This window comes from Nonomuraea sp. NPDC047529, assembly GCF_040642995.1.
GTDB lineage: Bacteria > Actinomycetota > Actinomycetes > Streptosporangiales > Streptosporangiaceae > Nonomuraea.
Genome location: NZ_JBEYTJ010000006.1, coordinates 227,776 through 282,233 on the forward strand (window position 1 = coordinate 227,776; position 54,458 = coordinate 282,233).

Consider the following 54,458-nt stretch of genomic DNA (forward strand, 5'->3'; position numbering starts at 1 on the left):
GCGCGGGCACCCAGTCGAGTATCACCCCGATCCCGGCCAGGTGCAGCGCCTCGACCAGGGCGCGGAAGTCGTCCGGGGTGCCGTAGCGGGAGCTCGGCGCGTAGTAGGAGGAGATCTGGTAGCCCCACGAGCCGCCGAACGGGTGCTCGGCCACCGGCATGAGCTCCACGTGCGTGAAACCCAGGCCGCGCACGTACCCGGGGAGCTGCTCGGCCAGGTCGCGGTAGGTCAGGCCGCGCCGCCAGGAGCCGAGGTGCAGCTCGTACACGCTCATGGGCGCCTCGCGGGCCGGGCCGTCGCCGCGGGCCGCCAGCCACGCGCCGTCGCGCCAGCGGTGCCGGGAGGTGAACACCACCGACGCGGTGCGCGGCGGGTGCTCGGCCGCCAGGGCCAGCGGGTCGGCCTTGCGCCGGGTACGGCCGTCCGCGCCGGTGATCTCGTACATGTACCGGCAGCCGTCGCCGGCCCCCGGCACGAACAGCTCCCACAGGCCGCCGCCGGGCGCCCGGCGCAGCGCGTGCCCGGCGCCGTCCCAGCCGTTCAGGTCGCCCACGAGGCGCACCTCGCGCGCGCCCGGCGCCCACACGGCGAACGACACGCCCGCCACGCCGCCCACGGTGCGGGCGCGCCCGCCCAGCGCCCGCCACAGCTCCTCGTGCCTGCCCTCGCCGATGAGGTGCAGGTCCAGCTCGCCCAGCACGGACGGGCCCCCGCCGGTCAGCACGTCCATCACCTCTCCACCGTCAGGATGTGGGCGGGCTGCCGGGACGGGTCCAGCCGCACGTAGTTGCGCGCCCCCCACTGGTAGACCTCGCCGGTCAGCTCGTCGCGCACCCGGAAGGAGGGTCCGAGGCCGGGCAGGTCCAGCGTCACCGTGGCCTGCCGCACGTGGTGCGGGTCGAGGTTGACCACCACGATCACGGTGTCCTCCCCGGCCTGCTTGGCGAAGCACAGCACGGCGTCGTCGTCGGCGTGCTGGAAACGCAGGTTGCGCAGCAGGCGCAGGGCCGGATGGCGGCGCCGGACCCGGTTCAGCGCGGTCAGGAAGGGCGCCAGCGTGCCGTCCGCCGACCAGTCGCGCGGCCGGTACTGGTACTTCTCCGAGTCCTTGTACTCCTCGCTGCCCGGCGCGGCCGGCTCGCGCTCGCACAGCTCGAACCCGGCGTACACGCCCCAGGTGGGGGAGGCCGTCGCGGCCAGCGCGGCCCGCACCCGGAACGCGGCCGGCCCGCCCTCCTGGAGGTAGGCGTGCAGGATGTCGGGCGTGTTGACGAACAGGTTCGGCCGCATGTACGCCGCCGCCTCCCCGGCCAGCTCGCCCAGGTAGCTCTCCAGCTCCGGCTTGGCGTTGCGCCAGGTGAAGTAGGTGTAGGACTGCTGGAAGCCGACGGCGGCCAGCGTGTGCATGATCGCCGGGCGGGTGAACGCCTCGGCCAGGAAGAGCACGTCCGGGTCGGTGCGGTTGACCTCGGCGATCAGGCGTTCCCAGAAGAACACCGGCTTGGTGTGCGGGTTGTCCACCCGGAAGATCCGCACTCCGTGGCCCATCCAGTGCCGCAGCACCCGCAGCGACTCGGCCAGGATGCCGCCGGGGTCGGCGTCGAAGGAGACGGGGTAGATGTCCTGGTACTTCTTGGGCGGGTTCTCGGCGTAGGCGATGCTGCCGTCGGGCCGGTGCTCGAACCACCGCGGGTGCTCCCGTACCCACGGGTGGTCGGGCGAACACTGCAACGCGAAGTCCAGCGCCACCTCAAGGCCCAGCTCGCCGGCCCTGGCCACGAAGAAGTCGAAGTCGTCGATCGTCCCCAGGTCGGGGTGGACGGCGTCGTGCCCGCCCGCGGCCGAGCCGATCGCCCACGGCGAGCCGGGGTCGTGCGGCCCGGCGATCGGCGAGTTGCCCGGCCCCTTGCGGTTGGTCAGGCCGATCGGGTGGATCGGCGGCAGGTAGACGACGTCGAAGCCCATCGCGGCCACGGCGGGCAGCCGCGCGGCCGCGGTCCTGAAGGTGCCCGAGCGCGGCGGGTGACACCCCGTGGGGTCGACCACGGCGCCCTCGGAGCGGGGGAAGAACTCGTACCAGGCCCCGAACAGCGCCCGCTCGCGCTCCACCAGCAGCGGCAGCTCCTCCCCGACGGTCACGTGGTCGCGCAGCGGCCGGCGGGCCAGCGTCCGCAGCACCGGCTCGGCCAGCGCGATCGCCAGCCGCGCCTCGGGGTCCAGCTCGCCGTCGCGCAGCGTCGCGGCGGCCACCCGCAGCAGCCGGGCGTCGGCGGGCGGCACCTCGGGCTGGGCGGCGGCCCTGGTCAGCAGCCGGGCGCCGGCCTCCATCGTCACGGCCACGTCGATCGCGGCGGGGATCTTCACCTCGGCCACGTGCAGCCAGGTCGCGACCGGGTCGCTCCACGCCTCCACCCGGAACGTCCACTCGCCCTCCCGGTGCGCCGCCACCTCGGCCGCGTACCTGTCGGAGCCCTGGGACAGGGCCGCCATCGGGATCCAGGCGGCCTGCTTGCCGTCGGGATCGGTGAGCACGACGTTCGCGCCCACCACGCCGTGCCCCTCCCTGAACAGCGTCGCCGACACCTCGAACGGCTCGCCCGGCACCGCGCGCGCGGGCCGGCACCCGCCCGCCACGACGGGACGGACCCCCACGACGGGCACGCGGCCCGCGACGATCTCGGAGATCTCGGTCAGCACCAGCGTCTCAGTCATGTGTCACGCGTCCTGGAGGTCGGCGAGCGTCTCGATCGAGGTGCCGGCGGCGGCCTCGCAGTGCGCCGGCACGGTCAGCCCCGGGTACACCGTCACCCCGGACAGCCGCACGCCGGCCTGGACCGTCACCCCGTTGCCCAGCGCGCTGTAGCCGCTCAGCACGGTCACGCAGTCCACGAACGACTCCACCGTGGCCATCGTCCCCACGTGGGTGTCGGTGAGCCGGGCCCACGGCCCGATGATCGCGCCGTCCAGGCAGGCCACCCGTTGCAGCCGGCACCCGGTGTGCAGGTCCACGCCGTCGCCGATCGCGGAGTCGGAGACGACCACGCCGGGGCCGATCTCGACGTCCCGGCCGATGTGCACGTTCGGGCCGATCCTGACCAGCCCCGCGCTCATCTTCTCGGCCAGCGTCATGCCCGACGTCGCGTCCCGCTGGCGCAGGGAGGACTCGTGGATGCGCACGTTGCCCGGGTAGGCCCGCAGCATGCCCTTGAGCACGTGCGGGTAGCCGCCGCTCAGCGCGTCGGTCAGCGTGTCGAGGTAGTCGCGCAGGTTGCCCAGGTCGCCCAGCTTGGCGATGGGCGCGATGCCGACCCGGTGCCCGGCGCCCACCAGCCACGGGAGCAGGTCGTGCCCCCAGTCGAGCCGGTCGCGGGCCAGCTCGGTCAGCGCCGGCTCCCCGGCCAGCTTCCGCAGCCGCCCGCAGTCGACCAGGTAGAGCCCGGCGTTGACGGGCACCCGGGCCGGGTCGGCGGCCAGGGCGTGCACCTCGGCCAGCGGCGGTTTCTCCACAAAACGGCGGATACGCCCGGAGGCGTCGGTGACCATCGTCCCGTACTTGCCCGCCACCTCCTCGGCTGGGCGCTCGACCACGGCCACGGTGACCACCGCGTCGCTGTCGCGGTGGCGGCGTACCAGCTCGGCCAGGTCGAACTCGAACAGCGAGTCGGTCGGGAAGACCAGCGCCAGCCCGTCGAGCTCCCAGTAGTCCAGGCTGCTCAGCGTCGCCTCGCCGGAACCGGTGTTGGTCCAGTCCATCCGGGGCCGCGAGTAGCGCACCCGCACGCCCAGCCCCTCGCCGTGTCCGAGCACGTCCTTGGCCTGGTAGCGGTTCTCCCGGCCGTTGGCGATCAAGTAGAAGTCGCTGACCCCCTGGTCGCGCAGGGCCATGATCTGCCATTCGATGACCGGCCGTCCGGCGAAGCAGACCGTGGCCTTGCTCCGCAGGTGGCCGGGGGCCTCCAGGGTGAGCGGCCGGGCCCGGAGGCCCTGTCCGCCCGCCAGTGCGATTCCGGCGATCTCGTTCATTGTCCGTACTTCCCCGTGGGTGTCCTACGTAGAGCGATCATGGTGATGTCGTCGAACTGCTCGGCGGCCCCGATGTGCGCGCTGATCTCCCGTTCGAGCCTGTCCAGCAGGTCGTCCGCCCCGGTGGCGGGCTGCGAGACGAGGGTCAGCATGAGCTCCTCGCTGAAGAAGCGGCCGGACTCGTCCCTGGCCTCGGGCACGCCGTCGGTGTAGGCGAACAGCAGATCCCCCTGGTCCAGGTGGGCCCTGCCGACCTCGAAGACGGAGTCGGGCACCAGCCCCAGCGCCGGTCCGGTGGGACGCAGCAGGGTGTGGCCGCCGCCCGCGTGGCGGATGATGGGCGGGTTGTGCCCGCAGTTGATGTAGACGAGCGCGCCGGTGACCGGGTCGAGCACGCCGAAGAACAGCGTGGCGAAGTAGCCCTGGCGCAGGTGGTTGGCGGTCAGGTAGTCGTTGGTCGCGATCACCGCGCGCAGCAGCGGCGTGACGTCGTCCTGGACGGGCTCGGCCTCGCCGGTCTCCACATGGGCGGCGGTGTGCCGCAGCAGGGTCCTGATCAGGGCCATGAACAGGGCGGCGCCGACGCCCTTGTCGCACACGTCGGCCACCACCAGCCCGATCCGCGCCCCGCCCAGCAGCTCCAGGGCGTCGTAGAAGTCCCCCGCGACCTCCCTGGCCGGCTGGAACCGGACGGTGAGCTGCCAACCGGCGCGGGCCGGCAGCGCGTCGGGCAGGAAGCCCGCCTGGATCTCCCGTCCGATCTGCAGCTCGCGCTCGTACTTCAGCAGCGCCTCCCCCTCGGCGCCGGGGTGGCGGCCGAACACCTGTCCCGCCCGCAGCCTGCGATGCAGCAGCTCCGGCACGAAGGGCGGGACGACGTAGTCCAGCCCGGCCAGCACGTGCGGCGCGAGCTGGCGCAGGTCGCCGTCGGAGAACGCGACCACGACCGGAGGCCGCGCGCCGGCCTGGACGACCCGCGTCACCTCCCGCACCACCTCCACGTCGAGGCTCGCGTTCACCAGCAGCAGGTCGGCGGGCGGAGGCGCCTCGGCCAGCAGTTGCTCGGGAGTGCGCCGGGCCACCGGGGCGCCGTCCGCGGCCAGCAGCAGGCACAGCTCTTCCGCGGCTGGTGAGGGGCCGCTGACGACGAGGGTCGCCTCCGCATCCATCGGCACCTCCTAGACGCGGTTCATGATGATGGTCGTCTCGTTACGACCCGAGCTGTACTCGTAGCGGACCTCGTCGGCGACCGTACGGGCCAGGTAGACGCCCAGCCCGCCCGGCCGGCGCTCGCCCAGCGGCCGCTCCAGGTCGGGAACGGCCTCATAGGCGGTCGGGTCGAACGGCGGCGCCGCGTCGGACAGGCGCAGCCACACCCGGCGCGGTTCGACCCCGCCGGTCAGCTCCAGCTCGCCCGGCCGGTCGCGGTGGCCGTGGGTGATGATGTTGACGATGAGCTCCTCGGCGGCCAGCCGCAGCCAGTGGGCGCGCGTGCGGGTCAGCCCGCCGAGCGCGCTCAACGTCTGCACGTAGGCCATCAGCTCGTCCAGCGACTCGGGCTCGGCGGGGAGCCTGAGCCGCTCCATCGCCTGCCTACTCTGGGATCGCATCGCTGAAGTCCACGCTGTGATGGAAGCCGACCAGCCGGATGGTCTGCTCGATGGCGTCGTTGGCGCCGACCAGCACGATGCGCACGTCGTCGGCCAGCTTCTGCCGGGCGAACACCAGCCCGCGCAGCCCCGCCGAGGACATGTAGCTGAGCTGCGACATCTCCAGCACCAGCAGCTCGGCCGCGGCCTCGGCCGCGCGCTCCACCTCCCTCCTGAAGGTCTCGGCGGTCAGGGCGTCCAGCTCGCCCTCCAGCGTGATCAGTGCGGTGCTGCCGTCGTGGGTCAGGATCGCGTTGAACGACATGGGATCTCCTCCATGGATCTCAGTGATGGGCGCGGCCGACCAACGCGACCGCGGCCCGCGGGCCGACGACGATCCGCCGCTGGTCGGCCAGCGGCGGCTCCTGGCCCGGTGTGTGGACGTCCTCGGGGGCGGCCGCGCCGGTGTCGGCGAACAGGTGCCACACCGCGCCGTCCGGCAGGGCGGGCAGCTCCAGCTCCCGCGCCTCCCAGTGGGCGTTGGCGGCCAGGTAGAGGTGCTCGCCGCCGCCGCCGGCCGCCGTGCCGCTGCGCAGCATCGCCACCAGCGCGCTGCCCTCCGACCAGTCGGGCTCGCCGGCCCGCTCGCCGTGCCAGGACACCTGCGGCAGCCCGCCGGCGCCCTCGTCGCCGCACGGGTGGCGGCGGTCGCGCACCATCGGGTGCGCGGCGCGGAAGGCCACGCACTCGCGGACGAACCGCAGCAGCTCGCCGTTGCGCTCGGCCAGGCCCCAGTCGAACCACGACAGCGGCCCGTCGTGGCAGTAGGCGTTGTTGTTGCCGTGCTGGGTGCGGCCGACCTCGTCGCCGGCCAGGATCATCGGGATGCCCTGGCTGAGCAGGAGCAGCAGCATCGCGTTCTTGGCCTGCCGCCCGCGCAGCGCCAGCACCTCCGGGTCCCGCGTCGGGCCCTCGGCGCCGCAGTTCCAGCTCAGGTTGTCGTCGTTGCCGTCGCGGTTGTCCTCGCCGTTGGCCTCGTTGTGCTTGCCGTCGTACGCGAACAGGTCCGCCAACGTGAACCCGTCGTGGCAGGTGACGAAGTTGACCGAGGCGAGCGTGCCGCGGGAGGCGTACAGGTCGGGCGAGCCGACCAGCCGGGTGGCCAGCTCGCCGGCAGAGCCGGGATCGGCCTTCAGGAAGCGGCGCAGCGCGTCGCGGTAGCGGCCGTTCCACTCCGACCAGCGCTGGTAGCCGGGGAAGGAGCCCACCTGGTACAGGCCGCCGGCGTCCCACGCCTCGGCGATCAGCAGGCAGTCGCGCAGCAGCGGGTCGTGGGCCAGCGTCTCGATCAGCGGCGGGTTCGCCAGCGGCGCGCCGTCCTGGCCGCGGTCCAGGATCGCGGCCAGGTCGAAGCGGAAGCCGTCGATGTGGTACTCGCCGGCCCAGTAGCGCAGGCAGTCGAGCACGTAGTCGCGCACCACCGGGTGGTTGCAGTTGAAGGTGTTCCCGGTGCCGCTGAAGTTGTAGTAGTAGCCCTCCGGCGTGAGCATGTAGTACGTGCCGTTGTCCAGGCCGCGGAAGTGGATGGTCGGGCCGTTCTCGTTGCCCTCGGCCGTGTGGTTGAAGACCACGTCCAGCACCACCGCGATCCCGGCCCGGTGCAGCTCCTTGACCAGGTTCTTGAACTCGTCGGCCTGCATCCCGTACCTGCCGGTGGCCGCGAAGCCCGCCTTGGGCGCGAAGAAGCCCAGCGTCGAGTAGCCCCAGTAGTTGTACAGGCGCTCGCCGGTGACCGGGTCGACCCGGCTCATGTCGAACTCGTCGAACTCGAAGACCGGCATGAGCTCCACGCAGTTGACGCCGAGCGCCTTCAGGTAGGGGATCTTCTCGATCAGCCCCGCGTACGTGCCCGGCGCCGACACCCCCGAGGACGGGTCCGCCGTGAAGCCGCGCACGTGCAGCTCGTAGACGACCAGGTCCTCCGGCGCGACGCGCAGCGGCCGGTCGTCCTCCCAGTCGAAGTCGTCGGAGGCCAGCACCGACCGGTAGGGGTAGGGGTCGTCCCAGTCCACCTCGGCGCCCCACACGTCCCGGCCCGACATGGTCCTGGCGTACGGGTCGGCCAGAATTCTGGCCGGGTCGAACCGGTCGCCCGGCGACGGGGTGTCCGGGCCGGTGACGCGGTAGCCGTACTCGACGCCTTCGTGGTCGAGGCCGAACACCGTCATGGCCCACACGCCGCCGATCCGGTACTCGCCGGGGAAGGGCAGCTCGGCGAACGGCTCCCGCTCGCCGTGCCGGAACAGCACCAGCGAGACCGCGCTCGCGCCGCTGGAGTAGACCGAGAAGTTCACCCCGCCGGGCACCAGCGTGGCGCCGAACGGCATCGGATGGCCCGCCCGCACCCCGAACCCGGCCAGCTCGGCCGTCGGGAAGGAGTCGATCCTGCCGGGCACGCCCTGCGCCTCGACGCTCATGTGGCCTCCTCCCGCGGCTCGGCGGCCCGGACGATCTCCAGCGCGTCCGCCACGCAGTCGGCGACGACGAAGAAGCGCAGGAACCCGGTCGCCGCCATCACCCCGCGCAGCTCGGCCGACAGGCCCACCAGGGCGATGAAGCTGTCCACGGTCCGCGCCCGCCGGTAGACCAGCAGCATCGTGCGCAGGCCCGCGCTGGACAGGTAGCCGACGCCGGTCAGGTCCAGCAGCACCGGGCGGCCGGCCGGCAGCAGCGACAGGATGCGCTCCTGCGCGGCCGGCGCCGACCTGCTGTCGAGCTGGCCGGTGAGCCCGATCACGGTGACCGGGCCGATCGTGTCCGTCGTGATCTCCATGGTCGGCACGCTCACTCCTGCACCGGGGTCAGCGTCACCTTGACGCGCAGGGCCTCGGTGGAGTCCGGCAGCTCCACGGTCATCGCCACCGGGTCCAGCACCTCGTACGGCTTGCCGTCCACCTCGGCCTCGGTGAGCAGCACCCGCCCGGCCGGCAGCAGGTCGGGCGCGACGCGCAGGATGCGCTCGGCGTCCGGGCCCGGCTTGAAGTGCAGCGTGAGCGGCTGCCGGTTGACCAGCAGCCGCGTGTAGACGGTCGCCAGATAGCACAGCTCGGAGGAGTGGTACATGCTCATCGAGTGGCTGCCCTTGAACCGCTCGGTCCCGAGCAGGTACGGCAGGCCGTTGGCCAGCACGTTGAAGTAGACCGCGCCCTCGTCGTGGTCGAGGAAGAAGGCGTTGTAGAAGCCCGCCGCCTGGCGGGCCTGCTCCAGGTGGTCGTCGCCGCCCAGCTCGCCGGCGACGATCAGGTAGGCCAGGATCGCCTGCTCCTGCTGCCACCACGCCTTGCGGTCGTGCCAGGCGAAGCGGTGCCACCGCTGGCCCTCGGCCCGGTGCCGCTCGACGACGTCGTACCAGCCGCCGCGCTGCTGGTCGCTGCCGACCGCCGGCATCGTGCGGGCCAGGTGCTCGGCCAGGTCCCGGTAGGCGTCCTTGGGGCGGGCGCCGTTCATGCGCATGAGGTTCCAGGCGATCTTCAGGTTGTGCCCGACGACCGCGCGGTCCTGCTGCCAGCTGTGGGCCAGGTCGTGGCTCCAGTCGTCGTGGAAGCGCTCGTTGACGAACGGGCTCGACGGCTCGGGGAAGTGCTCGACGATGGTGTCGAAGGTGCGCTCCAGCATCTCCAGGTGACGCTCGTCGCCGGTGGCCAGGTAGTAGTTGATCAGGTAGGCCGGGGCGTGGTCGCCGATGGAGTTCCAGTTCTTGCGCGACTGGTTCGGCCCGAGCGACTCGTGGTGCGGGTTGAGCAGGATCGGGTCGACGTGCGAGTAGTAGCCGCCGTGCCGGTGGTCGCGGAAGAACTTCTCGAACAGCCGCAGCGTGGCGTCGACGTCGGAGGCGATGCGCTTGTCGCCGGTCACCCGGTAGGTCTGCGTCGGGCCGGCCAGGGCGTAGATCTGCTCGTACATCGGGATGGCGTCGTAGTCGTCGCCGAACTCCGAGGTGAACAGCTTCTTCTCGTGCTCGCCGTCCACCTTGATGCCGTGGTACCAGTACACGACGTCGTTCTCGGGGTCCACGAAGCGCATGTGCTCGCGCAGGTAGCGGGTGCCGCGCTCGGCCACCTCCAGGTAGGCGTCGTCGCCGGTCAGCAGGTACGCCGAGGCCATGCCGTACACCAGGCGCGAGATCGTGTCGGTCTCCTGCACGTGGCTGGCGGTCTTGTCGCCGCCCAGGCGCAGGATCGTCCGGTAGTCGCGGAAGTCGACCGGCCCCTGCCCGAACTGGGCGCGGCGGTAGAACGCGGCGATCTCGTCGAGCTGGTTGATCCACCAGTCGGGCTGCTCGAACCGGTACTCGCCCGGGCCGCGGCCCAGGAAGATCAGCCGCTTGGCCGAGAAGACCGGCTCATCGCCTTCGGGGTAGAAGATCCCGTAGACGAACAGGTGCCGGCCCGGCGTCAGCATGTCGCGCACGTGGTCGCCCGCGTCCACGTACGGCTCGCCCAGGTTGCGCAGCACCTCGGCCGAGACCTCGCCGTCCAGGCGCACCTCGACCGCGCGGCCGTCGATGGTCGCCAGCCGGAAGGAGCCGGAGCCGGCGTCGAACCGTTCGACCCGCCCGGCCACGGTGTCCATGAAGGTGAAGTTCATCGTTGCTCCTACAGCGTCTCGGCGAGCTGGCCGATGATGGTGTGGGCGAACAGATGGCAGTGGTACACGCTGCGCCCGGTGATCAGGTTCCCGTCGATGACCACGTCCTGGTCCACGTACTCGGCGCCCATGTTGCGCACGTCGCCCACGAGGTTGTTGTGCGCGACGACCTTGCGCCCGCGCATCGTCTCGGGGGCGGCCGCCATCAGCCACAGGCCGTGGCAGATCACGCCCGTGATGATCGACGGCTCCTCCAGCGCCCGCCGCACGAACGCGGTGGCCGGCGCCAGCCGGTTGACGTCGTCGGTGAAGCGCAGCCGGTCCGAGACGATGCCGGAGGGGACGATCACCGCGGCGTAGGAGCGCAGCTCCCGGTCCGTGAGGTTCTCGAACCCGCGGTCCACGGTGAACGGCACCCGCCACTCGTGGCCGGTGAAGGTGATCGACGGCTGCCCCCACAGGCGCGTCATGAAGTGCACCTCGGCGCCGGCCTCGGCGAAGCGCCGCTCGTAGTAGAAGATCTCCGGCTCGACGTAGTCGCTCTCCATCAGGACGGCGACCTTGCGGCCGTTCAGCGCCGCGCCGGCCCGTGGCTCGATGCCGCTCACAATGGCCTCCCCGGTTCGGTGACGAGGTCGATGAGGAAGGGGCCGTCGTGGCCGAGCAGCCGCTCGACGGCCTCCTCGATCTGGTCGGCCTTCTCCACCCGCAGCCCGTCCACGCCGCAGCCCCTGGCCAGGTCGGTGAACTGGAGATCGGGATAGGAGAGGTCGAAGGAGCGAGGGAAACGGTGACCGGGGATGCCCCGGCCGCGCCAGTACTCCTCGATGTTGTTGTCCAGCAGCCGGTAGCTGTGGTTGTTGCAGATCACGAACTTGGCGGCGACGTCGTACCGGACGGCGGTGGCCAGGGCCTGGAAGGTGTACATGCTGCCGCCGTCGCCGGTGAAGCCGATCACCGTGCGGTCCGGGTGGGCGAGCTTGGCCCCGATCGCGCCCGGGATGCCCACGCCCAGCGAGCCGCCGCGGGTCAGGAACCAGCTCCCCGGCCCGCGCGGCGGGAAGTAGGAGCCGATCACGCCGGAGGCGGTCAGCCCCTCGTCGAAGACGATCACGTCCTCGGGGGCCCGCGCGGCCAGCTCGCGCATGAACGCGTTGAGGATGGAGTCCTCGGCGGGCGCCGGGCGCGGCGCGGCCGTCCGCCGGGCCAGCCGCGCCGCCGCCGCCTGCCGGTCGGCCCCGCTCAGCGTGCCCTCCAGCTCCGCCGACAGCGCCGCCAGCGTGAGCCGCGGGTCGGCCACCAGGCCCAGCGTGACCGGGTGGTTCTTGGCGATCTCGTACGAGTCCAGATCGATGTGCACGATCCGCGCGTCCTTGCCGAACGGGCTGCTCAGCGAGGGGAACACCTCGGGGAACAGGTACGTGCCCACCACCAGCACGGCGTCGGCGTCCTTGACCGCGTCCGCGCTGACCTGGCCGAACATGTGGCCGAGCTGGCCCCGGAAGAGCGGGTGGCGGCCGTCCATGTTCGCCTCGGAGAACTCCACGCCCCACACGTCCGCGCCGAGCTGCTCGGCCACCCGGGTCAGCTCCGCCTGCGCGCCGGAGACCGACACGCCGTCGCCGGCCAGGATGATCGGGGACCGGGCGCCGGACAGCAGCCCGGCGGCCCGGCGTACCAGCTCGGGGGCGGGCAGCACGGCCGAGTGCGGCACCACCGACGGCTCGACCGGCTCGTGGTTGGGCTGGTCCAGCACGTCGAGCGGGAGCGCCACGAAGACCGGGCCGCGCGGCGGCGTCATCGCCATCTTCACCGCCCGCCGCAGCACCCGCAGCACCGAGCCCGGGTCGATGACGCGCATCGCGTGCTTGGTGACGGGCCGGGCCATGGCCACGAGGTCGGCGGCCATCTGGGCGTCCATCGCGTCGTAGCCGACCCCGGCCTCACCCGCGACGACCACCAGCGGGGAGTGCCCCCGCTTGGCCTGGTACAGCATGCCGATCGCGTTGCCCAGCCCCACGCCGCTGTGGAGTTGCAGGAGCGCCGGACCGCCCGTGGCGCGGGCGTAGCCGTCGGCGATGCCGGCCGCCACCGTCTCCTGGAGGGTGAGGATGTAGTGGAAGTCCTCGAAGCCCTCCAGCGCGTCGAGGAAGCCCTGCTCGACCGTCCCCGGGTTGCCGAACATGTACGTGATGCCGTCGCTGAGGAACTGCTCGATGATCGCGGTGTTGCCGTCCCTGGCCATGGCCCGCCATCACCAGCCGAAGCGGCGCAGGCCGCCCTCTAGCACTTCGACGATCTTCTGCCCGGTCAGGAACGAGTCGGGCGTGGACCGGCCGGTGACGAACGGGAAGTCCACGATGACCGAGGTCTCCCGGCCGAAGTTGCCGACGTAGCGCCCCTCGGGCCCGGTGGCGTCCCGCAGGATGTACTCCAGCGGGTACGGCGGCGGCCCCATGTTGAAGTCGGGCACGCCGAGGAACCCGGTGCCGTCCTTGTAGTCGTACTCCTTGCAGTGACCGGTGACGCGCTTGCCCCAGATGATGCTCTTGCGGTCCTCCCAGTCGCGGGCGAAGGCCAGGCAGGCCACGCCGTAGCACTCGGCGGCCACCGGCTTGCCCGCCCGGACGAACGCGAGCACGATCTCGTGCACCCGCTCGTTGTTGGCCAGGTCCACGATCGGCCCGCTGCCGCCGACGATCAGCACCGCGTCGTAGGGCACCAGCTCGGCCTCCAGCTTGGCCACCGCCCGGTGATAGGCCTCCAGCCGGCGCAGGTAGTCGGGGCTGCTGGTGTAGGGACGCTCGGGCGCCCACGCCGACAGGTTGAGCGGGTTGGCCAGGCGGCCGGACTCGTCCAGGTCGCGGGTCAGCTTGGCCACCTCGGGCGTGGTGACCGAGCGGCCGAGCGGCGGGTCGACGTAGTCGCTGTCCATGCTGGGCGGCAGGGCGTGCGGCTGCTTGCCGGTCGGCGTGGCGAACACGACGTCGTAGCCGCGCTCGTCGAAGGCCGACAGCGGGCCGACGAGCTCCTCCCCCCAGTAGCCGAACTCCGAGAGGATCACGAGAACGCGCTTGGTCATGCCGACTCCCCGGGGATGATCCAGTTTTCCTTGCAGGTCATGGAGAACACGTGGGCCGGGTCGGCGATCGCCTCCAGCTCCGGCTTGACCCGGCGGGCGTGGTGGGCCGAGGCCAGTGCGGCGCGCAGCGCGTCCACGTCGTCGAACCAGAGCTGGTCCACGGCGTCGAAGCCGGCCTCGCCGAAGGTGTACGCGCCGTCCACGGTGTGGCAGTGCAGGTGCCTGCGCAGGCCCGGCAGCCCGGCCACCGCGGCGGCGTAGGACTCCAGGGACTGCTTGCGGTAGGTGTCCAGCGGCAGGCCGGGCCGCCGCTTGATCAGCGTGGTGACCTTCACCCAGCTCTCCGGCCGGGGCTTGGGGCCGGGCACCAGCTCGTGGGCGACGGTGTCGACCACGATCGTGGACCAGAACGCCGCCCAGTTGGGCTCGTCCAGCCGGGCGCCCTGGAGGAACTCCTCGCTCTGCAGCGAGGCGAGCTGCTCCTCGGCGTTCCGCAGCCAGATCTCGGCGATGCCCTGGTGCGGCAGCGCCGGCCGGCCGACGTCGCCGTCGAAGGGGATGCGGGTGTCGACCAGGTACTGCCTGATCTGCTTGATCTTGCCGGCGAACTTCACCGCGTGCACGTTGACCCAGTAGTCCTGGAACTGCTGGGCGGTGAAGCCGGGCTTGGGAGCGCCGAAGATGAACTGGTGGATCATCGCGTAGCCTCCTGTCGGGCCGGGCGGAAGTCCGCCGCGACGAACTCGGCGGCGCGCTCGCCGATCATCACGGTGGTCGTGTGGGGGTTGGCCGAGACGATCGTCGGCATGATCGAGGCGTCGGCGACGCGTAGCCCCTCGACGCCGCGGACCCGCAGCCGGGTGTCCACCACCGCGAGGCTGTCGGAGCCCATCTTGCAGGAGCCGGCGAAGTGGTAGTACGAGCCGACGTTCTCCGTCACCCACGCGCTGAGCTGCTCGCGGGTGCGCACGTCCGGGCCGGGCGCGACCTCGGTCAGCCCCCAGTCGCGCCGGAAGGCGGAGCTGGCGTAGATCTCGCGGGCGATCTCCACCATCGCCACCGTGCGCTCCAGGTCCGAGCGCTCGCCGAAGTAGTTCGCGCTGACCCTCGGGTAGGCCGTCGGGTCGGTGCCGGCCAGCCGTACGCTGCCCCGCGACAGCGGCCGGACCAGACCCGGCAGGGTAAGCACGATCTTCGGGTCGACCAGCTCGCGCACCGGCGTGAGCGGCTGCCCGGTCTCCACCCGCTTGATGACGTTGGCGAAGAACTGGTCGCCGAACGGCGCCCGGTGCACCAGGCAGATCTCCATGTCGGGCACCGGCAGCCCCGGCTCCGACCCCCAGAACAGCCCGACCTCGGTCACCTGGCCGCGCGGGTCGGGCGCCGCCTTGTCCATGTACCCGATCGGGCCGATGACCAGCGGGTGGTCGTGGAAGTTGGCGCCCACGCCGGGCAGGTCGGCGACCACCGGGATGCCGAGCGCGGCCAGCTCCCCGGCCTCGCCGATGCCGGACAGCTGCAGCAGCTTGGGCGACTGGATCGCGCCCGCGGTGACGATCACCTCGTGCTCGGCCCTGACGGTCCGCAGCTCGCCGTCCTTGAGGTACTCCACGCCCACGCAGCGCTCGCCCTCGAACAGCAGCCGGGTTGCCAGTGCGCCCACCTCGACGCTGAGCCGCTCCAGCGCGGGCTCCAGGTAGGCGGCGCGCACGCCGCAGCGGGTGCCCTTCTCCACGTCGATGTCGACGTGGTGCCAGCTCACGCCGAAGCTGTCGGCGTTGAAGTCCTCGACCTGCGGGTAGCCCAGCTCCACGCAGGCCTCGACGAACGTCCGCGAGACCGGGTTGCCCATGTCGCGGGCGTTGACGATCCTGATCGGGCCCTCATGGCCGGCCGTGGGGTTGGTGGCGTCCCGCTGTCCCTCCAGGCGCTGGAAGTAGGGCAGGACGTCGGCGAAGGACCAGCCGGGGCAGCCGTCGTAGGCCCAGGCGTCGAAGTCCGCCGGACGGCCGCGCGTGTGGATCATGTGATAGACGTTCGAGGTCCCGCCCAGGCCGCGGCCCGCCGCCGAGTAGACCTGGCGCCCGCCGAGCCCCGGCTGAGGCTCGCTCATGTACGCCCAGTCCAGCTCGGTCAGCAGCACCTCGTTCCACCGCGCGGGGTCCTCGACCGCGTCGGTGATCTTCGTGTCGCCCGCCTCCAGGACCAGCACGCGGGCCCCGGGCAGCTCGCTCAGCCGGGCGGCGACGACCGATCCGGCCGTGCCGCCGCCGACGACGACGAAGTCGAAGGTCTGTGTCATCTCAGCTCACCTCCGTGCCGATGCGGCGACCAGGTCGGCGGCCTTCTCGGCGATCATGATCGTGGCCGCGTTGGTGTTGCCCCGGGTGATGACCGGCATGACCGAGGCGTCGGCCACGCGCAGCCCGTCCACGCCGCGCACCCGCAGGTCGGGCTCGACGACCGCCTCGCCGTCGCGGCCCATCCGGCAGGTGCCGGCCGGGTGCCACACGGTCGAGGCGCTGGCCCGCACGTATGCGGCCAGGTCCGCCGGGCTCGTCACGCCGGGCCCCGGGGCCAGCTCCCGGCCGCGCAGGGAGTCGAAGGCCGCGTCCGAGACCAGCTCCCTGGCCAGGACGACGGCCTCGGTCAGCAGCCGCAGGTCGGCGCCGGCCTCCAGGTAGTGCGGGTCGACGAGGGGACGCAGCGGGTCGCCGGGGCGCAGCCGCACCTCGCCCCTGCTCTCGGGCTGCAGCAGGATCGGCGCGAAGGTGAACCCCGGGCCGTCCGTCCTGTACCGGTCGTCGATGAACTGCACCGGGCCGAAGAAGAACTGCAGGTCCGGCCCGTCGCCGCCCAGGACGTTGGTGAACAGCCCCGCCTCGGCCAGCAGCTCGGGGAAGGGCAGCTCGCGCAGGCTCTCGTAGCCGATGCCGAACAGCACGTGGTCCTGCAGGTCGCGGCCCACGCCCGGCAGGTCGGCGACCACCTCGACGCCGTGCTCGCGCAGGTGGGCGGCCGGGCCGAGGCCCGAGCGCAGCAGCAGCGCGGGCGAGCCCAGCGCGCCGCAGGTCACGATGACCTCCTGCCCGGCGGTGGCCCGGTGCGTACGCCCGTCCTTGACGTACTCCACGCCGCCGGCCCGGCCACCTTCGACGGTGAGCCGGGTGACCACGGCGCCGGTCTCCAGCGTCAGACCGGGCTCGCCCAGCACCGGCGCCAGGAACGCCTCCGACGTGCTGGACCGGCGGTCGTCCTTGTCCCGGGTGGACTGGTAGAAGAAGGCCAGCCCCTCCTGCCGGGGGCCGTTGTAGTCGCCGGTGCCGTCGGCGCGGCCGCGGGCGATCGCCGCCCGGACGAAGGCCCGCGAGGCGTCCGACGGCGAGCCGTAGTCGACGACCTTCAGCGGCCCGCCACTGCCCCGGTACTCCGGCGAACCGCCCGGGTAGTCCTCCGAACGCCTGAAGTAGGGCAGCACCTCGTCGTAGGACCAGCCGTCGTTGCCCAGCGCGGCCCAGCCGTCGAAGTCGCGGCGGTTGCCCCGCACGTACATCATGGCGTTGACCGAGCTGCCGCCGCCCACCACGCGGCCCTGCGGGATCGGCACGACCCGGCCGCCCAGCTCCGGCTGCGGGGTGGTCGCGTAGTCCCACACGAACTCCGGCGAGCCCCACATCGAGGTCATCGACGGCACGTCGGTGCGGTGCACGGACTCGGCGACGTCCGGGCCGCCGGCCTCCAGCAGCAGCACCCGGCAGCCCAGCGCGTCCAGCAGCCGCCTGGCCAGGACGCAGCCGGCGCTGCCCGCGCCCACCACGATGTAGTCGTAGGCGCTCACGACGACTCCAGCAGCCGGGCCCGCTCCAGGGCGGGCAGCAGGTCGCCGACCAGGAACTCCAGGTAGTGCCGGCCCCACATCGTCCGCCAGAGCGGGAAGGTGGCGTCGAAGGGCTCCCCGCGCAGGTCGGCCAGCCGCTCCTCCAGCTCCCACACCACGCCGTCGAAGTCGGCCTCGGTGAACGGCAGCCCGTGCCCGGCCGCGGCCGCGACGACCTCCGCCTTGCTCTTGGCCTTCAGCGACTCCAGCACGTCGGGACGCGAGCCCGCCAGGCGCAGGAACGCGATCAGGTTCGTCCCGCTCATGCCACCGGCCGCCTCTCGTCGGCCGCGAACCCGCGCAGCTCCTCCTCGCCGAACCTGGCCACCACGTGATCGAGGAGGTAGTCCAGGTACCGCCTGCCCCACATGTGCCGCCAGAGCGTGCTGCCGCCGTCGACGGGCTCGCCGTCCTTGGCGACGATGACCTCGATCTCCAGGGCCCCGACCACCGACACCAGCTCCTCGGCGGTGAACCGGAAGCCCTCGTCGGATGCGTGGAACAACAATTGACTGAGATTTCTCGCGCTATACTCAGCGCGTCTTTGCGGATTCTCCCGGAGGTCGCCGAGGAATCTCACGAATTCGCTCTTCGCCATTGGCACCACCATTTCGTCCGGCGCTACGGGGAAATCATGTCCAGCCGCCGGGAAACGCGTCAACGCGCCGCCCGGTGGTGACCGGGCGGTATGGAGGTAGCCGATCCCACTCCGTCAAGTCCGGGCTCGCATTCACCGGAATTCGGCCGAATGCACTTGACTTGGATCGCGCTCGAAGGGCGACAATGATCGGTATGAGTCAGAGCCTGACGATCGCGGAAGTCGCAGCCGAGACCGGCCTCAGCGCCCACGCGCTGCGCTATTACGAGAAGGCCGGCCTGATGCGGGAGACGCCGCCGCGCGGCGGGAACGGGCACCGCCGCTACACCGAACGTGATCTGGCCTGGATCCGGTTCCTGACCAGGCTGCGGGGCACCGGGATGTCCATCGCCGACGTCCGCCGCTACGCCGAACTCGTCCGCGCGGGCGAGAGCACCGCGGCCGAGCGCAAGCAGATCCTGCTCACCCACCGCGAGGAGGTGGCCAAGCGCATCTCCCAGCTCAAGGACGACCTGGCCGCCATCGACTACAAGATCGAGATCTACGAGAAGCTTGAGGAGAAGTACCAGCTGTGACCGCGCCGCCCCGGCCGGACAGCGAGCCCGGCCAGGCACCCTTCGGCCCCCGCTTCGTCACGGCGGTCTCGGTCGGCTCGCTGCTGAACCCGATCAACTCCTCGATCATCGCCATCGCGCTCGTGCCCATCGCCCACCACTTCGGCGTGGGCGCGGACGCCACGTCCTGGCTGGTGTCGGGCCTGTACCTGGCCACCGCGGTCGGCCAGCCGGTGCTGGGCCGGCTGGCCGACCGGCTCGGCCCGCGCCGCGTCTACCTGGCCGGGCTGGTCACGGTCGCGGCCGGCGGGCTGCTCGGCTACTGGGCGCCGACCCTCGGCCTGCTCGTGGCCGCCCGCGTGGTGATCGGCCTCGGCACCTCGGCCGCCTACCCGGCCGCCATGAGCATGGTCCGCCGCAGGTCCGAGCGGTCCGGCGGGGCCGCGCCCGCCTCGGTGATGGGCGCGCTGGCCATGGCCGGGCAGGTCAGCATGGTGCTCGGGCCGCCGCTGGGCGGGCTGCTCGACGCGCTCGGCGGCTGGCGCTGGATCTTCCTGGTCAACCTGCCGATGGCCGCGGCCGGGGTGGTCTCGGCGCTGGTGTGGCTGCCGCGCGACGAGCCGTACGAGCCCGCCCGTACGGGCGGCGGCGGCAGCCTGCGCGACCTGGCCCGCAACCGGCCGCTGCTGGTGACCTACCTGCGCAACGCGGTGACGTTCATGGCCACCTACGGCTTCCTGTACGGCTGGACGCAGTGGCTGGAGCAGGGCAGGGGGCTGACGGCGGCGGTCGCCGGGCTGCTGCTCATGCCCACCTCGGCCGTGGGCGCGGTGGTCTCGGGGCTGGCCGCGCGGGCCGACGGCGCCTCGGGCCGGGCGCGCTGGATGCTGCCGGCCGGCGCGGCGTTCCTGCTGGCGGGCTGCGCCTGGCTGCCGGCGCTCGACGGCGAGGCGTCCATCCTGTCGTTGTGCCTGCTCAGCATGGTCTTCGGGGTGCAGAACGGGCTGAACATCGTGGGCAACCAGGCCGCCATGTACGCCCAGGCGCCGCCGGGCCAGATCGGCATGGCCGCCGGCCTGCTGCGCACCTCGCAGTACGCCGGGGCCATCTGCTCGGCGCTGCTCATCAGCGTGACCTACGGCGAGCGCGCCACCGACGAGGGCCTGCACCGGCTGGGCGTCGTCCTGACGGCCGCCTCGGCGCTGCTGCTGGCCGGCACGCTGCTCGCGGAGGTCCGCGCGGGCCGTACCCCGGCGGCGTCAGGGCGCGCGTGAGCGGGGAGGGGCCTGCCGCCCCTCCCCGCCCGGGGGTCCGCGCCGGCCCGCTCAGCGGGGGCTGATCAGCTCACTGATCGCGAACCCGGTCAGGTTGGTCACGTTGGCGCCGCCCACCGACAGGATCGTGGACGTGCCGGGGACGCGGTCCACCGCGTACGCGCCCGCGTACCCGGCCGACGGGCGGGCCGGGCCGCTGACCCGGGTCCACGAGGTGCCGTCGAAGTACAGGTAGGCGGGGGCGGTGGTGCCGCCGCCGGTGGGGACGACGAGGTGGCCCTCGCCGTCGCCGCTGATGCTCGCCGAGCCGTTGCCGGGGTCGCCGGGCAGCGCCGAGACGGTCCAGCGGGCGCCGTCGTAGCGGGCGATCGCGGGGGTGGCGGGCCGGTTGGGGCGGGGCTGGTAGCCGCTGACCCAGATCCGGCCGGGGCCCTCGACGTACACGCCTCTGGGGCTGAGGCCCGGCCTGCCCAGGGAGCGCAGGGCCGTGCCGTCCCACAGGACGACGCCGTTCTCGGCGGCGAAGACGATCTGGTCGCCGCCGTCGACGGCGCGCAGCAGGCCCAGGTTCTCGGTGCGCGGGTAGACGGTCCAGACGCCCTGGCGCAGGCGCAGGATGTCGGTGCCGCCGGTGTTCCTGAACCTGATCGACCAGAGCGAGCCGTCCTTGGCGGCGGCGATCGGGCCGGTCCACTCGTCGCCGGGCAGCGGGGGCGTCCAGCCGGGCGGCGGCGGGATCTCCGACCAGGCCGAGCCGTTCCAGTACGCCGAGCGCGGCCAGGAGACGTCGGCGATGCTCCGGCTGCCGGTCACGTACACCTGGTCCGGTGCGACGGCCGCGACGCAGCACGGGCTGGGCACGTCGTACCCGGCGGTGAGCGGCAGCCTGCTCCAGGCCGAGCCGTCCCAGCGCAGCACGGAGGTGTCCGGCGAGCCGTCGTAGCCGCGCCAGCCGACGGCGTAGGCGTGGGTGGCGTCCAGCACGTCCACGTTCCAGAGGGTGGTGGGGTCGCCGGGCGGGTCCACGGCCCGGACGGCGGGGGCCAGGAGGGCCTGGGCCGGTGCGGCCGCCGCCAGCGCGGCGGTGACGGCCAGGGCGGCGGCGGAGGCGCGGAGGACGCCACGGAAACGGGTCATGTCTTCTCCTGTGGGCGCGTTCCTGGGGAAAAGGGCACAAAGGCGGCGAGGGCCGACCGCGGGCATGAGAAAGCGGGCCGGTCGTCACCGGCCCGCCCGGATTGCCCGCTCAGTCGTCGGATCTGCGCCCGTCGGGGCCGATCGGGCCGAAGAAGGAGCTGAAGTTGGCGGTCCCGTCGCCGAAGATGCCGCCGCGGCCCTCCACGACGCGGCCGTTCTCCCACCGCATCAGGTCCACCCCCTCCATCTGCAGGTGCTCGTAGAAGGAGGTGCCGTCCGAGCCGGTGCGCTTGCGCACCGCGGTGCACCGGTTGACGTCGATGGTGTAGCCGTCCACCGGGTTGACCAGGCAGGCGATCTGCTCCATGCGCAGGGTGCCGCCGGCCAGCCGCTGCCAGGTCTTGATGAAGCCCATGAAGGCGTCGAGGCCGTCGTGCCATCCGGCGTACGGGTGGTTGCCGGGGGACTGGAACCGCACGTCGGGGTGCCAGTACTCCAGCGCGCGCTCGCGGTCGCCGGAGCGCAACGCCTGGTGTGCCGCCGCCAGTCGCTCAGCCGTCAGATCCGACATCGCTCTCCTCTCACTGCGTCGGGTGCTACTGCATCGGGTGCTTGGCGAGGAAGGCCGAGACGCCTTCGCCGACCGCTCTCGGGTTCATGATCTGCAGGCCGTGGGTGGCGCCGACGATGCCGCAGCGCTCGGCCTGGGGCAGCCAGTTCATGAGGAAGTGCTGCGCCTCGCGGAAACCGGGCATGGCCGCCTCGCTGTCCAGGCCCATCACGGCCAGCACCGGCATCTGCGGCTTGTTCGGCACGAGCTGGTCGGCCTTGGACATGCGGAAGCCCCAGCCGCCCAGCGCCGGGAAGTCCACCTTGAACGTGACGTCCGCGCACTCCTCGACCCGCTCCCACACGTCGAGGGGGCAGCTCATGTCGACGGAGCCGAGGTAGCTCGGGCCGCAGACGGCGGCCATGAAGTCGCAGGCGGCTGTGAGCTTGTCGCCCTTGTGCACCAGCTCGATGGCCGTCATCACGGCGTCGTTGTTGGCCTTCTCGGCCTCGGCGCCCTCACGCGGCAGGTACGGCTCCAGCAGCACCGCCGAGTGCGTGCGCTCGGGGTAGGAGAGCATGAACTGGAAGCCGATCACCCCGCCGAAGGAGTACGACATGACGTGCGCCTTGTCGATGCCGAGGTGGTCGAGGAGCTGCTTGGCGTGCTCGGCGCCCTCCTCGATGCTGAGGCTGTCCTTCTCCAGCGTGCTGCCGTTGTAACCGGCACGGTAATAGCTGATGAACTGGTACTTGTCCAGCAGCTCCGGGTTGTACTTCAGGAGCGGCGTGATGAGGCCGTCCGAAATGGAGGTGCAGTGAATGCACAGGACCGGCTCGCCGCGGCCCACGACCGTGTAACGAAGTTCCGCGTTGCTGACCTTGACTCGCTTGTCGTGGTCGAGTTTCCAGTCTCGACCGGCGTACAAAGCATTCGCGCTCATGCCATTCCTCTCACGCGATCACTCGACCGTTTCTCGTGCCCGCTTGGCCATACTCAAGAATGGTTGTCATGGGCCATGGGGACGGTCAACGAAAGAGCCCGCGCCGGGCTGTGCACCGCGAAATACGCCGGGGAACTCTGTCAAGTCGGCGCGCGTGGGAGGAGGGCCGGCGGGTCAGGGGAAGGACAGCTCGTACTCCACCTGCTCGACCGGGTTGCCGTCGCCGTAGTCGTACGCGCGGGTGGCGCCCGACTCGGTGAAGCCGCTCTTGGCGTAGAAACGGCGTGACTGTGGCGTGTCGCGCGGCGTCCACAGGTGCACCCGGGTGAAGCCCTCGTCGCGGATGCGGCGCAGGGTGTCGGTCATGAGGGCGGCGGCCACGCCGGTGCCCCAGCCGTCGGGATGGCCGTAGAAGCCGAAGATCTCCGCCGCGCCCGCCCGGGACGGCGAGGGCCCGAAGGAGGAGAAGGCCAGCCGGCGTCCGTCGAGCGCGGCGAGCACCAGGCCGCCCGGCGTCTCGGCGAGCACGTCGTGCCATTTGCCGCGCCGGTGGCTGACGGCCTGGTCGAAGAACTCCGTGGCGAAGAGACCGGCGTAGGCGGCCTTCCAGGATTCGGCGTGGATCTCTCCCAGCGTCTCACCGTCGCCCGGCGAGGCTGGGAACACTGTGAAAATTCCGGTCACAAGATCACACTAGTCGAGAGGTCCCGCGGGTGTCCGGCGGCGGAGCGCGGGCACGTACGGGGAAGCACGCACGCGGGGCGGCGCCGGGCGCGACCGCCGCCGTACAAGGCGTTCGAGGAGGTGCGGGCGGGGAAGCTGCGCGAGACGGCCGCCCGGGCGTGGCGGCCGGGTCGGTCGATCACGCGATCCCGGCCGCCGTGCCGCGGCCGGAGGTCATCCCTAGCGCTGGAGCGCGGAATGGAGGCTCGATGAGGTGGCTGGCTCGCGGGGAGGGGCAACTCCCGGCGGGAGAGGGCCGGGCGGGCGACGGGCGGCCCGCCGAGCACCCGCTCACCCGCTGGACCGTCAGTCAGGCGCTGCACCTGGTCTGTCCCGGCCCCGCCGGCGACCCGGAGCTGCGGCGGCGTCCCGACGGCGCGGCCGAGGCGTGGCGGGACGGCCGCCCGCTGCCGGTGGGCATCTCGCTCACCAGCCGTGACGGATGGGCGGTGTGCCTGCTCGGACTGGAGCCCGGGACCGTCGGCTGCGACCTGCAGGTGGTCGAGCCGCGCGGCCCGGGGTTCGTCGCCGACCGGTTCACCCGCCAGGAGCAGCGGATCATCGGCAACGATCCGCTGCTGGGCAGCCTGCTGTGGTCGGCCAAGGAGAGCGCGGCGAAGGTGCTGCGCCGCGCCGACAGCCGGGCGCTGGAGGTCTCCCTCGGCTGCGGCCGGCCCTCCGACGGATGGAGCAGGGTGACCGTTCGGGCGGGCGGGCGCGGGGTGACGCACGGGTGGTGGCGCCGGTTCGGCCATCTCGTGCTGACCGTGGCGGCCGACCGTCCCACGCCGCCGCCGCGCGGGCTGGAGGAGCCGTCGGCGCTGTCGGCGGCCCAGTCTCCCGTTCAGGCGGCGGTACGGTCGGCGTACGCCGGTTGCGCCTCGTCGGCCGGCTGATCCGGCGCGGGTCGTCAGGCCGGGTGCGGCGTCTGCGAGCGGTAGGAGTGGCCGAGCTCCGGGCCGAGGCCGAAGTAGTGGCGGAAGTTGTACAGCAGCGGGCTCCACGCGGACGGGTCCACGTGCTGGGTGCCGGGGACGACGATGCGCGGGTCGGCGTGCACCTTGCGCACGACGGCCTCGATGATGACGAAGTCGCCGGACTCGTTCGGCCGGATCTGCGCGGCCACGGCCTCGAACTGGAGGGGGCACTCGGCCACGCGCGGCGGACGTACGGTCTCCGACGGCTCCGGACGCAGGCCCGCCGCGCCGAACTTGTCGGGCTCGAACCGGCAGCCGGCCGCCTTGGTGGCGGGCACCGGGTCGCGTCCGGTGAGCGGCGCCAGGCGTTCCACCTGCGGCCACAGGTGCGGGGCCGGCAGGTTGATCACCAGGTCGGGCCGGTCGGCAAGGTTGCGCGCGGTCTGCCCCTCGGAGCCGAGGCCGAGCACGACGGTGCGGCCGAGCGCCCAGGCCGACGACATCGGGGCCAGGTTGGTCGAGCCGTCCGGGTTCTCCGTGCTCAGCAGCACGACCGGGGTGCCGAAGTAGAGGATGCTGGGTTCGATGGCGACGTGGCCGAGGGTTGCCGTGTTCATGGGGGGAGCCTAGGAAGGCGACGTTCAACCGGCGGCCGAAATGTCGCCGTTGTGCTGATCTACACCGTAAAGGCGCCCGGCTCGGCCACGTACGCCACGCCCTTGCCCGACAGGGCCGTACCCGCCACGGCCGGGACGAACGCCGACTCGCCCGGCCGCAGCGTCAGTTCGCCGAGCCGGGCCTCGCCCTCCAGGCACAACACGATCCTGGGCGGCCCGGCGGGCAGCTCGAAGGCGTCGGCCCCGGTCAGGTCGTACCGCGTGAGGGCGAACTCGGGGGCCGGAGGCACGTAGCGCCGCTCGCCGCGGGCGGGACGCTCGGGCTCGACCAGGTGCGGCTCGGCGGGCGTGAAGTCGACCACGCGCATCAGCTCGGGCGCGTCGACGTGTTTGGTGGTCAGCCCGCAGCGCAGGACGTTGTCGGAGCTGGCCATGATCTCCACGCCGACGCCGCCCAGGTAGGCGTGCGGCACGCCGGCGCCGAGGTAGAGGGCCTGGCCGGGCAGCAGGTCGACGTGGTTGAGCAGGAGGGCGGCCACCACTCCCGGGTCGCCGGGGCAGGCCGCGGCGATCTCGGCGTACGGGGCCAGCTCGGGGTCGGAGCCGCCGGCGAGGGCGCGTTCGACCTTGGCGCGCAGCGGCGCGGCGGCGTCGTCGAGCATCTGCGCGAAGACCGTGCGCAGGGCCTCGCCGGCGGGCCGGACGGCGAGCACGTCGATCCACGGCTGGAGGGCGGGCAGGCCGAGCCGGGCGAGCAGCCCGGCGGTGACGACGGGGGAGCGGAAGCCGCACAGCCCGTGGAAGGGTGTGATCGCGCAGACCATCTCGGGCTTGTGCGAGCGGTCCTTGTAGGTGCGGGCCGGGTCGCCGATCGGGACGCCGCGCGCCTCCTCGGCGGCGAACCCGGCCTCGGCCTGCGCGATCGTGGGGTGGACCTGGAGCGACAGCGGCCGGGCGACCGCGAGCACCTTCAGCAAATACGGCAGCGCGGGCCCGAACCTCTCGACGGCCGGGGAGCCGAGGGCGGCGACGGGGTCGCCCGCGATGAGCCGGTCGAGGGGCACCCCGCCGGCGATCGACGGGTCGGCGGGATGGGCGCCCATCCAGAGCTCGGCCTGCGGGCGGCCGGTCGGCTCGGTGCCGAACAGCTCGGGCATGGCGGTGACGGAACCCCAGTCGTAGGGGCGGATCGTGGTGTCCAGGCGCAGGGGCAGTTCGAACGTCGGCACAGGGCAGGAGCGTAGTCGCCGACGGCCGGCCTTGCGCGCCCGGGGCCGAACGACACCGCCCGCCCGCGGCCGGTCCCGCGCGGCCGGTCCCGCGCGGCCGGGCTCGCGTGGTTCGGGCCGGTCGGTGCTGTACGCCGGTATAGGATGCTTTTTTCGCGAACAGTTCGCTGTACGAATCGGTGGTGCGATGACAACCGTCCAGGACCCGGAGGACCTCACCGCGCGGGCCCGCATCCGCGACGCCGCGATCCGGCACATCGGCGAGCACGGGTTCGAGCGGGCCACGATCCGCGACATCGCCGAGTCGGCGGGGGTCTCGCTCGGCCTGGTACGTCACCACTTCGGCTCCAAGCAGGCACTGCGCGAGGCGTGCGACGAGCACCTGATGAAGACGGTGCGCCGGCTCAACGCCGAGGCCGCAGGCAGCCCGCCGGCCGGGTTCAACCCGGTGGCCGCCCTCGGCCCCTACCGCGCCTACCTGGCGCGGGCCCTGACCGAGGGCTGGGCGGCGCCGCTGTTCGACGAGATGACCCGGATCGGGGAACGCTGGCTGGCCGCGGCCGACCGGGACCGGGCCGACCCGCCGGACGTGCCGCCGCGGGCGCGGGCGGCCGTGATGGCCGCGATGGCGCTGTCGGTCACGGTCCTGTACCCGCACGTCTGCCGCGGCATGGACGCCGACCTGTCCACGCCGGAGGGCGAGCGCCTGCTGATGCGCACGCTGGTCGAGGTCTACTCCCAGCCGGTGCTCGGTCCGGAGGCCGCCGCCGAGGCCCGCGCCTGGCTCGGCTGAGCCGGGATCAGCGCGGCCCGGCTGCGCTCGTCCGGCCAGACCGAGGACACGTCCACGTACGGGCGCAGCAGGCCGGTCAGCTCCGGGTCGCCGCGGCCGTTGAGCTCCTTGGACGCGATCTTGCGCGCCACCCCGGCCACGATGTCGGCCACCTGGACGCGGGGGTCCAGGTGGGAGGCGACCAGCGTCAGGCTCGTCAGCACCAGCGGGCCTCCGGGGGCGTCCGGGCGGGCCAGCAGCAGCCGGAGCCGTTCGATGCGCTCCTCGGTCAGCGTCGTCTGCCGGTCGTGCACGACGGAGACGGGCCGGCCGCCCGCGCCCCAGTGGGCGACCGCGTGCGCGATGCCCGGGATCAGCGGGTCGAGCGCGGGGAAGAGGTGCGGGTCGTCGAGCAGGCGCGCGGTGAAGGCGTCCACGAGCGGCCTGGCGGCCCACAGCTCGTCCATGATCTCGCCGGCCGGGCCGGGCGTCGTGCGCAGGTCGGCGACCAGCTCGAAGACCGAGTCGGCGGAGACCTCTGGGCCCCGGCCGTTCCTGGCTCTGAGCAGGTGGTTGAAGGCGTCGAGGAAGGCCGTCCAGCGTGCGGGGCCGAAGGCGCGGCGGCCCTCCTGGTAGAGGGTGACCGCCATGGCCGCCGACCGTTCGTCCTGGTCGAGGCCACCGAGGACGGAATGGTGGCCGGTCAGCAGGTCGGTCACCTTGCTCACGGCGAAGTACGCCTTGTCGGTCAGGTGCACGCGCGCATGGCCGAGGATCGGGCCCGACGGGCCGAGCAGCCAGACCAGGGTGGCCCGGTTCTTCTCGCGCAGCACGTGCTCGGCCTTGTACTCGGTGACCGGCGAGGGCGCCCGCAGCCGCAGCTCCCGTACGCAGTCGGCCGCGGCGGCCGCGTCGAGGGAGACGCCGGCATGGGCGAACACGTCGGTGTTGCCGCCGACGAGCTTCTCGCCCTCCGCGCCGGACTCGTCGCAGGCGATCTCGACAGGACGGCCGTCCGGTACGAGGGCGGCCTGCGCGGGGCGTGGCATGACTTCCATGGTCACTGGCGAACCTACCCAAACGCTCCTCCCTTCCGCGAGACATTTTCCGCCCGTCCGCCGGCCTCGCCCGTCGGCGGCGCGGGGCTGTGACCCGAGTGCCTGGCGGGTAAGGACCGGACAGTAGGTGCGGCAGGTCCGGAGGGAGAGCATCGCGCGTGAGCATCAACGTGACCGTCTGGGGCGAGAACGTACACGAGCAGCGGGAGGAGGAGGTGCGCCGCCGCTACCCCGGCGGCATGCACGGCGCGGTCGCCGACGGCCTGCGCGAGCACCTGGGGGAGCGGGTGCGCGTGCGCACCGCGACCCTGCAGGACCCCGAGCACGGCCTCGACGCCGCGACATTGTCCGGCACCGACGTGCTCACCTGGTGGGGGCACGCGGCGCACGAGGAGGTCGGCGACGAGGTCGTGGCGCGGGTGTGCGAGCGCGTCTGGGCCGGGATGGGCCTGCTGGTGCTGCACTCGGGCCACTACTCCAAGGTCTTCCGCGCCCTCATGGGCACCACCTGCACGGTCAACTGGCGCGACACCGCCGACCGTGAGCTGGTCTGGACGGTGGAGCCCGCCCATCCGATCGCCGCGGGCGTGCCCCAGCCGCTGGTCATCCCCGAGCAGGAGACCTACGGCGAGCCGTTCGGCGTCCCGGCGCCCGACGAGCTGGTGTTCGTCAGCTCCTTCTCCGGGGGCGAGGTGTTCCGCAGCGGCTGCTGCTACCGGCGCGGCAAGGGCCGCGTCTTCTACTTCAGCCCCGGCGACCAGAACTACCCGGTCTTCCACCAGCCGGGCGTGCGGCGGATCCTGGCCAACGCGGTGGTGTGGGCGGCGCCCGCCGAGGGCGCGGGCGAAGCGCTGCGCAACACCCGCGTGCCCGCCGGCGACTGGTGATCTACTCCGTGACGGGCATGACCATGATGATCTTGCCCGTCACGTGCCCCGACCGGAGGTGGTCCATCGCGTCGGGGAAGCCGGCGAGCGGGAAGGCCCTGCCGACGACGGGGGTGAGCTCGCCGGACGCGGCGAGGCCGGCCAGGTGGCGCAGGTCCCGTGGGTCGGTCCTGGCGATCGGGGCGCGCAGGGTGTGCCGGACGAACGGGGACATCGCCGTCGCTCTGAGCTGGCGGCCGGTGCCGTACAGCCAGCGGCCGGAGGCGTTCTCGCCGCCGACGATCACGAGGGTGCCCCGGCGGGTGAGCACGCGCCGCAGGCCCGGCAGGGAACGGTTGCCCGCGGTGTCCAGGACGACGTCGTAGCGGCCGGGCCCGGTGGTCGGGTCCTGGCGGGTGTAGTCGAGGACCTCGTCCGCGCCGAGTGAGCGGACCAGGTCGCCCTTGCCGGGGCCACAGACGCCGGTGACGTGCGCGCCGTACGCCTTGGCGAGCTGGACGGCGAACGTCCCCACCCCGCCGCCCGCGCCGATGACCAGGACGCGCTGCCCCGGCCGGACGCGGGCGTGGTCGCGCAGCGCCTGGAGCGCGGTCAGGCCGCTGGTCGGGACGGCGGCGGCGGCCTCGAACGACAGACCGGCCGGTTTGCGGACGAGGCGGTCCTCGCGCGCGACCGCGTGCTCGGCCAGCGCGCCGTCGCAGACGCCGAAGACCTCGTCGCCGACCGCGAGGCCGGTGACGCCTGGGCCGACGGCCTCGACGGACCCGGCGACGTCGCGGCCGAGGAGGGGGGAACGGGGGCGGCGCAGCCCGGTGGCGAGGCGGACGGGGTAGGGCAGCCCGGCGCCGAGATGCCAGACGCCGTGGTCGAGGCAGGCGGCGTGCACGCGCAGGAGCGCTTCGCCGGGGCCCGGGGCGGGACGGTCGAGGTCGGTGAGGGCCGGGGGGCCGTAGACGTGCCGGGTGATGGCCTTCAAGGCAGGTCTCCATGTCAAAGAAAGTAGACATGACGAACGTAAAAGAAGGCCGACATGGTGTCAAGTATTTTGGACATAGCCGCGATGGGGGAGCGAAGTGTCGGTGATTTGGGTCGATAACGCGAAATATCGGTATCGCTACCGATAACGGTACGGATGGGGGACGGAGTTACCCTCTGGCCACCCCCCACCACGGCGGGCCGCCTGTTCGCCGGAATCGCCGGCCCCCCGCCGGCGCGGCCTACACGCCCGGACCGGGCCCGGCACCCGGCGACCGGCGGCCTGCTTCGGTCACCCCTCACGTGGAGGTGTCCCCCGCATGAGTCCTTCCCGATGGAGAGCGGCGGCCACGGCGTTGATCGCCGCACTGGCCGTCGTCGCGCCGGCGACCCCGGCCCCCGCCCTCGCTCAGGCCCCCGCCGCCGTACCCCTGAAGGCGCAGATCGACAGCCGGGTCTCCCCGGCCGGCGAGGAGGTTCTCGCCGACCTGTCCCTGCTCTACGGCGGCGCCGGACGGAGCTGGAGCACGCGCGTCACCCGGCCCGGCTCCCGCTACGTCAAGGTGCACTTCGCCGCGCTCACCCTCGTCCCGGGCGACTACGTCACCGTCGCCGCGCCGGACGGCCGCGAGATCCACACCTACTACGGCGACCCCACCCGCGGGCGCTACCCCGCCAACTCCGGCTACACGCTGCACGGCGTGCCCGGCTTCGCCGCGCTCTCCGTGGACGGCGACACGGCGGTGGTCACCCTGCACGCCTCCGGGCCGCGCAACGCCGTCCGGCTGGCCCGGCAGGGCTTCGGCGTACGCGTCGACCGGTACTTCCGCGGCTACACCACCCAGGAGGCCGCGGCCCTGACGCCCAGGACGTTCAGCGTGTGCGGCACCGACGCGCGCCGGGACGTCGTCTGCTACAAGGACAGCAATCCCACCGAGTACGCCCGCAGCCGCGCCGTGGCCCGCCAGCTCCTCAACGGCCTCGGCTACTGCACCGCGTGGCGGGTCGGCAACACCAACCGCATGCTGACCAACAACCACTGCATGGAGAGCGCCGCCGACCTGAGCGCCAGCGAGTTCCAGTTCGACTACGACTGCGCGACCTGCGGCGGCGACAACCCGGGCGCGGGGACGAAGGTCGGCGGCGGGCAGTTCCTGAAGACCAGCGCACTCGAAGCGCTCGACTACACGCTCTTCAGCGTCGCCGACTTCGCCGCGATCCAGGCGTTCGGCACCCTGTACCTCGATCCGCGCACCCCCGTGGCGGGCGAGCGCATCTACATCCCCGGCCACGGCGACACCCTGCCCAAACGCCTGTCCCTGTACGAGGACACGCAGGGCGGCGCGGCCTGCAAGATCGACGTGGTGTCGTCGGGCGTCAACACCGGCTACCGCTGCGACACCTCGGGCGGCAGCTCCGGCTCCCCGGTGATCGCCGCCTCCAGCCACAAGGTGATCGCGCTGCACCACCTCGGCGGCTGCCCCAACTGGGGGACGCGGATCACCGAGGTGTACAACGAGATCTCCGGCATGATCGACAACACCCCGCCGAACGGCGGCGGCGACGACTTCGCGATCTCGCTCTCGCCCACGAGCGGCGGCGTCACGCCGGGCGGGTCGACCACGAGCACCATCAGCACCGCCGTCACGCGCGGCGGGCCCCAGCAGATGCAGTTCGCGGCCTCCGGGCTGCCGGCGGGAGCCGCCGCGACGTTCGCGCCGCCCTCCGTCCCGTCGGGCGGCACGTCCGTCATGACGGTCTCCACCTCCGCGCAGACGCCCGGAGGCATGTACGTGATCACGGTGAGCGCGACCGGCCCGGCCGCCACCCACACGGTCGCCTTCGCCCTCTCCGTGGCCGCCGCCGGCGGCTGCTCGGGCTACGAGACCACCAAGACCGGGACGCTGGCCTCCGGGGCGGAGCAGTACCAGCCTGACGGCGGGTATCTCCAGACCACCGTCACCGGCCCGCACCAGGCGTGCCTGGACGGGCCGTCCGGCGCCGACTACGACCTGTACCTGCAGCGCTGGAACGGGTCGTCATGGGCCACGGTCGCCCAGAGCACCGGGGCGGGAGCCGACGAGACGCTCACCTACACCGGCGCGGCCGGGTACTACCGCTATCGGGTGCACTCCTACTCCGGGTCTGGTTCGTACACCTTGGGCTACAACGCTCCCTGACCCATGGACAGCCGGCCGGGCCGCGTCGAGATTGGACGGTAGGCCCGGCCGGACCGGCGGCCGGGCGGCGTCGAGTCCGGGCGGCGGGCCCGGTTCGCACGGACGCGGGGAGCGTGGATGAGGATCATGGAGCTCGTCTCGGTGGACGGCTGCATCGCCTTCGACCTGGACTGCCAGGTCAGCGCGGGCGGCACCCGGCTGGCGCCGGACGTCACCCGCGAGGAGGCGGGGCTGCTGGCGCGGGCGATGACGTACAAGCTGGCCGTGCTCGGCGAGCGGATCGGCGGGGCCAAGGCGGTGTTGCGGGCCTCGTCCGGCGACCGGGCGGGCACCGTGGCCCGTTTCTGCCGGGAGATCGCGCCGCTGGTGGAGAAGGGCGCCTTCCTCACCTCCTCGGACCTGGGCACGCGGACGCAGGACTTCGCGCCGCTGCCCGGGTACCGGACCGACTCGATCATGCACGGGCAGGTCGGCGGCGAGCTGGTGGACACCGTCGTGACGGGGCTGGGCGTGGTCGTCGCCGCCGAGACGGCGCTCGGCGGGCTGGCCGGGCGGACGGTGGCGGTGGAGGGCTTCGGCAAGGTGGGCAGCGCCGTGGTGCGGGAGGCCGCGCGGCGCGGTGCGCGCCTGGTGGCCCTGTCCACGCTGCACGGGTGCGTGCGCGACCCGGCCGGGCTGGACGTCGACGCCCTGGAGGAGCTGCGCGCCGGGCACGGGGACGCGTGCGTGACCCGGCTCGGCCTGCCCGTGCTGCCGCCGGAGGCGTTGTACGAGGTGGCCGCCGACGTGCTGGTGCCCGGGGCGCGCACGGGCGCCCTGTCGGCGCGGCGGGCGGCGGCGGTGCGGGCCGGCCTCGTCGCGCCCGCCGCGAACGTGCCCTACACCGGGGAGGGGCTGCGGACGCTGGGGGAGCGGGGCGTGGTGACGCTGGCGGACTTCGTCTGCGGCGCGGGCGCCACGATCGGTTACCTCGCCGAGCGGGCCGGGACGGTCGCCGACGCGGACGCCGCCCGTGCCCTGGTCGAGCGCCGCGTCGCCGAGCTCACCGCCACCGCTCTGGACCATCCGCAAGGCCCGTACGCCGGGGCGTGCGCGCTGGCCGAGGACTTCCTGGCGACCTGGCAGACCCCGCCCGGCCCGCCTCTGGCCCCCTCCCACCTCCCTCACTGACGTCGGACGGCCCGCCCCTGGCCCACCTCCCTCACTGACGTCGGACGGCCCGGCCCGAGCCCCCGTCAGCCGGCCTCTGCGGCCTGGCCGTCGAGAAACTCCTGGACGAGCGCCGCGAACTCCGCTGCCTGGTGCTCCAGCGGGATCACGCCGCCCTTCACCACGGCCCTGGTGCTGTGCGGAAGGGCGGCGGCCAGCCGTTCCAGCTCGGGAAAGGCGAAGGGGTCGTCGGTGGCGCCCACGACCAGCACGGGGCAGCGCACCAGCCCCACCCGGTCCTCCATCCGGTACGCGGCCACCGCCTCGTGCCCGCTTTCCACCTCCGGCAGCACGGTCAGCGCGTCGCGCACGAACCGGGTCAGCAGCGGCCACGGATAGTAGGGGGCCCGACGGCTCCACAGCTCGCCCAGATGGGAGCCGTCGGCCTGTTCGCGCACGGCGTCGATGGAGGGACGGCCCGCACGACGCTGCCGCCCCTCGGGGTCGATCATCGGCGTGGACGACAACACCAGGGCAGTGACGCGTTCGGGGGCGCGCGCCGCCGTCTCGACCGCGATGACGCCGCCCGTGTGGTGCCCGGCCAGGGCGGCTCGTGGCAGGCCGAGGGCGTCCATCAGGGCCAGCACCCCGTCGGCGTAGGTCTCGATCGAGTGCTCGGGCGGGCGGGCGGAGTTGCCGAAGCCGAGCGTGTCCATGGCGACGGCCCGCCGGGTGCGGCCGAGCAGGGGGAGCACCTCGCGGTACTCGTCCCACGAGCGGGGGGTCTGGTGCAGCAGGAGCACCGGGTCGCCCGTGCCGCACGAGGCGTGGTGGATCTGGCCGAGCGGGGTGTCGGCGTAGCCGAATCTGATCATGGCGTCTCCTCCGGCCCCCTGACAGGGCGATCGCCGGCCGATCTCACGCCCTCACGATCGCAGACGGGACGCCGCCGCGCATCAGCCCGTGGTCTGACGTCGAGCCGGAGCATCCGGGACGCGCCGGACGACCCCGTCAGCCGATCCGGTAACCGACGCCCGGCCTGGTGGCGATCACCGGTGGATCGCCCAGTTTGCGGCGCAGACGGCCGACGGTGACGGTCACGGTGTTGGTGAACGGGTCGGCGTGCTCGTCCCAGACCTGTTCGAGCAGGGACTCGGTGCTCAGGAAGCCGGGCGAGACGCGCAGCAGCGCCGCCAGCACGGCGAACTCCTTGACCGACAGCTCCAGCGGGCGGCCGTCCCGGGTGACGGTGTGCCGCAGCGGGTCGAGCTCGATCCCGGCCGCCCGCAGCGTACGCGGCCGGGCGGCGGGACGGCGGCGTGCCAGCGCCCGTACCCGCAGAACCAGCTCGGGGAAGTGGAAGGGCTTGGCCAGATAGTCGTCGGCGCCCAGGGTCAGGCCGCTCACCCGGTCGCCGGGCGAGCCGGCCGCGGTCAGCATCAGGACCATGGGACGTTCGTCCTGGTCGGTCAGCATCTGGCAGAGCGTGTCGCCGTGGATGCCCGGCAGGTCGCGGTCGAGCAGCACCACGTCGTAGGGGTTGAGGTCGAGCTTGGCCGCCGCCTCCAGCCCGTCGTGGGCGACGTCCACGGCCATGCCCTGGTCGCGCAGGCCCTCGGCGAGCACGGCGGCCAGCGGCCGCGCGTCCTCCACCACCAGCACCCTCATGCCGGCAGCCGCACGGTGGCGCGCAGCCCGCCCTCGGGGCGGGCGGCCAGGTCGAGGCCGCCGCCGTGCGCCTGCGCGACGGCCGCGACGATCGACAGGCCGAGCCCGGAGCCTTCCCCCGATCCGGTACGGTCCGCGCCGAGCCGCTGGAACGGCCGCCCCAGCCGGGCCACCTGCGCCGGGTCCAGCAGGTCGCCGCCGGACTCCACGACCAGCCGCGCCCACCGGCCGTCGGCCACGGCCTCGACCCTGATCCAGCCGCCGTCCCGGTTGTGCACGATCGCGTTGTCGATCAGGTTGTGCACCAGGCGGGTGACCAGTGCCACGCTTCCCACCGTCCGGACCCCGTCCTGGACGCCCTCGTCGTCCACGACGAGCCGCCGGGCCGCGAGGTCGGCGGCGCGGGCGTCGAGGGTCCGCGCCACCAGGTCGCCGAGCGCGATCGCGGCGGCGTCGGGCAGGCTGCCGTGCTGGGCGCGGGCCAGCGCGAGCAGGCCCTCCAGGAGCCGGTCGACCTGGTCGAGGTCGGTGCGCAGCCGGTCGGCCAGCGTCAACGTCTGCGCCGGTACGGGCTCCGGCTTGGCCACGGCCACGTCCAGCCGGGCCCGCATCGTGGCCAGCGGCGTGCGCAGTTCGTGCGAGGCGTCGGCGACGAACCGGCGTTGCGCGGCGAAGGCGCCCTCCAGCCGGGCGAGCAGCCCGTCGATGGTGTCGGCGAGATCCTTGACCTCGTCGGCCGGGCCCGGCACGGCCAGGCGCTCGTGCAGGTTGTCGGCGGAGATGCGGCGGGTGGCGGCGGTGATCGTCCGCAGCGGCCGCAGCACCCGGCCCGCCACCACCCGGCCGAGCACGATCGACACCACGGCCATGACGGCCAGCGCGAGCACCGACCCGGCCAGCAGCTGCCGCGACTGGGTCGCGTGCACGTCGGCGAGCTGGGCCTGGAGCAGGGCGACGTGCTCCTGGGCCTGGTCGAGGGCCGTCCCGCCGTCGGAGGGACCCGGCGCGGGCTCGGTCCGCGACATCGGCAGGCCGACGAGGTTGACCAGGACCAGCAGGGCCGCGCCGGAGGCCAGGAACAGCCCGCCGTACAGAACGGTGAAGCGCAGCCGTGCCGTGCGGGCGGGCAACCTGGGACGTGGCGGCATCTCTCTCCTTCCGGGGCCTCCAGGATGCCGTGCCTGACCTAACACCGGCATGACGGGGTAGGAAGTTCAGCTCATGGCGCCGACGAAGAGGAGCGAGGAGTGGTCAGGCGGTCTCGACGAGGGCCTGGCTGCGGTCCCAGAGGCGGCGTGCCAGGTCGGCGTCGTCCGCCAGGCGGTGGACGGCCGAGGGGCGGCGCTTCTCGTAGTGACCGCCGGTGGTCCAGTCGGCGCCCGGCCGCGCGGTGGCCAGCCAGACCAGGGTGTCGGCGCCCTGCTCGGGCGTGAGCAGGAGCCGCTTCAGAGGCGTGTGGTAGAGCAGGCGCGCCGTGCTGTCGCCGCCGCCGGAGAAGTTGGTGGCCACCACGCCGGGGTGGAAGGAGGCCGCGGCCAGGCCGTCCGCGCCGTGGCGGCGCTGCAGCTCCCGGGTGAACAGGATGTTGGCCAGCTTGGAGTTGGCGTAGGCCCGGCTGCCCGAGTAGCGGCGGACGGCGTCGAGGTCGTCGAGGTCGAGGCGGGCACGGGTGTTGACCAGGCTGGAGGTCGTGATGACCGTGCCGCCGGAGGCCAGCAACCGGGGCAGCAGCGACGTGGTCAGCAGGAACGGCGCCAGATGGTTGACCTGGAAGGTCGCCTCGTGGCCGTCGGGCGTCGTGGTGCGCGAGCCCATGATGGCCCCGGCGTTGTTGACCAGCACGTCGATGGCCGGATGGCGGTCGAGCAGGGTGGCCGCCAGGGCGCGTACCTGCGACAGGCGCGCGAAGTCGGCCACGTGGTGGTCGGCCTCCAGCTCCTTGGCCAGCGCCTCGGTCTTGCCTGCCGAGCGGCCGACGACGACGACCTCGTCGCCCCGCTCCCGCAGGGCGCGTGCCGCGGCGCGGCCGATGCCGTCGCTCGCGCCGGTCAGGATGATGGTCTTTCCCGCCATGGGCCCGATCCTTCCGCATCCGCCCACCACCATAGATCGCTCGACGGCGCCCCCGCCACGCCACCGCCCGGAGCGTCGCCGAAGGGATCCGTCCGGCGCGGGGTCATGGGCCGGTGGTGCGGAAGCGGGCGGCCGGGTCGTCGGTGAGGGCGGCGTCGAGGCGGGCGCGCATCTCGGCGGTCAGGTCCGGCAGGGCTCGCAACGGGAACCAGCGGGCCTCGCTGTTCTCGCCGTCCGCCGGGTACGGGTCGCCCGACCGCCAGGCGCAGCGGAACACCAGGTCGAGGTAGCGGGCCCGGTCGCCGTTGGGGTAGGTGACCTCGCGCGTGACGTCCACCAGGGCCAGCCGTTCCGCGACGGCCCGTACGCCGGTCTCCTCGGCGACCTCGCGCAACGCGGCGTCGGCCGGTTGCTCGCCCGGGTCGATGATGCCGGTGACCGGGGTCCAGGCGCCGGTGTCGGCACGGCGGACCAGCAGCACCTGGTCCTCGCGCAGCACGACCGCGGTCACCCCGGACAACCACAGCGGCTCGGTGCCGATCTTCTCGCGCAACGCGAGGACGAACTCAGGGGTTGGCATCCGCCCAGCATATTCGTCATTGATCACCCGAGCCCGGCCCCCGAGGAGACCCCGGTGGCGGGCGGGAGGGCTGAGAAGCCGGGGCCTTCCGGCGTGCCGGGCATGCGGCGGGACGCCATAACCCCATAAAGTCTATAGGTAATAAGGATAATCCCAAGGAGAGGTAAGCAGCCATGTCCGGCTCCACGTCCTGGCCTAGCCTCGGTTCCATGCCGATCGACGAGAACGCCCTGCTGCCCGATCCCGGCCGCGCCGTCGTGGCGGTCGAGCCGCCGGTCCCGGCGCACGGCCATTGGGCGGGGGCGCCGAGCGCCGTCGCCGCCGACGGCCTGATCTACCTCGCCTACCGCCTGCGCCGCCCGGTCGGCGAGGGCCGCGGGTACGCGGTCGTGGTCGCCCGCTCCGCCGACGGCGAGCGTTTCGAGCCGCTGACGACGATCACCCGCGAGGAGATGCACGCCGAGTCACTGGAACGGCCCGCCCTGGTCCGCACCCCCGAGGGACGCTGGCGGCTGTACCTGAGCTGTGCCACGCCGGGCACCAAGCACTGGCGGGTGGAGGTCGTGGAGGCCGACGACCCCGCCGCGTTCGACCCGCGCACCCGGACGACCGTGCTGCCCGGCGACCCCAAGACCGGGGTCAAGGACACCGTGATCGTGCGGCGCGGCGACGTGTGGCACCTGTGGGCCTCCTGCCACCCGCTGGCCGACCCCGACGAGGCCGACCAGATGGTGACCGACTACGCCACCAGCGCCGACGGCCTGGACTGGACCTGGCACGGCACCGCCCTGACCGGCCGCCCCGGCCTGTGGGACGCGCGCGGCGTCCGGATCAGCGCGGTGCGCTTCGACGGCGCCCGGGTCGTGGCCTTCTACGACGGCCGGGCCAGCGCCGAGGAGAACTACGAGGAGCGCACCGGCGTCGCCGTGGGCGCCGACCCCGACGCGCTGACCGCCCTGGGCGACCGGCCCGCCGCGATGTCGCCGCACCACGGCGGGGGCCTGCGCTACCTCCACTTCGTCGACCTGCCCGACGGCCGCCTGCGCCTCTACTACGAGTACACCCGCGCCGACGGCGCCCACGACCTGCGCACGGAACTACGCCCGGCCCCCTGACCGCGACCCGCCCGGCCCCGACCCCGGCGTCGGGCGGGGCCGGGCCGGAGTCCGCCGACCCCGACCCTCTGGCCCCGGCCCCCGGCACCCGGTCAGTGGGCGCGGCCGTTTCTGGCCTGGCGCTGGCCGGGTGGCCGGCTGCCGACCAGGCCGCCCGAACGTTCCCGGGGCCGCAGCCAGTCGCTGAAGTCCTCGCCGGTGACCTGCTGGAGCAGCTCGACGTCCGCGGCGAAGTAGCGGATCAGCCGCTGCCGCTGCTCCCACTCCAGCGGCCGGCGGGCTCGGCCGCTGCGCTGGAGCAGCCGCTCCAGCGGCCCGGACAGGGGCGCGGGCAGGGTGCGGCGCAGGATGGACAGCAGCGCGTGCCGCGCGCCGGGGGCCGGGTGAGCGGTCACGTTCTCCCTGGGGACGCCGTCGAGCAGGCCCTGCCGTACGCCGAGGAAGCCGCAGATGCGGTCCAGGGTCTCGGCCGGCCGGTCCACGATGTCCCGGTAGCGGAAGATCAGCACCTGGTCGCGCGGGAACAGGGTGAACAGGTGGGCGAGCTGCCCGCCGTACCGGCCGAGGCCGGTGTAGTGCCAGAAGTGCGCCCATCCGGCCGCGACCCGGTCCGGCTCGGCCTCGCAGGCGCGGACCAGGTCGCCGATCGGCTCCAGGCCGGCCGACCACAGGTGGGTCCAGTTGGAGTGGGCGCGCTCGACCGGGTCGCGCAGGCTCACGATGAGCCGGACGTGCGGGATCGTCTCGCGGATGCGCCGCTGGGCGTCCAGGTCGTACAGGTAGAAGGGGGTGGACTCGCCGGCGAGCGTGCCGGGGGGAGCGGCGGCGAACAGCGCTTCGTAGTCCGCGCGCCGCCAGACGTGTTCCCGGTAGGTCTCGGCGTCGCCCGGTCCGCCCCGGCCGGGCGGTGGCCCGTCGGTGAGGAAGAACTTCGGCTCCTTGATGGGCGACAGGAACAGGTCGGGGTGCGGGTGCAGCGCGGTGTGCAGCGCCGTCGTCCCCGCTTTGGGCACTCCCGCGATCAGGAAATCAGGCAAGGGCACCGTTTTCCTCCCAGTGACGAGAACCGCTATTGCCTAACTTTCCTACCAACAGTGTCGGAAATTCAAGAGGTCGGAGCCGCTCCGCTCGTCCGATTGCCGTCTCTGTCTTCGACGCCCTCGGCCCGACCGCTAGGTTGATCATGATCCACCACAACGGCCGAACGATCAGCAGGGTGATGCACTTGCGTGAAAATCCCCACATCAGCGGAACATCTGCCGTGAGCCGTCGCGCGCTCCTCCGGACCGGGGCGGGGATGGCGGCCGCCGCCGCGGGCGGCGGCCTGGCGCTCTTCGCGGCCGAACCGGCGTACGCGACCGTCCCGGCGTCGCAGCGTTTCGTCTTCGAGGGGGCCGGCGGCGACCCCGTCGTACGGGCCACACTCCACCAGCCCTACTGGGCGATGCAGTCCTTCGCCTTCGACCACGTCCACGGGCACATCTACTTCGTGCAGACCAAGGTCGGCAGCACGAACGGCGACCTCTGGGTGACCAGGACCGACCTGCACGGCAAGGTGCTGGGCGCCATGGCGCTGCACGGGTTCGATCACGGCTCGTCGATGGCGATCCAGCCGGACACCGCCGAATCCCCCTACATCTGGCTCGCGGGCGACTGGAGGAGCCTGTCCGCCGGCACGGCCCCGAACAGCCACACGATCTGCCGCGTCAAGTACAGGGACGGGGGCGCGCTCGGCTACAAGGACGCGGGGGTTCGGAACTTCCCGATCGGCCTCTCCGACTTCCGGGACTGTCCGAGGCCCTCGATCGATCCCTACACCAACCGGTTGCTCGTTCGGTACATGGGGACGACGAGCCCGTGGCGCCTGGCGCTGTTCGACCTTCCCGCCGTCATCGGCAAGGGCATCGGCGACACCACTCCGGCCCTCGCCAAGCGCGCTCTCCCGACCAACGCCGAGCTCGGCCTCTCCGAATCCGACCACTTCCAGGGCGTGACCTCGTACGGCCAGTACGTGTACCTCTCCTACGGCGGCCCGCCCGCCAAGCCCTCGGACCCTGCCAAGCCCTCCTATCTGGTCCGTCTCGACATGAACAAGGCAGGGGCTTCGGTGGAGGAGGTCTACCGGACGAGGGCGGGCGAGTCCCTGCCCGGTCGTGAGCCTCAGGGAATGGCGATCTGGCGATCGTCGGACGGGCCGCGTCTGGCGTTCGGCTTCTCCAGCAAGATCAGCGGCAGTCCCGACGAGTTCCGGGCGACCGTCTTCTACAAGAGCGACCTCACCGGCTGAGCCGTCCGAACCGCCGCGGCCCCGACAGCCGGCCGCGGCGACCGGCCCGTCCCGCCGTCAGCGGCGGGCGGGCGAGACGGGTGCGGCGGCCTCGTCCCCGGCCGCGTGGTCGCCGGGACGGGCGGGCAGTGCCATGGTGACGGCCGCCGCGGCCAGCGCCGCCCCGCAGCCGACCAGCATCCCGACGCGGAACCCGGCCTCCGACGGCAGCGTGTGCGCGCCCAGCCGGATCGTCATCTGTGACAGGATCACGCCGACGACCGCGGCCGAGACCGTCGTCCCGATCGAGCGCATCAGCGTGTTGAAGCTGTTGGCCGCGGCGGTTTCCGACCGGGGCACCGCGCCCATGATCAGGGCGGGCATCGCCCCGTAGGCCAGGCCGACGCCGAGGCTGCACACGCAGGTGACGACCAGCATGCCCCAGGCCGAGCCCAGCAGGGCCATCGAGGAGCCGTACCCGAGCGCCATGACCAGGCTTCCGGTGATCAGGGTGACCTTGGGGCCGCGGGCGGCCGACAGCCGCGCGCCGAGCGGCGAGACCGCCATCATCATCAGGCCGGAGGGGGCCATCCACAGCCCGGCGGCCAGCATCGACTGGCCCAGCCCGTAGCCGGTGGCCGCCGGGAGCTGGAGGATCTGCATGACGATCAGCGCCTGGGCGTACATCGAGAAGCCGACCACGATCGAGGCCAGGTTGGTCAGCAGCACCTGACGCCGGGCGGTCACCCGCAGGTCCACCAGCGGTTCCCGGACCCGCAGCTCCCACCGGCCCCACACCAGCAGGACCAGCACGGCCGCGCCGAGCAGCCCGAGCGTGGTGCCACCGGCCCAGCCCCAGTCGGCGCCCTTGGACACCCCCAGCAGCAGGCACACCAGCCCCGCGCCCAGGCCGAGCGCGCCCGGCACGTCGAGCCGCCCGGCCGCGCCCTCGCGGGGCAGCGGGGGAGTGGGCGGGACCAGCAGCCGGATCAGCACGGCGATCAGCACGCTCAGCACGGCCGAGCCCCAGAACAGCACCCGCCAGCTCGCGTACTCGGCGACCGCGGCCGAGACCGGCAGGCCCAGCGCCCCGCCGATGCCCATGGACGAGCTCATCAACGCGATCGAGGGGCCGAGCCGGTCGGGCGGCAGCAGGTCGCGCAGCGCGCTGATGCCGAGCGGGATCAGGCCCATGCCCATGCCCTGTAACCCGCGGCCGACGATCATCGGCGTGAGCGACCCGGCCAGCGAGCAGATCACCGACCCCGCGATCAGCGGCGCCGTGCAGACGAGCATCATGCGGCGCTTGCCGTACAGGTCGCCGAGGCGTCCGGTGACCGGCGTGGTGACGGCGCCGGCCAGCAGGGTGGCGGTGATCACCCAGGAGGCGTCGGAGGCGGTGCTGTGCAGCAGCCGCGGCAGCTCGCCGACCAGCGGCACGACCAGGGTCTGCATGAGCGAGGCGACGATGCCGGCCACCGCCATCACGCTGACGATGCCGCCGGGGCGGGCGGTGGATGTGGAGCCCCCCACGTTGTTCTCCCGTCGTCGAAGGATGTGCACGCTACACATCATGTGTTACGTACACAATTCATGTAAGGTGCACATACCTCGCGAAAGGGGGGATTGGGATGGAAAAGCCCACACATCTCATCGAGTTCGAGACGATGCTGCTCGGCCGGCACCGGCACTACGACCGCAGTGCCCACCTCCTGCTCAGGCGGCTGCACAGCTCGGGCCCGATGTCCATCGGGCAGCTCAGCGAGGCCTTCGGACTGGACGCCTCCACTCTCAACCGGCACACCTCCGCCCTCCTGCGCGCCGGCCTGGTCGAACGCATCCCCGACCCCGAGGGCGGCATCGCCCGCAAGTTCCGGCTCACGCCGGAGGGCGAGCGGAGCCTTGTCGAGGAGCGGGCGAAGAACGTGCGCGGGCTGGAGAAGGTGATGGCCGACTGGTCGCCGGAGGACGTCACCGCCTTCGCCGACTACCTCCGGCGCTTCAACACCGACATCGAACGCCTGGCCGGCCGCCCCTGGCCCCGTTCCTGACCCGGTCGCCCCGCCGGGGCCCGGGACGCGCGAGGGCCCCCCGCCGGGACGGGCGGGGGGCCCTCAACGCGTGCGTACCGGTGTGCGTGTCGCCTCTCGGCGAAGGGCACAACGCGGCTCCAGCCGAACGGTAGTCCGCGAAGGCGATAGGTGAGGCCCGGGGACACTGGGCACACCGGCCACGATGGATGTAACGGCACCCGCTTCCGGGATGTTCCCGGCAGATCAGGCGAAGTGCATGACGATGGCCAGGCCGACGAGGTGCGTGACCACCACCACGACGAGCAGCGTGACGAACACGAACTTGGCCGGGCCGTGCTCGAAGTGCTTGCCCTCCTTCAACGGAGGCAGCTTGGCCTGGCGCTCGGCGATGCGCTCCTCCAGGGGCTTGCGGTGAAACATGAGGCGTCCCTCTTTCGGCGGCCCGGCCACGGGTACGATTTGTGTGGCATCGATTTGCAGGCTATTAGTTTGTACACAAAGTAAGTTACCAGACGGCATCGGAGGCGGACACGCATGGAGCCTGTGACAGAGGCGACAGACCTGCTGGCGCTCGACCGGCAGGTGTGCTTCGCGCTCAGCATCGCCTCGCGCAGCGTGATCGGACTCTACCGGCCGCTCCTGCAGCCCTTCGGGCTCACCCATCCGCAGTACCTGGTGATGCTGGCGCTCTGGCAGCACGAGCCGCTGTCGGTCAAGGAGTTGGGCGAGCTGCTGCAGCTCGACCCCGGCACGCTGTCCCCGCTGCTCAAGCGGCTGGAGGCGCTGGGCTACGTCCACCGCGAGCGCAACAGCAAGGACGAGCGCGCCCTGGCCGTCACCCTGACGCCTGCCGGCCGGCAGCTCAGGGCCGAGGCGGAGAAGATCCCGCCGGCCATCGTCGCCCGGCTCGGCATGGACCTCGACGAGCTCCAGGACCTGCACGCCGCACTGATGCGGCTGATCGCCTCCGCCCGCCGCGACGCCTGACCCTCTGCGGCCTCCAGGGCCTTCCGCGCCCGCGATAAGCAACCGTGGTTGACTGTCTGCCGAATAGTCAACTACGGTTGCTCGCGTTCGTCGATCCCCTTCCTGTCGCTGGAGGCAACATGTCCATGGTTCACGCCGATCGTCCGAGGCTGCGGCGGGTGATCGACCGGCTGGTGGCCGACGACCGCGGCCCCGGCCTCGTGGTCGAGGTCCGGAACGGCCACGAGCCGCCGTGGTCGGGCGCCGCGGGCGTGGCCGACCTGGAGACCGGCCGCCCCCGCAGGCCCGGGGAGCACTTCCGCATCGGCAGCTTCACCAAGGCGTTCGTCGGGACGGTCGTGCTCGGCCTGGCGGCCGACGGCGAACTGGACCTGGACGCCCCGGTGACCACCTGGCTGCCCGGCGTCGTCGAGCAGTACTTCCCCGACGCCGACGCCGGCCGCATCACCCCGCGGCTGCTGCTCAACCACACCAGCGGCCTGCCGGACGCGATCCCCGGCCAGGAGACCCCGCCCGCGGAGGAGCCCGGCGGGCGGTTCGTCTACTCCAAGGTCAACTACAACCTCGCCGGGATGATCGTCGAGGCGGTGTCCGGTTCGACGCTCGCCGCGGAGATCGACCGCCGCGTCGCCGGCCCGCTGGGGCTGACCGGGACGTACCTGCCCGGAGCCGGCGAGGGGCTGCGCGACCCGCACGCCCGCCACTACTCCGGCCAGGACGAGACGGGCCAGGACGTCGGCCGCCACGACGTGACCGACGCCGACCTGTCCTGGGCCTGGGCCGCCGGCGGCATGGTCTCGACCACGGCCGACCTGCACCGCTTCCTGGCCGCCCTGCTGGGCGGGCACCTCCTCCCGCCGGCGCAGCAGGAGGAGATGTTCACCACCGTGTCCACCGAAGGCGCCGGCTGGGTGCCCGACGCGCGCTACGGGCTCGGCGTCTACTCCCAGCGCTTTCCGTCCGGGGTCACGCTCTGGGGCGGCGGCGGGTTCATCCAGGGGTCGATGACGTACGCGATGGGCGACCGCCGGGGCACGCACACGCTGACCGCCAACGTGAACGGCGACTGGGGCGACTTCCTGGGGACCTGCGCCGACCTGTTCCAGGCCGAGTTCCATTGACCGGCCGGCGCGGCCCCGCCGGGGAACCGGCTCAGACGAGCCCCGGGACGGTCACCGAGGCGGTCCGGACCTCGCCTGTGCGGCCGGCGAACATCTCCGCCATCCGCTCGACGCCCGGGAACACCGCGACCGTCATGAACAGCGTCCGGCCGTCCGGGCCGCCGAGGGCGCCGGCGAAGCAGGCCCGGTCGAGGTCGATCCGGTCGGTCACCTCGCCGCCCTCGCGCACCCGTACGCAGGCGGCCCCGTCCTCGTCGTCCACCTGGGTCCAGATCGCGCCCTCGGCGTCCACGCAGATGCCGTCGCCGCCGACGGGGGCCCACACCCGGCGGCCGGACAGGCCGCCGTCCGCGCCGATGTCGAACGCCGTCAGCCGCCGCGTCCAGGACTCGGCGACGACCAGCGTGGAACCGTCCGGGGTCACCGCCATCCCGTTGGGGAAGTGCAGGTCCTCGGCGACCACCCGGGTCTCGCCGTCCGGGCCGACCAGGGCGATCACGCCGGGCGCGAAGTCCTCCCGGCCGAAGGCGAAGCCGACGCAGTTCACGTAGACGCGGCCGCGGCCGTCCACGACGACCTCGTTCGGCCCGGCCGGCAGCTTGCCCAGGTCGGCGTGGACGGCCGTCGTCCCGTCGGGGTCCAGGCGCAGCAGCTCGCGCTCGCCGGTCACCAGCAGGCGGCCGTCGGGCAGCCAGGCGAGGCAGAAACCGGCAGGTTTCGGGCCGCGGGCGATCACCTCGCGGTCGCCGTCCGGGGTGACGGCGAGGATCTCCTGCTCCCCCCAGTGGGAGAACCACAGCCTGCCCTCGTGCCAGCGCGGCGACTCGGCCACGCACAGTCCGGTCACCAGTGTCTTCGTCTCGATCATGTCGTCATGCCTCCTTTGCCCCCTACACGAACGGCGGGGGGCCGGATCGACATCACCGGGTCACAGAAGTTCGCGGGCGCGCTCGGCCAGCGCGGCGCGGTCGACGCCCGCCAGGGCCAGCGCCCGCGGCACCGTGCCCACCTCGGCCTGAAGGACGCCGAGCAGTACGTGAATCGGCCGCAGGTCCTTCTTGCGATGCGTGGAGGCCAGCCGCTCAAGCGCCAGCTTGACCGACGCCCCCATCTGCGGACGGCGTTCGGGATCGGGCGTCGAACGCAGGTCGAAGGCGGCCGCCGACACCCCCGCCGCCGCGAGGCTGTGCTCGAACTCCCGGCGCAGCGCCGCCCGCACCCCCGCCTGGTCGAGCCCGGCGGCGGCCAGGATCGTCCGCGCCCCGGTGTCCTCCGGCGCCGCCATGGCCAGCAGCAGGTGGTGGGCCTCGATCGTGGCCGAGCTCTCCGCCCGCGCCTCGGCCTGCCCCCGGATCAGCACCTCGTGCAGGTAGGTGTCGAACGCGCCGCTCACGCCCGCCTCCTCAGCTCGACCCCGGCCGCGATGAGCCGCTTGGCGTGCTTCTTGTGGACCGCCTGGCGGGTGATGCCCAGCGCCTCGGCCACCTGCGGCCAGCTCCAGCCCGCCCGCATCGCCTGCTCGACGGCGGCGTCCTCCAGCTGGTCGGCCAGGCGGCGCAGCGCGACCACGGCCGCGAGCGCGTCCGCGGGCTCCTTGACTGACATTCCAGCCACCCTAGGCGTCCGTCGCGGGATCAGGCAATCCAGGTTGCCTAAAGGGGGCGAGGCGTCATGCGGGATCCACCGGGTAGGGCCAGGGGTGTCATGAGCACGATCGAGAACGTGGGGGCCGCCGCCTACCGCGTCCCCACCGACCGGCCCGAGGCCGACGGGACGCTGGCCTGGCGGTCCACCACCATGGTCGTCGTCACCCTGACGGCGGCGGGCGTCACCGGCACCGGCTGGACGTACGCCCCCGCCGCCGCGGTCGCGGTCGTCACCGAGATCCTGGCCGGCGTCCTGACCGGCGCGGACGCCGCCGACATCCCCGCCCTGCACGGCGAGATGGTCCGGCAGGTGCGCAACGCGGGCCGTCCCGGCGTCGCCGGCTACGCCGTCTCGGCCGCCGACGTGGCGCTGTGGGACCTCAAGGCGCGGCTGCTCGGCCTGCCGCTGACCCGCCTGTTCGGCGCCGCCGGGCCCGAGGTCCCCCTGTACGGCTCGGGCGGCTTCACCACCTACGACGACGAGGCCACCACGGCCCAGCTCGCGCACTGGGTCCACGAGCAGGGCATCGGCCGCGTCAAGATCAAGATCGGCGAGTCGTCCGGCACCCGCCCCGACCGCGACCTGCACCGCGTGGCCCTGGCCCGCCGCGTCATCGGCGACCGGGCCGAGCTGTACGTCGACGCCAACGGCGGCTACACCGCCAAACAGGCGATCCGCCTGGCCGGACGCATGCGCGAGCACGACGTGACCTGGTTCGAGGAACCCGTCTCCTCCGACGACCTGCCGGGCCTGCGCCTCGTACGCGAGCGGGCCGCCCCCGACGTCACCGCCGGCGAGTACGGCTGCGACCCCGCCTACTTCACCCGCATGTGCCAGGCCCAGGCCGTCGACTGCCTGCAGATCGACGCCACCCGCTGCGGCGGCTACACCGGCTGGTTCGCCGCCGCCGCGATCGCCGCCGGCCACAACCTCCAGGTGTCCGCCCACTGCGCGCCCAACCTGCACCTCCCGGCCGCCGCCAGCACCGCCAACCTGCGCCACGTCGAATGGTTCCACGACCACCAGCGCATCGAGTCCGAGCTGTTCGACGGCGCCGCCGACCCCTCCGGCGGCCTCGCCCGTCCCCGGCCCGACGCCCCCGGCCACGGCCTCGAACTGCGCGCCGCCGCCGCCGAACCCCACCGCGTGGCCTGACGGAAGGAGCGGGCGCCGATGCGGATCGAGGACTACGCCCTGATCGGCGACATGCACACCGCCGCGCTCGTCGGCCGCGACGGCTCGATCGACTGGCTGTGCCTGCCCCGCTTCGACTCGCCCGCCTGCTTCGCCGCGCTGCTCGACGGCCCGCGCGCCGGACGCTGGCTGCTGGCCCCCGCCGGCGGCGGCCCGGCCACCTCGCGCGGCTACCGCCAGGGCACCCTCATCCTGGAGACCACCTGGGACGGCCCCGACGGCAGCGTCCGGGTGGTGGACTTCATGCCGCCCCGGGGCGAGGCCCCCGACGTCGTGCGGATCGTCGAGGGCGTGCGCGGCAGCGTCGAGATGACCATGGAACTGGTGCTGCGCTTCGACTACGGCAACGACATCCCCTGGCTGCGGTACGAGCCCGGCGTCCTGGCCGCGGTCGCCGGCGGCGACGCCACCTGGCTGCGCACCCCCGTCGAGCTGTGCCCGGACGACGACCAGCACCGCACCACCGCTTCGTTCACGGTCGGGGAGGGGCAGCGGGTGCCGTTCGCGCTGACCTGGCAGCAGTCGTGGCTGCCGCGCCCCGAGCCGGTCGACCCGCCCGAGGCCCTGGCCGACACCGAGCGGCTGTGGCGTGAGTGGGCCCGCCGCTGCGGCTACCGCGGCGACTACGACGAGGCCGTCCGCACGAGCCTGCTCACCCTCAAGGCCCTCACCTACGCCCCCACCGGCGGGCTCGTCGCCGCCGCCACCACCTCGCTGCCCGAGCAATTGGGCGGCCCGCGCAACTGGGACTACCGCTACTGCTGGTTGCGCGACGCCAGCTTCACCCTCCAGGCCATGATGACCGCGGGCTACGACGCCGAGGCGCGCGCCTGGCGCGAATGGCTGCTGCGGGCCGTGGCCGGGCACCCCGCCGACCTGCAGATCATGTACACCGTCGAGGGCGGCAGGCGCATCCCCGAGTGGACCGCGGACTGGCTGTCGGGCTACGAGGGGTCCGAGCCCGTCCGCGTCGGCAACGCCGCCTCGGGCCAGCTCCAGCTCGACGTCTACGGCGAGACCCTCGACTGCCTGCACCTGGCCCGCCGGTCCGGCCTGGCGATCGACGACGAGGCCTGGGACCTCCAGACCACCCTGATGAACTACCTCGAAGGCATCTGGGACCAGCCCGACAACGGGCTGTGGGAGACCCGGGGGCCGCGCCGCCAGTTCGTGCACTCCAAGGTGCTGGCCTGGGTCGCGGCCGACCGCATGATCCAGGCCGTCGAGGCGTTCGGCCGCGACGGCCCCGCCGGGCGCTGGCGCGACCTGCGTGAACGCATCCACCACGACGTCTGCGCCCACGGCTACGACGCCGAACGCAACACCTTCACCCAGTACTACGGCTCGACCGCCCTGGACGCCGCCCTGCTCCTCATCCCGCGCCTCGGCTTCCTGCCTCCGGACGACCCGCGCGTCGTCGGCACCGTGGACGCGGTCGCCCGAGACCTCGTGCACGACGGGCTGGTCCTGCGCTACCGGTCCGCGGCCGGGGACGTCGACGGCCTGCCCGGCGGCGAGGGCACCTTCCTGGCCTGCTCGTTCTGGCTGGCCGACGCCCTGGCCGCGACCGGCCGCCGGCGCCGCGCCGTCGAGCTGTTCGAACGGCTGCTCAGCCTGCGCAACGACGTCGGCCTGCTGTCGGAGGAGTACGACACCGTCAACGACCGGCAGGTCGGCAACTTCCCGCAGGCCTTCAGCCACGTGTCGGTGATCAACACCGCGACGGTGCTGTCGGGCCGGTTCAGGCCTGGGCGCCCTCGGCATCAAGCCGGGTGAACGTGGCGCCCTGAAGGACGGCGCGGGCGCCGAGCACGTGCCCGTCGCACATCCTGGTCACCGTCCCGGCCTGGTCGGTCACCTTCCACCGGACCAGCTCCTGGCAGGGCCTGCCGAGCCGGTCCTGCGGCCAGGTGCGGTGGCAGACGCGGCACTCGGTGATGTTCGCCCGGTAGGACAGGGTGTTGCCGTGTTCGGGGCAGACGCCCCACGGCATGCCGCAGACCTGCTCGCGCTGGGCACGGAGCCTGGCCAGGTCGCCCGCCGACCGTTGCAGGTCCTCCCCGCCCCGGTCCAGCCAGTCGGCGGCGTGCCGCGCCGCCCTGAGCTGGTCCCCCTCGGGAGATCCGGCGGGCTCGGCGTCACACAGGGAGCGGACCTCGGCGGCGAGGTCCTGGGCGCGGCGCGCGAGGTCGCGCAGCTGGGCGGGGGTGACAGTCATGAGGGCTCTCATCTCGTCAGGGCCGGGCGGCAACGGTTACACGCACAGGGACGGCCGCTCGCGCCGCTCCCGTTCTCCAGTCTCGTCAGCCTTCCGCCCGCGTGGCGCGGTCGCGGCCCACGAGTTCGCGCCTCCGGGGACGGACCGTCCTCTCCGGCCGTCGCCCGCGGGGGCTAGGCCTCCGGGACGCCGCTGTAGGCGGGGCCGAAGAACACCAGCGTCACCAGGTCCTCGGTGACGTCGTGGAAGCGGTGCTCCTCGCGGGCCGGGACGAACAGCGTGGTGCCGGGGCCGACCTCGACCGTGACGCCGCCCGAGGTGAAGGAGGCGCGCCCGCCGGTGACGACATAGATCTCGTCCTCGGCGTGCGGCGACTGGCCGTCGGTCGCGCCGGCCGGGATGGAGTAGGTGCCGAAGCTGAGCGCGGGCACGCTCAGGTGTTCGGCGAAGTGGGCGGAACCGTCCGGGGCGGGCTCGAACCGGCCGCTGTCGATGATCTCCATGGCCCGTGATCCTCTCATGTCGCCGCGTGCTCGGACTCGCGCGGGGGAGTGCTTGCGGCTCGTCCTAAATGTGAGTAAATGTCACGTCATGTGGCGTGGCTGGGGTGACCGGATGTCCGCGGCTGTCAGGCGTGAGGTGTCGTACGTCCGGGGGCAGGCCGCCGGGCTGGCCAAGCCGGGTCGTACCAGCGGCTGCAGGCGCTCCAGATCGCCAAGGCGACGCTGGCGGCGGTGCTGGCCTGGCTGACGGCCAGCAGGCTGCTGGCGCTCGGCGCCACCTGGATCGCCCCGGCCACCGCGGTGATCATGGTCCACGCCACCGTGTACCGCACCCTCACCAACGGCCTGCGCCGCGTGGCCGCGGTCGGCGCCGGGGTCATCCTGGTCGGCGGCATCGGGCACCTGCTCGGCCTGGGCGTGCTCAGCCTGGTCCTGGTCGTGCCGCCCGCCCTGGCCGCCGCCTCCCAGGAGCGCTACCTGCTGGCGTACGTGCTGGCCACGGCCATCGGGGCGCTGAGCGGGGCGTTGGTCAACAGTGTGTTGTGGCCGCCGCTGTACCGCGACCGGCCCGGCGCCGCCGTCCGCCGCCTGGCCCGCGAGACGGCCGCCCTGCTGACCTCCGTCGCCGAGGGGTTACGGGACGAGTGGAACCTCTCGGCGCTGCCCGACTGGGAACGCCAGGCCGTCCGGCTGGACGAGCGCCTGGCCGACGCGGCCGCCGCCGTGGCCGACGGCGCCGAGAGCCGCCGCTACAACCTGCGCCACAGCCTTCATCCGGCCGCCGCCGCGCAGGACCACGACCAGGTCCTGCGCCGGTTGACCACGCTGGCCGCGCACGCGCACACGATCGTGCACGCGCTGTCCCACCTCGAACACCACGACGGGCCCTCGACCGACGTCAGCCCCGACTACGCCCGCGACTACGCCGACCTGCTCGATCTGCTGGGCGACGCCCTGACCGCCACCGTACGCCGGGACCCGGACCCGTCCAGGGCGCGCACCCTGCTCGGCCGGGCGGAGGCGCAGGCGGGCCGCATCCACGAGCAGATGACGACGGAGATCCAGAAGGGCGAGGTCGTCCATCCGGCGGGCTGGGCCCTGAGCGGCAGCCTGCTCACCGACGCCGAACGCATCCTGGCGATCCTGACCTCCGTCCTGGCGGACACCCCCGGCAAGCCTCCTGCCGCCCCCCACCCAACCCCTGACCACCGCCGTCCTCCGGGAATCGGTTTGCCTCGCGCGTCCGTCGCCGGGCACACTCGGGAGCCATGCTCATCAGGTCGTTCCCCGAGCCGGACATCCCCCTGGAGCTGCTGGCCCAGGTGCGCGACCTGCAACGGGAGGCCTGGCCCGGCCACTCCTTCCCCGCGCCCGACGGCGGGGGCCCCTCCCACGACCCGGCCCTCGCCCCCCGGTCCATGATCCTTCTCGACGGGGACACGGTCGTGGCCGCCCTGGACATCCTGTCCAAACCCCTCACCCACGCCGGCCACCGGTTCCGCGCCGCCGGTCTGAGCACCGTGGTGACCAGGAAGGCGGCCCGCGGCCGGGGACACGGCCGCCACCTGGTGACCGCCGCGCACGAGGCCATCGCCGACGCGGGCTTCGACCTGGCCCTGTTCACCTGCGACCGCCCGCTCCAGGGCTTCTACGAGAGCGCCGGCTGGTCGGCGATCCCCGGCGCGGTCCTGGTCGGCGGCACCCCGCAGGCGCCGTTCCCCAGCGACCAGCCCGGGTTCGACAAGGTCACCATGGGCGACTTCCTCTCGTCCGAGGGGCGGGCGCGCCGGCTGTCGTTCCACCACGCGCGCATCGACCTCCACCCGGGAGAGATCGACCGACTCTGGTGAGCCTTCCTCACGCGCCCTGACGCCGCCGGACCAGCGGCAGGAAGACCTGGTCCACGATCTCCACGAGCACGTCGTCCGGCGCGCTGGGCGCTCCCCGCACCACGAACTCGTTGCGCAGCAGCACGATGGCCACCGTGGCGACCCGCGGGCGCAGCGCCTCGGGGGCGGCCTCGCCGCGGGCCACCGCCCGTTCGAGGACGGCCAGCCAGGGCGCGGCCACCGCGTCGTCCGACTGCTCCTGAAGCTGGGCCAGGAGCTCGGCGGCGCCGCCGGCGGCGGCGATCAGGTCGCGCAGGATCGCGCCGAGGGGCGAGCTCCAATAGCGGTTGGCCCGGCGCAGCAGCTCCAGGACGTCGCCGCGCAGTTCCCCGGTGTCGGGCGGCGAGACCGTCGTGGCCAGCCGTTTGTAGGCGGCGACGCCGAGGGCCAGGCGGTTGGGCCAGCGGCGGTAGATGGCGTTCTTGTTGGTGCCGGCGCGGGCGGCGACCTTGTCCATGGTCAGCCCGGCGTACCCGGACGCGGTCAGCTCGTCGGCCGCCGCGCCGAGGATCGCCTCCTCCAGCGCGGCGCCGCGCCGCCGCGTCCGCCCGCTCGCCTCGGTCATCGCCCGCCCTCCTCGGCCTGAGGGTACTGACCGTACCGCAAGTCGGTTAAGGTACGTTCAGTACCGTAAATGGAGAGGACGCCATCATGCGAGCCAAAGGCATCAGCTACGACACCGGCTTCGTCGTCAACGGATCGATCGGCCACCCCGGGTTCGACCCCGACGTGGTGGCGCGCGAGATGCGCATCATCCGGGACGATCTGCACTGCACGGCCGTCCGCGTCATGGGCGGTGACCCCGAGCGTCTGGAGATCGCCGCCGGCCACGCCGCCGACCTCGGCCTGGAGGTCTGGTTCTCGCCCTACCCGCTGGAGCTGACCGAGGAGGAGATGCTGGCGCTGTTCGCCGACTGCGCCGAACGTGCGGAACGGATCAGGCGGCGCGGCGCCGAGGTCGTCTTCGTCACCGGGGCCGAGCTGTGCCTGATGAACAAGGACTTCCTGCCCGGCGACGACATCGACGAACGGGTCGCCCTGCTGAGCCGTCCGGAACGGGTGCGCGAGCTGGTCGGCGGGGTCGGCGCGCGGGTCAACGACTTCCTCGGCCGGGCCGTGGCCGTGGTGCGCGAGCGGTTCGGCGGCCGGGTGACCTACGCCTCCGTGCCGCTCGAAGCCGTCGACTGGACGCCCTTCGACCTCGTCTCCGTGGACCTCTACCGGTCGGCCGAGATCGCCGGCGTGTTCGAGCAGGGCGTGCGTACCCTCGTCGCGCAGGGCAGGCCGGTCGCGATCACCGAGTTCGGCTCGGCGACGTACCGGGGCGCGGGTGACCGGGGCGCGCTCGGCCTGGAGATCGTCGAGTACGAGAAGGGCACCCGCGCACCCCTCCGGCTGACCGGCGAACACGCCCGGGACGAGGACGGCCAGGCCGCGTACGTGCGCGAGCTCCTGGAGATCTTCGACGCCGCCGGCGTGGACGGCGCCTTCGTGTTCACCTTCGCGCTGCGCGACCACCCGCACCGCCCCGACGGCGACCCGCGTGACGACCTGGACCTGGCCTCCTACGGCATCGTCAAGGTGTACGAGGACCGCCTCGGGACCGCCTACCCTGGCCTGCCCTGGGACCCCAAGGCCGTCTTCGCCGCCGTCGCGGGCCACTACGGCGAACACTGACCTCACCTTCCGGTTCGATCACCCCGTGGAAAGGCTTGGCAGATGCACCACCCATCGATCTTGAGGACGGCGACGTGACCCTCCCGACCACGATCCTCGGCCGCACCGGCCTGCGCGTGAGCCGCCTCGGCTACGGAGCCATGGAACTGCGCGGCCCCGGCGCCTGGGGCCCGCCGGTGACCGACGACGCCGCCCGTACCGTGCTGAACGAGGCCCTCGACTCCGGCGTCGACCTCATCGACACCTCGCCCGACTACGGCGACGCCGAGGAGCACATCGGCCGCTGGATCGCGCATCGCCGCGACGAGTTCGTCCTGGCGAGCAAGTGCGGTTGCCCGCCTCCGGGCGGCGACCCGGCGCACGTCTACACGAGGGCGAACGTCCGCGCGGGGGTCGAGCGGAGCCTGCGCCGGATGCGCACCGACCGTCTCGACATCCTGATGGTGCACCTCAGCCCGAGCGTCGCCGTGATGGAGGCCGAGGACACCGTCGCCGAGATGCGGGCGCTCCAGGACGAGGGCAAGATCCGCTTCACCGGCATGTCGGGGGAGTTGCCCCACCTTCCCGACCACATCGCGACGGGGGCGTTCGACGTGTTCCTGCTGCCGTACTCGGCACTCGACCGTTCCCATGAGCGGCTGGTCGGGGCCGCCGCGGCGACCGGGGCCGGGACGGTGGCCCGCGGCTCGGTGGCCCGCTCGCTCGC

57 protein-coding genes (2 of these 57 only partly in view) are annotated in these 54,458 nt (G+C 73.0%); 18 read left to right on the plus strand and 39 right to left on the minus strand.

The window, feature by feature from the left end; genetic code table 11:
* The 17 genes in view from glgB to ABZ815_RS12750 are tightly spaced (at most 19 nt apart) and all read right to left on the minus strand, a layout consistent with a single transcriptional unit that may run on beyond the window.
* Positions 1-730, minus strand: partial view of a 1,4-alpha-glucan branching protein GlgB gene (glgB, locus tag ABZ815_RS12670; RefSeq protein ID WP_357697046.1) — the beginning only. Its footprint begins 1,166 nt before the window's first position; the window shows 730 of its 1,896 coding nt (coding positions 1-730); its start codon is at positions 728-730; its stop codon lies beyond the left edge, outside the window.
* On the minus strand, positions 730-2,712 hold the full coding sequence (locus tag ABZ815_RS12675; RefSeq protein WP_357697049.1) for an alpha-1,4-glucan--maltose-1-phosphate maltosyltransferase: 1,983 nt from the start codon (positions 2,710-2,712) through the stop codon (positions 730-732). The genes glgB and ABZ815_RS12675 overlap by 1 nt, the downstream gene beginning before the upstream one ends.
* Positions 2,713-2,715: 3 nt before the next feature.
* A complete protein-coding gene (locus tag ABZ815_RS12680) occupies positions 2,716-4,023 on the minus strand; it encodes an NDP-sugar synthase (protein WP_357697051.1) in 1,308 nt (435 codons plus the stop codon).
* A complete protein-coding gene (locus tag ABZ815_RS12685) occupies positions 4,020-5,192 on the minus strand; it encodes a PP2C family protein-serine/threonine phosphatase (RefSeq protein ID WP_357697053.1) in 1,173 nt (390 codons plus the stop codon). The genes ABZ815_RS12680 and ABZ815_RS12685 overlap by 4 nt, the downstream gene beginning before the upstream one ends.
* Before the next feature lie 9 nt (positions 5,193-5,201).
* Positions 5,202-5,633, minus strand: coding sequence for an ATP-binding protein (locus ABZ815_RS12690; protein WP_357697055.1), 432 nt, complete (start codon positions 5,631-5,633; stop codon positions 5,202-5,204).
* The gene (locus ABZ815_RS12695) at positions 5,617-5,937 is read right to left on the minus strand and encodes an anti-sigma factor antagonist (RefSeq protein ID WP_352329001.1); all 321 of its coding nucleotides are present in this window, start codon (positions 5,935-5,937) and stop codon (positions 5,617-5,619) included. The genes ABZ815_RS12690 and ABZ815_RS12695 overlap by 17 nt, the downstream gene beginning before the upstream one ends.
* 19 nt (positions 5,938-5,956) lie before the next feature.
* On the minus strand, positions 5,957-8,089 hold the full coding sequence (gene glgX, locus ABZ815_RS12700) for a glycogen debranching protein GlgX (RefSeq protein ID WP_357697057.1): 2,133 nt from the start codon (positions 8,087-8,089) through the stop codon (positions 5,957-5,959).
* On the minus strand, positions 8,086-8,445 hold the full coding sequence (locus ABZ815_RS12705; RefSeq protein ID WP_357697059.1) for an STAS domain-containing protein: 360 nt from the start codon (positions 8,443-8,445) through the stop codon (positions 8,086-8,088). Before ABZ815_RS12705 ends, glgX begins: the two co-directional genes overlap by 4 nt.
* 11 nt (positions 8,446-8,456) lie before the next feature.
* Positions 8,457-10,259: an AGE family epimerase/isomerase gene (locus tag ABZ815_RS12710; RefSeq protein ID WP_357697061.1), complete on the minus strand. Its 1,803-nt coding sequence runs from the start codon at positions 10,257-10,259 to the stop codon at positions 8,457-8,459.
* An 8-nt stretch (positions 10,260-10,267) separates the two neighbouring features.
* Positions 10,268-10,867 (minus strand): DJ-1/PfpI family protein, encoded by a 600-nt coding sequence (locus ABZ815_RS12715; RefSeq protein WP_357697063.1) that lies wholly within the window; start codon positions 10,865-10,867, stop codon positions 10,268-10,270.
* Positions 10,864-12,504, minus strand: a complete 1,641-nt coding sequence (locus ABZ815_RS12720) for a thiamine pyrophosphate-binding protein (protein WP_357697065.1) — start codon at positions 12,502-12,504, stop codon at positions 10,864-10,866. Before ABZ815_RS12720 ends, ABZ815_RS12715 begins: the two co-directional genes overlap by 4 nt.
* Before the next feature lie 9 nt (positions 12,505-12,513).
* Positions 12,514-13,341 (minus strand): type 1 glutamine amidotransferase domain-containing protein, encoded by an 828-nt coding sequence (locus ABZ815_RS12725; protein ID WP_357697067.1) that lies wholly within the window; start codon positions 13,339-13,341, stop codon positions 12,514-12,516.
* Positions 13,338-14,039 carry an EthD domain-containing protein gene (locus ABZ815_RS12730; RefSeq protein WP_357697069.1) on the minus strand — a complete coding sequence of 234 codons (702 nt, stop codon included), beginning with the start codon at positions 14,037-14,039 and terminating at the stop codon, positions 13,338-13,340. Before ABZ815_RS12730 ends, ABZ815_RS12725 begins: the two co-directional genes overlap by 4 nt.
* Positions 14,036-15,643, minus strand: coding sequence for a GMC family oxidoreductase N-terminal domain-containing protein (locus tag ABZ815_RS12735; RefSeq protein WP_357697072.1), 1,608 nt, complete (start codon positions 15,641-15,643; stop codon positions 14,036-14,038). Before ABZ815_RS12735 ends, ABZ815_RS12730 begins: the two co-directional genes overlap by 4 nt.
* A gap of 6 nt (positions 15,644-15,649) precedes the next feature.
* Positions 15,650-17,179 carry a GMC family oxidoreductase N-terminal domain-containing protein gene (locus ABZ815_RS12740; RefSeq protein ID WP_357697075.1) on the minus strand — a complete coding sequence of 510 codons (1,530 nt, stop codon included), beginning with the start codon at positions 17,177-17,179 and terminating at the stop codon, positions 15,650-15,652.
* A complete protein-coding gene (locus ABZ815_RS12745; RefSeq protein ID WP_357697077.1) occupies positions 17,176-17,484 on the minus strand; it encodes a Nif11-like leader peptide family natural product precursor in 309 nt (102 codons plus the stop codon). The genes ABZ815_RS12740 and ABZ815_RS12745 overlap by 4 nt, the downstream gene beginning before the upstream one ends.
* Positions 17,481-17,723, minus strand: a complete 243-nt coding sequence (locus tag ABZ815_RS12750; RefSeq protein WP_357697080.1) for a hypothetical protein — start codon at positions 17,721-17,723, stop codon at positions 17,481-17,483. Before ABZ815_RS12750 ends, ABZ815_RS12745 begins: the two co-directional genes overlap by 4 nt.
* Positions 17,724-18,010: 287 nt before the next feature.
* Between ABZ815_RS12750 and ABZ815_RS12755 the strand changes: the two genes are divergently transcribed.
* Together ABZ815_RS12755 and ABZ815_RS12760 are read left to right on the plus strand one after the other, a co-directional pair.
* Complete coding sequence (locus ABZ815_RS12755; RefSeq protein WP_357697082.1) at positions 18,011-18,391, plus strand: MerR family transcriptional regulator; 381 nt, start codon at positions 18,011-18,013, stop codon at positions 18,389-18,391.
* The gene (locus tag ABZ815_RS12760; RefSeq protein ID WP_357697084.1) at positions 18,388-19,644 is read left to right on the plus strand and encodes an MFS transporter; all 1,257 of its coding nucleotides are present in this window, start codon (positions 18,388-18,390) and stop codon (positions 19,642-19,644) included. The genes ABZ815_RS12755 and ABZ815_RS12760 overlap by 4 nt, the downstream gene beginning before the upstream one ends.
* A gap of 51 nt (positions 19,645-19,695) precedes the next feature.
* On the opposite strand, the gene ABZ815_RS12765 is transcribed toward ABZ815_RS12760, so the two are convergent.
* The 4 genes from ABZ815_RS12765 to ABZ815_RS12780 form a co-directional block, all read right to left on the minus strand.
* On the minus strand, positions 19,696-20,781 hold the full coding sequence (locus ABZ815_RS12765; protein WP_357697086.1) for a hypothetical protein: 1,086 nt from the start codon (positions 20,779-20,781) through the stop codon (positions 19,696-19,698).
* A 109-nt stretch (positions 20,782-20,890) separates the two neighbouring features.
* Positions 20,891-21,352, minus strand: coding sequence for a nuclear transport factor 2 family protein (locus ABZ815_RS12770; protein ID WP_357697088.1), 462 nt, complete (start codon positions 21,350-21,352; stop codon positions 20,891-20,893).
* Positions 21,353-21,377: 25 nt separating this feature from the next.
* The gene (locus ABZ815_RS12775; protein WP_357697090.1) at positions 21,378-22,274 is read right to left on the minus strand and encodes an alpha/beta hydrolase; all 897 of its coding nucleotides are present in this window, start codon (positions 22,272-22,274) and stop codon (positions 21,378-21,380) included.
* Positions 22,275-22,448: 174 nt separating this feature from the next.
* Positions 22,449-22,940 (minus strand): GNAT family N-acetyltransferase, encoded by a 492-nt coding sequence (locus ABZ815_RS12780; RefSeq protein WP_357697092.1) that lies wholly within the window; start codon positions 22,938-22,940, stop codon positions 22,449-22,451.
* A gap of 266 nt (positions 22,941-23,206) precedes the next feature.
* Between ABZ815_RS12780 and ABZ815_RS12785 the strand changes: the two genes are divergently transcribed.
* Positions 23,207-23,893 carry a hypothetical protein gene (locus ABZ815_RS12785; RefSeq protein WP_357697095.1) on the plus strand — a complete coding sequence of 229 codons (687 nt, stop codon included), beginning with the start codon at positions 23,207-23,209 and terminating at the stop codon, positions 23,891-23,893.
* Between the two features lie 14 nt (positions 23,894-23,907).
* Here the strand turns inward: ABZ815_RS12785 and ABZ815_RS12790 are convergent, their stop codons facing one another.
* The gene (locus tag ABZ815_RS12790) at positions 23,908-24,531 is read right to left on the minus strand and encodes a flavin reductase family protein (protein ID WP_357697097.1); all 624 of its coding nucleotides are present in this window, start codon (positions 24,529-24,531) and stop codon (positions 23,908-23,910) included.
* A 59-nt stretch (positions 24,532-24,590) separates the two neighbouring features.
* Positions 24,591-25,760, minus strand: coding sequence for a mannose-6-phosphate isomerase, class I (gene manA / locus ABZ815_RS12795; RefSeq protein WP_357697099.1), 1,170 nt, complete (start codon positions 25,758-25,760; stop codon positions 24,591-24,593).
* A 187-nt stretch (positions 25,761-25,947) separates the two neighbouring features.
* On the opposite strand from manA, the gene ABZ815_RS12800 reads away from it, so the two are divergent.
* Complete coding sequence (locus ABZ815_RS12800; RefSeq protein WP_357697101.1) at positions 25,948-26,553, plus strand: helix-turn-helix domain-containing protein; 606 nt, start codon at positions 25,948-25,950, stop codon at positions 26,551-26,553.
* On the opposite strand, the gene ABZ815_RS12805 is transcribed toward ABZ815_RS12800, so the two are convergent.
* Complete coding sequence (locus ABZ815_RS12805) at positions 26,493-27,581, minus strand: hypothetical protein (RefSeq protein WP_357697103.1); 1,089 nt, start codon at positions 27,579-27,581, stop codon at positions 26,493-26,495. The two genes, ABZ815_RS12800 and ABZ815_RS12805, sit on opposite strands and share 61 nt — an antisense overlap.
* 167 nt (positions 27,582-27,748) lie before the next feature.
* On the opposite strand from ABZ815_RS12805, the gene ABZ815_RS12810 reads away from it, so the two are divergent.
* Positions 27,749-28,477, plus strand: a complete 729-nt coding sequence (locus tag ABZ815_RS12810) for a ThuA domain-containing protein (RefSeq protein ID WP_357697105.1) — start codon at positions 27,749-27,751, stop codon at positions 28,475-28,477.
* Position 28,478: 1 nt separating this feature from the next.
* On the opposite strand, the gene ABZ815_RS12815 is transcribed toward ABZ815_RS12810, so the two are convergent.
* A complete protein-coding gene (locus tag ABZ815_RS12815; protein ID WP_357697107.1) occupies positions 28,479-29,453 on the minus strand; it encodes an NAD(P)-dependent alcohol dehydrogenase in 975 nt (324 codons plus the stop codon).
* 319 nt (positions 29,454-29,772) lie between these two features.
* Here ABZ815_RS12815 and ABZ815_RS12820 point away from each other — a divergent pair, with 319 nt between their 5' ends.
* Both ABZ815_RS12820 and ABZ815_RS12825 read left to right on the plus strand, forming a co-directional pair.
* Positions 29,773-31,632, plus strand: coding sequence for a trypsin-like peptidase domain-containing protein (locus tag ABZ815_RS12820; protein ID WP_357697109.1), 1,860 nt, complete (start codon positions 29,773-29,775; stop codon positions 31,630-31,632).
* A 117-nt stretch (positions 31,633-31,749) separates the two neighbouring features.
* On the plus strand, positions 31,750-32,802 hold the full coding sequence (locus ABZ815_RS12825) for a Glu/Leu/Phe/Val dehydrogenase dimerization domain-containing protein (RefSeq protein WP_357697111.1): 1,053 nt from the start codon (positions 31,750-31,752) through the stop codon (positions 32,800-32,802).
* A gap of 65 nt (positions 32,803-32,867) precedes the next feature.
* Here the strand turns inward: ABZ815_RS12825 and ABZ815_RS12830 are convergent, their stop codons facing one another.
* The 5 genes from ABZ815_RS12830 to ABZ815_RS12850 form a co-directional block, all read right to left on the minus strand.
* The gene (locus ABZ815_RS12830; RefSeq protein ID WP_357697113.1) at positions 32,868-33,656 is read right to left on the minus strand and encodes an alpha/beta hydrolase; all 789 of its coding nucleotides are present in this window, start codon (positions 33,654-33,656) and stop codon (positions 32,868-32,870) included.
* 136 nt (positions 33,657-33,792) lie between these two features.
* The gene (locus tag ABZ815_RS12835) at positions 33,793-34,449 is read right to left on the minus strand and encodes a response regulator transcription factor (protein WP_357697115.1); all 657 of its coding nucleotides are present in this window, start codon (positions 34,447-34,449) and stop codon (positions 33,793-33,795) included.
* Positions 34,446-35,597, minus strand: coding sequence for an ATP-binding protein (locus ABZ815_RS12840; RefSeq protein ID WP_357697117.1), 1,152 nt, complete (start codon positions 35,595-35,597; stop codon positions 34,446-34,448). The genes ABZ815_RS12835 and ABZ815_RS12840 overlap by 4 nt, the downstream gene beginning before the upstream one ends.
* Positions 35,598-35,700: 103 nt before the next feature.
* Positions 35,701-36,522 carry an SDR family NAD(P)-dependent oxidoreductase gene (locus ABZ815_RS12845; RefSeq protein WP_357697118.1) on the minus strand — a complete coding sequence of 274 codons (822 nt, stop codon included), beginning with the start codon at positions 36,520-36,522 and terminating at the stop codon, positions 35,701-35,703.
* 103 nt (positions 36,523-36,625) lie between these two features.
* Positions 36,626-37,102, minus strand: a complete 477-nt coding sequence (locus tag ABZ815_RS12850; RefSeq protein ID WP_357697120.1) for an NUDIX domain-containing protein — start codon at positions 37,100-37,102, stop codon at positions 36,626-36,628.
* Positions 37,103-37,311: 209 nt separating this feature from the next.
* Between ABZ815_RS12850 and ABZ815_RS12855 the strand changes: the two genes are divergently transcribed.
* Entirely contained in the window at positions 37,312-38,217 is a 906-nt protein-coding gene (locus tag ABZ815_RS12855; protein WP_357697122.1) for a hypothetical protein, read from the plus strand.
* A gap of 92 nt (positions 38,218-38,309) precedes the next feature.
* Here ABZ815_RS12855 and ABZ815_RS12860 read toward each other — a convergent pair whose 3' ends face one another.
* Positions 38,310-39,260, minus strand: a complete 951-nt coding sequence (locus ABZ815_RS12860) for a sulfotransferase (protein WP_357697124.1) — start codon at positions 39,258-39,260, stop codon at positions 38,310-38,312.
* A gap of 218 nt (positions 39,261-39,478) precedes the next feature.
* On the opposite strand from ABZ815_RS12860, the gene ABZ815_RS12865 reads away from it, so the two are divergent.
* Entirely contained in the window at positions 39,479-40,504 is a 1,026-nt protein-coding gene (locus ABZ815_RS12865; protein WP_357697126.1) for a hypothetical protein, read from the plus strand.
* 57 nt (positions 40,505-40,561) lie between these two features.
* Here ABZ815_RS12865 and ABZ815_RS12870 read toward each other — a convergent pair whose 3' ends face one another.
* On the minus strand, positions 40,562-42,016 hold the full coding sequence (locus tag ABZ815_RS12870) for an MFS transporter (protein ID WP_357697128.1): 1,455 nt from the start codon (positions 42,014-42,016) through the stop codon (positions 40,562-40,564).
* Between the two features lie 98 nt (positions 42,017-42,114).
* Between ABZ815_RS12870 and ABZ815_RS12875 the strand changes: the two genes are divergently transcribed.
* Positions 42,115-42,534: a MarR family transcriptional regulator gene (locus ABZ815_RS12875; protein ID WP_357697131.1), complete on the plus strand. Its 420-nt coding sequence runs from the start codon at positions 42,115-42,117 to the stop codon at positions 42,532-42,534.
* Between the two features lie 225 nt (positions 42,535-42,759).
* Here ABZ815_RS12875 and ABZ815_RS12880 read toward each other — a convergent pair whose 3' ends face one another.
* Positions 42,760-42,936, minus strand: a complete 177-nt coding sequence (locus ABZ815_RS12880) for a hypothetical protein (RefSeq protein ID WP_189650423.1) — start codon at positions 42,934-42,936, stop codon at positions 42,760-42,762.
* A 123-nt stretch (positions 42,937-43,059) separates the two neighbouring features.
* Here ABZ815_RS12880 and ABZ815_RS12885 point away from each other — a divergent pair, with 123 nt between their 5' ends.
* Together ABZ815_RS12885 and ABZ815_RS12890 are read left to right on the plus strand one after the other, a co-directional pair.
* Positions 43,060-43,503, plus strand: a complete 444-nt coding sequence (locus ABZ815_RS12885) for a MarR family transcriptional regulator (protein ID WP_357697133.1) — start codon at positions 43,060-43,062, stop codon at positions 43,501-43,503.
* A gap of 119 nt (positions 43,504-43,622) precedes the next feature.
* The gene (locus tag ABZ815_RS12890; protein ID WP_357697134.1) at positions 43,623-44,624 is read left to right on the plus strand and encodes a serine hydrolase domain-containing protein; all 1,002 of its coding nucleotides are present in this window, start codon (positions 43,623-43,625) and stop codon (positions 44,622-44,624) included.
* A gap of 31 nt (positions 44,625-44,655) precedes the next feature.
* Here ABZ815_RS12890 and ABZ815_RS12895 read toward each other — a convergent pair whose 3' ends face one another.
* Genes ABZ815_RS12895 through ABZ815_RS12905 form a run of 3 tightly spaced genes read right to left on the minus strand, consistent with a single transcriptional unit; the run spans position 44,656 to position 46,229 of the window.
* The gene (locus ABZ815_RS12895; RefSeq protein WP_357697136.1) at positions 44,656-45,492 is read right to left on the minus strand and encodes an SMP-30/gluconolactonase/LRE family protein; all 837 of its coding nucleotides are present in this window, start codon (positions 45,490-45,492) and stop codon (positions 44,656-44,658) included.
* A gap of 60 nt (positions 45,493-45,552) precedes the next feature.
* Positions 45,553-46,017, minus strand: coding sequence for a Clp protease N-terminal domain-containing protein (locus tag ABZ815_RS12900; protein WP_357697138.1), 465 nt, complete (start codon positions 46,015-46,017; stop codon positions 45,553-45,555).
* Positions 46,014-46,229 (minus strand): hypothetical protein, encoded by a 216-nt coding sequence (locus ABZ815_RS12905; protein ID WP_357697141.1) that lies wholly within the window; start codon positions 46,227-46,229, stop codon positions 46,014-46,016. Before ABZ815_RS12905 ends, ABZ815_RS12900 begins: the two co-directional genes overlap by 4 nt.
* A 99-nt stretch (positions 46,230-46,328) precedes the next feature.
* Here ABZ815_RS12905 and ABZ815_RS12910 point away from each other — a divergent pair, with 99 nt between their 5' ends.
* Together ABZ815_RS12910 and ABZ815_RS12915 are read left to right on the plus strand one after the other, a co-directional pair.
* Positions 46,329-47,426, plus strand: a complete 1,098-nt coding sequence (locus tag ABZ815_RS12910) for an enolase C-terminal domain-like protein (RefSeq protein WP_357697143.1) — start codon at positions 46,329-46,331, stop codon at positions 47,424-47,426.
* Positions 47,427-47,444: 18 nt separating this feature from the next.
* Positions 47,445-49,241 carry a glycoside hydrolase family 15 protein gene (locus ABZ815_RS12915; RefSeq protein ID WP_357697145.1) on the plus strand — a complete coding sequence of 599 codons (1,797 nt, stop codon included), beginning with the start codon at positions 47,445-47,447 and terminating at the stop codon, positions 49,239-49,241.
* On the opposite strand, the gene ABZ815_RS12920 is transcribed toward ABZ815_RS12915, so the two are convergent.
* Entirely contained in the window at positions 49,207-49,683 is a 477-nt protein-coding gene (locus ABZ815_RS12920; protein ID WP_357697146.1) for a hypothetical protein, read from the minus strand. The two genes, ABZ815_RS12915 and ABZ815_RS12920, sit on opposite strands and share 35 nt — an antisense overlap.
* 173 nt (positions 49,684-49,856) lie before the next feature.
* Positions 49,857-50,186: a cupin domain-containing protein gene (locus tag ABZ815_RS12925; RefSeq protein ID WP_357697148.1), complete on the minus strand. Its 330-nt coding sequence runs from the start codon at positions 50,184-50,186 to the stop codon at positions 49,857-49,859.
* Between the two features lie 231 nt (positions 50,187-50,417).
* On the opposite strand from ABZ815_RS12925, the gene ABZ815_RS12930 reads away from it, so the two are divergent.
* The gene (locus ABZ815_RS12930) at positions 50,418-51,608 is read left to right on the plus strand and encodes a hypothetical protein (RefSeq protein ID WP_357697150.1); all 1,191 of its coding nucleotides are present in this window, start codon (positions 50,418-50,420) and stop codon (positions 51,606-51,608) included.
* Positions 51,509-52,036 carry a GNAT family N-acetyltransferase gene (locus ABZ815_RS12935; protein WP_357697236.1) on the plus strand — a complete coding sequence of 176 codons (528 nt, stop codon included), beginning with the start codon at positions 51,509-51,511 and terminating at the stop codon, positions 52,034-52,036. Before ABZ815_RS12930 ends, ABZ815_RS12935 begins: the two co-directional genes overlap by 100 nt.
* Before the next feature lie 7 nt (positions 52,037-52,043).
* Here ABZ815_RS12935 and ABZ815_RS12940 read toward each other — a convergent pair whose 3' ends face one another.
* Entirely contained in the window at positions 52,044-52,640 is a 597-nt protein-coding gene (locus tag ABZ815_RS12940) for a TetR/AcrR family transcriptional regulator (protein WP_357697152.1), read from the minus strand.
* 86 nt (positions 52,641-52,726) lie between these two features.
* Between ABZ815_RS12940 and ABZ815_RS12945 the strand changes: the two genes are divergently transcribed.
* Positions 52,727-53,752, plus strand: coding sequence for a hypothetical protein (locus ABZ815_RS12945; protein ID WP_357697155.1), 1,026 nt, complete (start codon positions 52,727-52,729; stop codon positions 53,750-53,752).
* Positions 53,753-53,826: 74 nt separating this feature from the next.
* On the plus strand, positions 53,827-54,458 hold the 5' portion of the coding sequence (locus ABZ815_RS12950; RefSeq protein ID WP_357697158.1) for an aldo/keto reductase. The gene runs 271 nt beyond the window's last position; the window shows 632 of its 903 coding nt (coding positions 1-632); the start codon lies at positions 53,827-53,829; its stop codon lies off the right edge, out of view.

Coding starts and splice junctions, on each gene's coding strand:
- ABZ815_RS12765 (WP_357697086.1), bottom strand. CDS start 20,781: ATGACCCGTTTCCGTGGCGTCCTCCGCGCCTCCGCCGCCGCCCTGGCC.
- ABZ815_RS12915 (WP_357697145.1), top strand. CDS start 47,445: ATGCGGATCGAGGACTACGCCCTGATCGGCGACATGCACACCGCCGCG.
- ABZ815_RS12800 (WP_357697101.1), top strand. CDS start 25,948: ATGACAACCGTCCAGGACCCGGAGGACCTCACCGCGCGGGCCCGCATC.
- ABZ815_RS12710 (WP_357697061.1), bottom strand. CDS start 10,259: ATGAACTTCACCTTCATGGACACCGTGGCCGGGCGGGTCGAACGGTTC.
- glgX (WP_357697057.1), bottom strand. CDS start 8,089: ATGAGCGTCGAGGCGCAGGGCGTGCCCGGCAGGATCGACTCCTTCCCG.
- ABZ815_RS12850 (WP_357697120.1), bottom strand. CDS start 37,102: ATGCCAACCCCTGAGTTCGTCCTCGCGTTGCGCGAGAAGATCGGCACC.
- ABZ815_RS12910 (WP_357697143.1), top strand. CDS start 46,329: ATGAGCACGATCGAGAACGTGGGGGCCGCCGCCTACCGCGTCCCCACC.
- ABZ815_RS12840 (WP_357697117.1), bottom strand. CDS start 35,597: ATGCCGCCACGTCCCAGGTTGCCCGCCCGCACGGCACGGCTGCGCTTC.
- ABZ815_RS12755 (WP_357697082.1), top strand. CDS start 18,011: ATGAGTCAGAGCCTGACGATCGCGGAAGTCGCAGCCGAGACCGGCCTC.
- ABZ815_RS12825 (WP_357697111.1), top strand. CDS start 31,750: ATGAGGATCATGGAGCTCGTCTCGGTGGACGGCTGCATCGCCTTCGAC.
- ABZ815_RS12695 (WP_352329001.1), bottom strand. CDS start 5,937: ATGTCGTTCAACGCGATCCTGACCCACGACGGCAGCACCGCACTGATC.
- ABZ815_RS12805 (WP_357697103.1), bottom strand. CDS start 27,581: ATGCCACGCCCCGCGCAGGCCGCCCTCGTACCGGACGGCCGTCCTGTC.
- ABZ815_RS12940 (WP_357697152.1), bottom strand. CDS start 52,640: ATGACCGAGGCGAGCGGGCGGACGCGGCGGCGCGGCGCCGCGCTGGAG.
- ABZ815_RS12820 (WP_357697109.1), top strand. CDS start 29,773: ATGAGTCCTTCCCGATGGAGAGCGGCGGCCACGGCGTTGATCGCCGCA.
- ABZ815_RS12690 (WP_357697055.1), bottom strand. CDS start 5,633: ATGCGATCCCAGAGTAGGCAGGCGATGGAGCGGCTCAGGCTCCCCGCC.
- ABZ815_RS12845 (WP_357697118.1), bottom strand. CDS start 36,522: ATGGCGGGAAAGACCATCATCCTGACCGGCGCGAGCGACGGCATCGGC.
- ABZ815_RS12895 (WP_357697136.1), bottom strand. CDS start 45,492: ATGATCGAGACGAAGACACTGGTGACCGGACTGTGCGTGGCCGAGTCG.
- ABZ815_RS12790 (WP_357697097.1), bottom strand. CDS start 24,531: ATGAACACGGCAACCCTCGGCCACGTCGCCATCGAACCCAGCATCCTC.
- ABZ815_RS12675 (WP_357697049.1), bottom strand. CDS start 2,712: ATGACTGAGACGCTGGTGCTGACCGAGATCTCCGAGATCGTCGCGGGC.
- ABZ815_RS12880 (WP_189650423.1), bottom strand. CDS start 42,936: ATGTTTCACCGCAAGCCCCTGGAGGAGCGCATCGCCGAGCGCCAGGCC.
- ABZ815_RS12945 (WP_357697155.1), top strand. CDS start 52,727: ATGCGAGCCAAAGGCATCAGCTACGACACCGGCTTCGTCGTCAACGGA.
- ABZ815_RS12745 (WP_357697077.1), bottom strand. CDS start 17,484: ATGAGCGGGACGAACCTGATCGCGTTCCTGCGCCTGGCGGGCTCGCGT.
- ABZ815_RS12905 (WP_357697141.1), bottom strand. CDS start 46,229: ATGTCAGTCAAGGAGCCCGCGGACGCGCTCGCGGCCGTGGTCGCGCTG.
- ABZ815_RS12875 (WP_357697131.1), top strand. CDS start 42,115: ATGGAAAAGCCCACACATCTCATCGAGTTCGAGACGATGCTGCTCGGC.
- ABZ815_RS12890 (WP_357697134.1), top strand. CDS start 43,623: ATGTCCATGGTTCACGCCGATCGTCCGAGGCTGCGGCGGGTGATCGAC.
- ABZ815_RS12725 (WP_357697067.1), bottom strand. CDS start 13,341: ATGACCAAGCGCGTTCTCGTGATCCTCTCGGAGTTCGGCTACTGGGGG.
- ABZ815_RS12920 (WP_357697146.1), bottom strand. CDS start 49,683: ATGACTGTCACCCCCGCCCAGCTGCGCGACCTCGCGCGCCGCGCCCAG.
- ABZ815_RS12730 (WP_357697069.1), bottom strand. CDS start 14,039: ATGATCCACCAGTTCATCTTCGGCGCTCCCAAGCCCGGCTTCACCGCC.
- ABZ815_RS12855 (WP_357697122.1), top strand. CDS start 37,312: ATGCCGATCGACGAGAACGCCCTGCTGCCCGATCCCGGCCGCGCCGTC.
- ABZ815_RS12775 (WP_357697090.1), bottom strand. CDS start 22,274: ATGAGCGCGAATGCTTTGTACGCCGGTCGAGACTGGAAACTCGACCAC.
- ABZ815_RS12720 (WP_357697065.1), bottom strand. CDS start 12,504: ATGGCCAGGGACGGCAACACCGCGATCATCGAGCAGTTCCTCAGCGAC.
- ABZ815_RS12830 (WP_357697113.1), bottom strand. CDS start 33,656: ATGATCAGATTCGGCTACGCCGACACCCCGCTCGGCCAGATCCACCAC.
- ABZ815_RS12770 (WP_357697088.1), bottom strand. CDS start 21,352: ATGTCGGATCTGACGGCTGAGCGACTGGCGGCGGCACACCAGGCGTTG.
- ABZ815_RS12835 (WP_357697115.1), bottom strand. CDS start 34,449: ATGAGGGTGCTGGTGGTGGAGGACGCGCGGCCGCTGGCCGCCGTGCTC.
- ABZ815_RS12785 (WP_357697095.1), top strand. CDS start 23,207: ATGAGGTGGCTGGCTCGCGGGGAGGGGCAACTCCCGGCGGGAGAGGGC.
- ABZ815_RS12735 (WP_357697072.1), bottom strand. CDS start 15,643: ATGACACAGACCTTCGACTTCGTCGTCGTCGGCGGCGGCACGGCCGGA.
- ABZ815_RS12705 (WP_357697059.1), bottom strand. CDS start 8,445: ATGGAGATCACGACGGACACGATCGGCCCGGTCACCGTGATCGGGCTC.
- ABZ815_RS12925 (WP_357697148.1), bottom strand. CDS start 50,186: ATGGAGATCATCGACAGCGGCCGGTTCGAGCCCGCCCCGGACGGTTCC.
- ABZ815_RS12680 (WP_357697051.1), bottom strand. CDS start 4,023: ATGAACGAGATCGCCGGAATCGCACTGGCGGGCGGACAGGGCCTCCGG.
- ABZ815_RS12685 (WP_357697053.1), bottom strand. CDS start 5,192: ATGGATGCGGAGGCGACCCTCGTCGTCAGCGGCCCCTCACCAGCCGCG.